The organism is Modicisalibacter luteus DSM 23508 (genome assembly GCF_000378505.1).
GTDB classification, from domain to species: Bacteria; Pseudomonadota; Gammaproteobacteria; order Pseudomonadales; family Halomonadaceae; genus Modicisalibacter; species Modicisalibacter luteus.
The window spans coordinates 417998-475668 of the sequence record NZ_KB899989.1 but is presented as its reverse complement, the minus strand read 5'-3'; the positions used below and the strand labels follow the sequence as shown (position 1 = coordinate 475668).

The following is a 57671-nucleotide window of genomic DNA, read 5'->3' as shown; positions in this document are numbered from 1 at the left end:
ACATTCCTGGTGCGCTCCGGCGTGCTGACCTCGGTGCACGCCTTCGCCAACGATCCGGCACGCGGTACCTTCATTCTGGTACTGCTGGGTCTGACTGTGGGCATATCGCTGCTGATCTTCGCCTTGCGCGCACCCCGCGTCAGCCACATGGTGGGCTTCAATTGGCTGTCACGCGACTCTCTGCTACTCGCCAACAACATTCTGCTGGTCATCATGACCGTTACCGTGCTGCTGGGCACCGTCTACCCGCTGTTGCTCGACTCGCTGGGTCTGGGCAAGATCAGTGTCGGCCCGCCGTACTTCAATACCCTGTTCGTGCCGCTCACGGTCCTGCTATGCATCGTCATGGGGCTTGGCCCGGTAGCACGCTGGAAACGCATGCCCGGTCGCGAGCTGTTTCGACGTTTGGTATGGGCCGGTCTGGCCGCGCTGATACTCGCCGCCGTACTACCGCTGATTTATGGTGGCGAATGGAACCTCTGGGTGTCGCTGGGCCTGGCCGCAGCGCTGTGGCTGACACTCTCGCTGGTCCGCGATCTGTTCGACAAACTACGCAATGCCTCGTCTCTAGGCGCCGGGCTGAGGCGCCTGACGCCGGCCTATTGGGGCATGTTCATGGGCCACATGGGGTTGGCGGTAACGATTGTCGGGGTCACCGTCGTGTCGCATTACAACATCGAGCGTAACGTTCGCCTGGCCCCGGGCGATAGCGTCGAAGTCGCCGGCTACACCTTCACCATGCAGGACCTGCGCGAGCGGCGTGGTCCCAATTTCATCGCCGATACTGCCACCATTGCGGTCAGTCACGACGGGGAGCATGCCTTCACCATGCATCCCGAGAAGCGTCTCTACCTCGCCCGAGGCATGCCGATGACCGATGTCGCGCTGCGCCCTGGTCTGCTGCGTGACCTGTACGTGGCGATGGGAGAGGATCTCGGCGACGGGGCCTGGGCACTACGCATCCAGTACAAGCCTTTCGTGCGCTGGCTGTGGCTTGGTGGCCTGTTGATGGCCCTGGGCGGGATTCTGGCTGTTGTCGACCGCCGCTATCGTCGGGTGCGTAGCACCGCGATCCAAGCACACAGCGAGCAGAAGGAGGTTCGGGCATGAGGCGTCGGCTGTTGCTGCTGATTCCCTTGGTGCTCTTTGGCGTTCTCGCCGTGTTCCTCTATCAGGGATTGTCGATGAACCCCAGTGCGCGCGACTCGGCATTGCTGGCTCGAGAGTTTCCCGCTTTCGAGTTGGCCACTCTGGAGGATCCCGAGGCTATGGTCGACGAGTCATTGTTGAAGGGACAGGTCACATTGGTCAACGTGTGGGGCGAGTGGTGTCCGACCTGCAAGCAGGAGATGCCCCAGTTATTGGAGCTGGCCGAGCGCGGCGTACGCCTGGTGGGTGTCGATTACAAGGACACTCGGGCCAAGGGACAGGAATTCCTCAAGGAGTTCGGCAACCCCTTCGAACTCAATATCTTCGATCCTGAAGGCAGCTTGGGCTTCGATCTGGGCGTTTACGGTGCGCCCGAAACCTTCCTGGTCGATGCCGACGGTATCATCCGCTACCACCATACGGGATATATCACGCCCGAAGACGTCGAACAGGTCATTCTGCCGGAGGTGGAGAAATGGCGAAGCGAATGACGCCGCTGCATAGGCTTCTGACTGCCAGCCTGCTGGCAATGTTACTGTTCGCTGCAGGTCTGGCGATGGCGGCCATCGAGGTTCGCCAGTTCAATGACCCGGTCATGACGCAGCGTTACGAATCCCTGACCGACTCGCTGCGCTGCCCCAAATGTGCCAACCAGGCCATTGGGGATTCCAATTCGCCGATTGCCGAAGACATGCGCGAGCGTGTCGCGCAACTGCTCAGTGAGGGCCGCTCCGATCGTGAGATCCAGGATTACATGATCGATCGTTTCGGCGAGTACGTACTCTACAATCCGCGCCTGACCGACCGCACCTGGGTGCTGTGGGGGTTGCCGGCAGCGCTGGTGGTGATGGGGGGCATCGTTATCGCCCTGATCGTCCGTGCGCGACGCAGCGCTTCGAATCGGGCCCTGAGCCGCGAAGAGCGGGAGCGGCTGGATGCACTGATCAATCGAGAGAGGACGCAATGAACCTGCTGTGGTTAGCACTGGGGTTGCTGCTGTTGCCGGCCCTGTGGCTGCTCGTGTTGCCATTGCGGCGAGCCGCTGCAGTGCATGCCGCCCAGCAGGCCTACGAGACCGAGCAGCGAGACGAGGCACAGAACGTAGCGGTCTATCATCGGCGTCTAGCGTCGCTGGAAGCGGCACGTGAGCGCGGCGAGATCGACGCGATGCGCTTCGAGGAGAGTCGCCTGGATCTTGATCGCAGCCTGCTCGAGGACACCGAGTTTCGCCGTCACGCTCCCCTCAAGCCGCCCCGGGCGGGCCGTGCCCTGGTGCCAGTGCTGATGGTGGCTCTCGTGGTGAGCAGCGTCGTCTGGTATCAGCGTGAAGGGGCCGAAGGCGATCTGGCACTGTTCGCTGTGCGCCAGGAGGTCATCAGTTCTCCCGATGGCTCATTGCCGATGCTGATCGAGCGATTCGAGGACCAGGCCGAACGGCAGCCCGAAAACCCCAAGGTGTGGCTGTCGCTGTTTCCGCTCTACCGCGACAGTGGCCAATTCGAGAAGGCCAGTGCCGCACTCGAGCGGCTGATCTCGCTGGAAGGTCGGCAGGTCAATCTCTTGGCGCAACTGGCACAAATGAAGTTCCTCATCGCCAACCGCACCCTGACCGATGACGTGCAGGCCCTGGTCGACGAAGTGCTGTCCCGGGACCCTCGCCAGCCTACCGTGCTCAGCATGCTGGGGATCGAGGCCTTTGATCATGGCCGCTACGAGGAGGCCATCGATTATTGGCGCCGGGCCATTGCCGGTTTCAACGACCCTGGGGCAGCCGATGCCCTGCGCGACGGCATCGCCACTGCCCAGCAGCGCCTGGGTATTGCCCCCGAGGCATCGAAGGCGCCGGGCGGCGGCCCGTCGCTGATCGTCAATGTCAGTCTGGCCGATCACCTGCGCTCGCGGGCAAGCCAGAGCGACACGGTGTTCGTGGTGGCCCGCGACGTCGAAGGCAAACTGCCCCCCCTAGCCGTCGAGCGCGCCACGGTGGCCGATCTACCATTCGAGGTGACGCTCGACGATAGCGACGCCATGGCACCCATGGCGCGGCTCTCCCAGGTTGATGAGGTCAACCTGACAGTGCGTGTCTCGGCATCTGGAGAGGCCATGCCCCAGCCCGGCGACTTGGCTGGCCAGGCCGGGCCAGTGACGCTGGCTGACGCCGAGGGCCCGGTGGCCGTCACTATCAACAGCGTCGTGGACTAAAGCATGCGCCTCAAGTCGATCCGCCTGGCCGGTTTCAAGTCCTTCGTCGATCCCGTCACTGTGCCTTTCGATGGCAACATGACAGCGATCGTCGGTCCCAACGGTTGCGGCAAGTCCAATGTTATCGACGCGGTGCGCTGGGTAATGGGCGAGTCGTCCGCCAAGACCCTGCGCGGCGAGTCGATGACCGATGTCATCTTCAACGGCTCCACTGGGCGCAAGCCGGTGGGCCAGGCCAGCATCGAACTGCTGTTCGACAATCGCGACGGCAGCATGGGCGGCCCGTATGCCCAGTACGCCGAGATTGCCGTCAAGCGTACTGTGACCCGCGATGCCCAATCGAGCTATTTCTTCAATGGGCAGAAGTGTCGCCGCCGCGATATTGCCGATCTGTTCATGGGGACCGGCCTGGGCCCGCGCTCCTACGCCATCATCGGCCAGGGCATGATCTCGCGGCTGATCGAGGCGCGCCCCGAGGAGTTGCGTTCGACGCTCGAGGAGGCCGCCGGCATATCCAAGTACAAGGAGCGCCGCCGCGAGACTGAGAACCGCATGCGTCGCACCCAGGAGAATCTCGAGCGTCTCGACGACATTCGCGAGGAGCTCGACAAGCAGCTCGAGCGCCTCAAGCGCCAGGCCGAAGCCGCCCGCCGTTACCAGACACTCAAGCAGGAAGAACATCGCCTCAAGGGCGAGCTGGCGCTATTGCGCGGTCGCGCCCTGCGTGCCCAGCAGAACGAACAGGAGTCGCGGGTACGTGAGCTCGAGACCCAGGTCGAGCGCGAGATTCTCGGCAGTCGCCAATGCGAGAGCCGCCTCGAGGAGGCACGCCTGGAGCACGACCGGCTCGCCGAGTTGCTCGAAGGGCATCAGGCGCGCTTTTACGAGACGGGGGCGGCCATTGCGCGTTTGGAGCAGCGTCTCGAGCACGCCCGCAGCCAGGAACAACAACTGGCACGCGATCTGGAGTCATCCCGCCGCGAACTGGCTGAGCTCGACCGACTCGGAGAGACCGACGACCAGCGATTGGCCGACCTCGACGAGCGCCTGGAGACGCTAGGGCCCGAGCAGGAAGAACTCGCCGAGTCATTGGCGGAACTCGAAGCCGCCCTGGAAGAAGCCGAGCAAGCCCACGAGGATGCCCAGCAGCGTTGGGAGCAGTTCAGCGAAGCGGATCGTCAGGCCGGCCACGAGGCCGAGCGCAGCCAGGACCGGGTGCGGCATCTGGAACGCAGCCTGGAGTCGCTGGCCACTGACATGCAGCGCCGTCGGCAGCAGCTCGGCGAACTGCCCGACCAGCAAGAATTACGGGAGCGCCGCGAGGAGCTAGGCGAGCAACTGGCCGAGATCGATCTGCAGCTTGAGGCGCTGGAAGCGCGTCGTGAGACGTTGCAGTCCGCCCGTGAGCAGGCCCGCGAGACAATGCGCTGGCTCGAAACCGCCCGTGAGCAGGAACGTCAGCGCCGTAGCCGGCTGCAGGGCGAGCTTGCTTCGCTTGAAGCGCTTATCCAGGCCAGCCTCAGCGACAGCGATGCGGAGGTCGAGGCGCTGCTCGCACGCCATGGCCTGGCGTCGGCGCCACGGCTGGCCGAGCATATCCGTGTCGCGTCGGGGTGGGAGGACGCCACTTCCTGGGTGCTGGCTCCTTGGCTCAACGCGCGTCTGCTGTCCTCGCCGGCGCGCGAGGCGCTGGCAGATCATCTTGAGAGCGGCGAACTGGCATTACTCGGGACGGAGGATGTGAGCGACGCCCCAGCGCAGAGCCTGGCATCCAAGGTTAGCGGAGCCGGCGCCGCTTCCTCGTTGCTCGCTGCCATCCGTTGTGCCGACAGCCACGAGTCTGCCTGGCGCCTGCGCGAGCAGCTGGCTCCCGGCGAGAGCGTGCTGACCACCGATGGCCTGTGGCTGGGGCGCGGCTGGGCACGCCGACGGGGCCAGGGGGATAGCGCCGACAGTGTGCTGGCCCAGCAGCGCCGTCGCGATGAGGTCGTTGCCGAACTGGAGGCCGTGGATCAGCAACTGACAGACCATGAGTCGCAGTTGATCGAAGCGCAGGCGCAGGATGCCGGTAGCGAACAGACGCTGGAGCAATGCCGGGTCGAGGAGCGTGAGCTGTCCCAACGTCGCCAGCAGGTTGCGCTGCAGGAAGCCAATCTGGCTTCGAGACTGGAGCATGTCGATTCCCGTGCCCGTGACCTCCTCGAGGAAATCGCGGGCCTGGAAGAGGGGCGTGAAGAACGCGCCCTGGAACTCGAAGAGGCTCGGGAGCGGTGGCAATCGGCCATGGCGACCCTTGAACACAGCAGCCAACAGCGCGAGGATATTGATCGTGGTCGCCGCGAGACCCAGGAAACGTTATCCGGGCTGCGCGCCCGCCAGCGCCCCATGCAGGAGCGTACTCAGCAGCTAGCTCTCGAATCCCAGCGCCTGACCACCGAGCGTGCCGGCTTGGTACAGCAGCGCGAGCGTAGCGGAGAAACCCGGGCTCGACTGCAGGAAAAGTGTGCCGAACTCGAGGAGCAGCGCGAGGAATTACGCGAGCCAGGCGAGGAGGGACGTGAGCAGCTCGACGAACTGCTCGATCGGCGGGCCCGCGAGGAACAAGCGCTTAACGCCTGTCGCGGCGAGGCCCAGCAACTGGCCGATGTATTGCGCGAGACCGAGGTTACTCGGCAACAGCATGAACGTAATCTGGAAGGTATTCGCAGTCGACTCGAAGAAGGGCGCATGCAGGTCCAGGCACTCAAGCTCAAGGCCGATGCTCAGGACGAGGCATTGGCCGAGCTCGGCTGCACGGCGGCGGAGCTGGAAGACGCTCTCGATCCCAATGCCACCGAGTCGGCCTGGCAGACGCGGCTGGAGGAAATCGGTGAGAAGGTTCGCCGCCTCGGGGCCATCAATCTGGCGGCAATCGAAGAATATGACCAGCAGGCGGAACGTCGGGACTACCTAGAGGGTCAACATGCAGAATTGACCGAGGCGCTCGAGACTTTGGAACGGGCCATACGCAAGATCGATCAAGAAACACGAACCCGCTTCAAGCAGACTTTCGATCAGGTCAACGAAGGCGTCTCGCAGCTTTTCCCCAAGGTCTTTGGCGGAGGTACGGCCTGGTTGACCTTGACCGGCGATGACCTGCTGGAGACGGGCGTGGCGATCATGGCGCGACCGCCTGGCAAGAAGAACAGCACGATCCATCTGTTATCAGGTGGGGAAAAGGCGTTGACGGCACTCTCCCTGGTCTTTGCGATTTTCCAGCTTAACCCGGCGCCGTTCTGTATGCTCGACGAAGTCGATGCGCCGTTGGACGATGCCAATGTGGGACGCTACGCAAAGCTGGTCAAGGATATGTCGGAGTCGGTACAGTTCATCTATATCACACACAACAAGATTGCCATGGAGGCGGCGGATCGGCTGATGGGCGTGACCATGCAGGAGCCCGGCGTGTCTCGCCTGGTTGCGGTGGGTGTCGAAGAAGCGGCCGAACTCGCCGAAGCATGAGCAATAATTACCTTATTTAGAAATGTTAATACTAGTTTTTTACTGAAAAAGAATCAGGGAATGAAGGGCAATTGTGCTGGGGCTGAGGTAAAAACTTGACATTCAAAAAAAGTAGCCCTTTTTTTGATAATCGCGCTATGCTAGTCATGAATAAATATGGCATGGCGCCTTAGCAAACAGGCAAGACGACCCATGGAACTACGTGAATGGTTGATAATTCTGGGGCTGGTTCTGGTCACGATCATCGTCGTTGACGGTGTACGTCGCCTCCAGCGTCAGCGCAGGGTGCCCCGCCTGGATCAGATTGATCGAGGCGCGGGTGATGACGATGACGCGACGACAGATCCTGAAGAAGCGGCCCGTCAGGAAGAGATCAACTGGGAATTGCCCAATGGAGGGGCGCGGGTCATCAGATCGGCAGCGCAGCCAACCGTTGTACCGAAGCCCAAGCTTGAGCGCCAGGAGCATCCGGGGCCGTCCAAGGTCTTTTCGCGCATGGCCAAGGAGCAGGAGGACAGGGCGACGGCATCCAAGGCGAATTCCGGACCTGCAAAGCCGGCGGCCAGCGCGTCGCGTGGTGATTACCACGGCAGGGACGAGGCGGCGACCGTCGCCCGTGAGGCGCCGATTCATGCCAAGCGTCCGGCGTCGACCGAATCACGGGATGCAAAGACACGAGAGACAAGCCGCGACACGCCGCTGCATCAGCCGACCGAGGCGCCGACAGGGCGCTTCAATCGTGCCGGTATGGCGGCCGCCCTGCGCTCCAGTAGCCAGCGTGCCATGAGCAAGATGTCTTCTGCGTTCCATCGGCACGACGATGAGGAGCATGCTCCGCATCGCGAGCCCTCGCTGGGTGAACCCTCGCAAGGCAAGCCGAACGATACGGATCCGGCTGTCACGGCCCGGGAAGCTGAAGCGCATAAAGCCCGCTACGCCCAGCCCGAGGCACCGGCTTTCGAGCCGCCCTTCCAGCCGGTAGGGTATCAGGGGCATGCTGTGGCTAATGAAGACGAGGCGTATGCCGAAGCAGCCGATGCGGGGTTCGATACTACGGCTGAGACGACCAGTGACGTCGTGACACCGCATCCCGTGGTGGAAAAGGCACGTCGTCACAATGTCAGTGCCCAGCGCGCCCGAGAAACCTTGGCCGGCGCCGATGAGGTCATCGTGATTAGCGTGCTGGCCCGTAACGAGGAAGGCTTCTCCGGTACCGCCTTGCTCAACCTGATGCTGGCCTGTGGCTTGCGCTACAGCGAAATGGGCATTTTCCTGCGCTACGAAACGGAAGATGACGAGAGCGAGTTGCAGTTCGCGATGGTCGATGTCGTCAAGCCGGGCACTTTCGATCTGGAATCGATGGACGAGTTCTCCACGCCTGGCGTGACCTTCCTGATGCCGCTGCCGGGCGCTCAGGATTCCGCCGCCGCCTTCGAAGCGATGGTCGAGACCGCCATGGTGCTCGTTCGTCATCTGGGCGGTGAGCTCAAGGACGAAAACCGCAGTGTGATGACAGCGCAGACCGTCGAGTTTGCCCGTCAGCGGGTTCAGGAGTTCGAGCGTCGCAATCGCCTGCATCGTTACCAGGCCAATTAAGCATCACCTGTTTGCTAAGCTGACGACGGGGCCCTAAGGGGCCCCGTTTTTGTCATCGTTTTGGTGCCATGCAGGCTGCCCCCTTACAATAGCGTTTTTCGATGCTTCGAGACTCATCATGAGCCAGATCGACCCCCACCTTGTCGATGAAGTGGCGCGCCTGCGCAGGGAACTCGACGACGCTAACTACCGCTATTACATTCTCGACGACCCGCTGCTCACCGATATCGACTACGATCGGCGCTTGAGACGCTTGCAGGCGCTGGAAGCCGAGCATCCTGAGCTAATCACGCCGGATTCACCGACGCAGCGCGTCGGGGCCTCGCCTGCCGAAGGATTCCCTGAAGTCCGTCATGCCGTGCCCATGTTGTCGCTGGACAATGCTTTCGATGAAGATGAGATCGCCGCCTTCGTCAAACGCCTCAATGAGCGCCTGGAGCGAAGCGTCGACGATTTGACGTTCTGCTGTGAGCCCAAGCTAGACGGCTTGGCAGTATCGCTGGTCTACGAGCAGGGACGGCTGGTGAGCGGGGCGACGCGCGGCGACGGACGTACCGGCGAGGGCATCACCGCTAACCTGAAGACGCTGAACACCATTCCACTCAGGTTGCGTGGCGACTCGGTGCCTGAGCTAATCGAGGTGCGTGGTGAGGTCTACATGAGTCACTCGGGTTTCGAGTCACTCAACGAGGCTGCCCGCGAGGAAGGGCGTAAGGTTTTTGCCAACCCTCGCAATGCCGCCGCCGGAAGTCTGCGCCAGCTCGATCCACGCATTACCGCACAGCGCCCCTTGGAATTCTGTGCCTATCAGGTGGCGCGTATCGACGAAACCTTGGTGGCCGACAGTCACTCGGCGCAGATGGCCGGGCTGCGTGAGTTGGGCTTTCGCACCAACCCCGAACTGGCCGTTGTCCAAGGGACGGCAGCATTGCTCGACTATTGCCGGCATCTCGGCGAGAAGCGAGAGCATCTCGATTACGACATCGACGGCGCCGTTATCAAGGTCGACGACCTGCGCCTGCAGCGCGAGCTAGGCTTTGTGGCGCGGGCGCCGCGCTGGGCCATCGCCTTCAAGTTTCCTGCTCAGGAGCAGACCACGCGACTCAATGATGTCGAGTTTCAGGTCGGGCGTACCGGGGCGATCACGCCGGTGGCCCGCCTCGATCCGGTCAACGTGGCTGGCGCCATGGTCTCCAACGCCACGCTGCACAACCAGGACGAGATTGCCCGCCTTGGCGTGATGATCGGTGACTATGTAGTGATACGCCGTGCCGGCGATGTCATCCCCCAGGTGGTGCGCGTGCTTGTGGAGCAGCGCCCGGTAGATGCCCGGCCCATTACGTTTCCCACGCACTGTCCGGTGTGCGGTTCCGAGGTTGAGCGCACCGAAGGGGAAGCCGTGGTGCGTTGCCCGGCGGGCCTGTTCTGCGCCGCCCAGCGCAAGGAGGCGATCAAGCATTTTGCCAGTCGCCGCGCGCTGGATATCGACGGCCTTGGCGTCAAGCTGATTGACCAGTTGGTCGATCTTGAATGGGTCAAGACACCCGCCGACCTGTTCCATTTGCAGGCCGAGGCACTGGTCGAGCTACCTCGCTTTGGCCAGAAGTCGGCCGACAACCTCATCGCCGCATTGGAAAAGGCCAGGCATACGACGTTGCCACGCTTCATCTACGCCTTGGGCATTCGTGAGGTCGGTGAGGCTACCGCTGCCAACCTGGCACGCCATTTTGGTACGCTCCAGGCGCTGATGGACGCTGACCAGGCTGCGCTCGAAGCAGTCGAAGACGTTGGCCCAATCGTCGCGTCGCATATCCACGCCTTCTTCGAAGAAGGGCATAATCGGGACACCGTCGCGCAACTGATCGATGCTGGCATCGTCTGGGATGAGGCGGAAGTCACCGCGCGCCCCCAGCCGCTGGTCGGCCAGACCTGGGTGCTCACCGGCACGCTGGAGAACATGACGCGTGATGAGGGCAAGGCCCGCTTGCAGGCGTTGGGTGCCAAGGTCTCGGGCAGCGTGTCGAAGAAGACTGCCGCGGTCGTGGCCGGCCCGGGGGCAGGTAGCAAGCTGAACAAGGCTCAGGAACTGGGCGTCGAGGTGCTCGACGAGGAAGCGTTCCTTGCCCGCCTGGGTGAGTGGGAAAGTGAGTAATCACCTGCGTCTCGCCGGTTCTCGGCGAGACGCGAACTGTTCGGCCTGGAGGACAATGCGATGAGTGGACGCTTCGTCGAGATACCCTACCGGATGCTCCCCGGCGAGACACTGGACGCGCTACTGGAGACCTTCGTCACCCGTCAGGGCTACGACACCACGGATACCGGCGAGGGGATGCGAGGCTGGGTCGTCGGGCTCAAGCGTCAACTGGAGCGGGGCGAGCTGATCATTGCCCATGACCTGCAAACCGAGACCACCGAGGTGATGACGCTGACGCAATGGCAGGCGTTCGGCCGGCAACTTGCCGACGATGAGGAAGACTGAATCACAAGGGTGACGAAAACGGCGCCCCATGGGGCGCCGTTTTTCTTGGCCAGTCGTCCTGCCTCGAAAGCGATGGCTCGTTCGCCTGGTTAAACGAAAATCAGCGGCACCACTACGCTTGAAATCAGCAGGATCAGTGCCCCACCCAGGCGCGAGGAGATCTGCGCGAAGGGCATCAGCGACATGCGGCGCGCCGCGGAAAGCACGGCCACGTCTCCGGTGCCGCCCATGTTGGCCATGCACAGCCCAGCGGTAATTGCCGACTCGATGGGGTAGAAACCGACCAGCTTGCCGACCAGTCCGGCGCCGAAGGCTGCTCCAGCAACCACAGCGAACACGATCAGCACATAGGTCACGGAGATGGCGTCGATGACCTGGCCGAGGTCGGTATAGGCGATACCAATCCCGAACAGCAGGGCAAACGTCCAGTTGCGGGCCACGAACTGGAACCACTGTGCCGCAGACTCGTTGATCGATTCCGGTACCACGTTGGCGACCTTAAGGGCTGCGACCAGAACGATCATCAGCGCATAGGGGTGCAGCGGGATGAACGCACCGAGGATCTGGCCGGCAGTGAAGAAGGCCAGCGCTGCGACCACACCCACACCCAGCTTGCCGATATCGGGGGTGTGCTTCTGTTCTTCGACTTCCACACCCGGCATCATCTGGCCGTTGCCGGACAGCCCGGGGAAACGGTTGGCCAGGCCATTGAGCAGGCCGGCGATGATGATCGCGAAAACGTTGCCCAGCGCCAGGGCCGGCACCAGGATCGAGATATAATAGCTGGCCGGTTGGCCCAGCAGTTCCTGATAGATCTGGCTCATGGGCACTGCGCCGGCCCCCATGCCGCCACCCAGGATCGGCATGGCAATGACCACCACGGCATCCTGGGCCGAGAAGCCGAGAATGGTACCGACGACCACCGCGAACAGGGCCGCGAACAACACCGCGCAGAGCAGCGGCAGGGCAAAGCGGGAGCCGACCTTGACCAGCACGCGTGAATCCATGCCCAGGATGCTGCCGGTGATCAGTGCGGCGATATAAAAGTTGAGAAAGCCGCCACTCTTCATGAAGCTGGTGACGTTATCCACCACTGGCGTCGGCAGCCACTGGAGATAGACCATGGCGGCAGACCCGAAGATGGCCAGAATAGCGCCACCGCCCAGGTAGGTTTTGACGATGGGCAAACGATCACCGATGAAGCCCAGCAGCTCGCCGAGCAGCATCATGACCAGCAAGGCACCGATCATGCCGGCGGGCAGGGTGTCGGTGGCAATCGCCGCGGCCATCACCGCCAGGGCGATAGCGAAAAGTGGCAGGCTCATGCCGAAAATGCGTTGCGAGAAAAGCGGGCTGTTGGTAGCGGCCCGCGAATTGGCAGTGTCCGTCATGCTATGACTCATCGACGGTCTCCCTCGAACGTGTCAGCCTCATGCCGCCAGGCATGGCGTGACGGTGATCGTAATTGTCCGGCCTGACTGGCGCGAAGGACCGAACAGACGTGTTGGCGCCGAGGATAAGCGCTACGTGGATGCGGCCAAGGTTGGCAAAGTTATTAAAGCGTTTTGAAACTATTGAAATCATCGGTGGGCTTGACGGCACAGTGAAGCAGTGTTGGGAATGCCACCAAGGTCGAATAAGCGCTGTTTGAGAGCATCGACTGCGTTTGTTGTGGAGAGTGTGATTGAAACCGTTCCGGTTGCGCCTGAGCCGTCTTATCTTCCTGCTGGTTGCCGTCATGGTGGTGCTGTCGCTGGGGCTCGCGTTGTGGCTGTTCAATGCCCAGCTGCGCGATACCCTGGAGCAGGCCCAGGCCTCGCGGGTGATCAATCTGGCGCAGACGGTTGCCAGCAAGGCCAGTGTGCATAGCGTCTTGCATGGCGAGGTCAGCCAGACGGCAGCGCCGCCCAGTACTTCAAGTCCGCTGCAAGTGGAGATCGACACCCTCCGCGAGCGGCTCGGCGTCGACTTCATCGTGGTCATGAACCCTCAGGCGATCCGCCTTACCCATCCGGATCCCGAACGGATCGGCAGACACTTCCGTGGTGACGACGAGGGCCCGGCCCTGCATGGCGAGTCGTATGTCTCGCGCTCTGTGGGTACTCTAGGCACCAGCATTCGTGGGTTTGCGCCGGTGCGTGCGGATGACGGTGAAGTGATTGGTGCCGTCGCCGTGGGTGTGACCCTGGCCTCTCTAGGACCATTGCTGGCCGAGAATCGCCGTGACGTCATCCTGGGTGTAGCCCTGTTGATGATCATCGGCGCACTGGGAGCGAGCTGGTTGGCGCGCTACATCAAGCAAGTACTGCTGGGGCTCGAGCCCTATCAGATCACGCGGCTGGTCGAGGAGCGCCAAGCGATGCTGGCCTCGATTCATGAAGGCATCCTGGCGGTGGATCGCGAAACGCGGATCACTCTGGTCAACCCGGCGGCCCGGCGCATGCTGGCCAGTGCCGGGCTGGGGCCTCCGATCATGGGCATGCATGTATCAGAGTACCTGCCGCAGAGCGGCCTGCCCGAGGTGCTCGATAGCGGCCGAGAACGGCTCGATCATGAGCTGAACCTCAACGGCCGCGTCGTGCTTGCCAATCGCCTGCCGATCCTCCATCAGGATACGGTCATCGGGGCCATTGCCACCTTCCGCGACAAGAGCGAGGTCAATGCACTGGCCGAGCAGCTCACCGGGGTGAGTCGATATGCCGAGGCGCTGCGCGCGGCGACCCATGAATTCAAGAACAAGCTGCACGTCATGCTCGGCCTGGCCCAGATGGGCGACCTGGTAGCGCTGCGCAGCTATCTGCGCGATCTCGCCAACCACCATGTGGCACCCTCCACCGCGTTGATAAAAGGCATCGACGATCCGGTACTGGCGGGTTTTCTGCTCGGCAAGCAGAGCGAGGCACGTGAGCGTGACGTGACCCTGCATGTCGAGATCGGAAGCCCGGTTCCTGTGCCTCGGGAGCCGGCGCAGGTGCACATTCTGGTCACGGTGCTTGGCAACCTGCTGGAAAACGCCTTCGACGCTGTGGAAAATCTGGCCGAGCGCCACGTGACCCTGACACTGGAGTACGACGAGGCTCTGCTTTCCCTGCATGTGCAGGATACCGGTCCCGGCATCAACGACTCGGTGCGTGAACGGCTGTTCGAGCTCGGTGTGTCGACCAAGGGCAAGCGGCGCGGTCTGGGATTGGCAGCGGTCAAGTCTCAGGTCGATGCGTTGTCTGGCTCCTTGGCCGTTTATTCCGAGGCAGGGCGCGGAACGCTATTCGAAGTCGAGCTGCCTTATCCACCTACCGAGTGAAACCATCAAGCGAGGGCCGTCATGCGTGTGCTGATCGTCGAGGACGACCCTATGGTCATGCGTCTCAACGTCGATTACCTCAATCGTCTGGATGACGTGCAACTGGTTGCCCAGTGCGACAGCGTGCCGAGCGCTGTCGAGGTGCTCGATCAGGAGAGCGTCGATCTGATATTGCTCGATGTTTACCTGCGAAACCGCAGCGGCCTGGAAGTGATTCGTCACCTTCAGCGCACCGGGCGCGACATTGATGTGGTGTTGATTACCGCCGCAACGGAAACCGAGACAGTGCGTACCGCGCGCCGGCTCGGCGTCAACGACTATCTGGTCAAGCCGTTCACTTTCGAGCGCTTTCGCGATGCCGTGCAAGCGTGCCGCCAGGCGCGCAAGACGCTCGAAGGACTGTCTGGCCAGGTCGCGCAGCAGGATATCGACCGGCTGTTCCAACCGATGTCAGCGCCTGAGCCGCGCCGCCCTGGCGACCTGCCCAAGGGGCTGACCGTGACATCGCTGGGTCAGGTCGCCCAGGCCATCCTGGCGCTGGCGGACGGTAGCTTTACCACCGAGACGGTCATGCCGGCCACCGGCATGTCGCGGGTCTCGGTGCGCAAGTACCTCAAGTACTTAACGGAAAACGGTGTGCTGGCCGAATCCTTCCATTACGGCCAGGTCGGCCGCCCCTCGTTTACTTATCGATGTCAGGATCGAACTGCGCTGGAGCGTTTGGCCACGTCTTCCTCCTGATATCAACCATGCCGACCGCGAATCAGGTCGGCGATCAGTCGACGCCCGGGATGCAGGTGGTCGATCAGGTCGCGCTCCAGCGGCAGTGGCTCGTCACAGATCCGCGAGGCGATCACCTCGGCACACAGAGGCGCGCTGGCCAGCCCGCGCGAGCCGTGGCCGGTACTGACCCAGAGGCCCCGATGATGCTGCCCCGGGACAGAGGGAGTGCGCCGGGCATCCTTGGCGAGGCCGGCATAATCGCTTAGCCAGCGCTCGGCGTCGGGGGCCGGGCCGGCGTAGGGCGTCTTGTCGGGCGTGGCGGCACGCAGGGCAGCGCGTCCATCCATCTGGGCCCAATCGACGCCGGCATCTGCCAGGACCGCGACGTAGGCCGGCAGGGTGCGCTTTAGCTCTGCCAGGTTGGCGGCGTGGTCGGCCTCACGCAGTTCAGTGCCGGTATCGCCAGGCGCGAAGGTCGCCCCGAAACATTGCACACCGTCGATCGCCGGTGGGGCATAGCCGCCGGCACATACCACCCGTGACAGCGTCGGCATGCCCGACGGCACACGGACCTCACTGACCTGACCACGAATCGGACGCAGCGGCAGCCAAGCCAGCGGGGCCAGTAGAGGGGCCTGCCAAGCCGTGGCCACCACGACCTGATCGGCAGCGAGAGCGTCGCCGTTGGCCAGCGTCAGTTGCCAGCCTATTCCGGTCGACGTTAGCGATGTCACTTCCCCCCGATGGAAGTGAACGCCCGCTGTCGCCGCCAGGCGCTGGCACAGCGCGGCCGGGCGTACCCAGCCGGCGCCGGGATAATCCAGTCCACCCCGAGAAAGGGGCGTGCCGGCGAGTTCGCCGGCCCGGGCCGCATCGACGGCCTCGACCACGCTTGTCGGCAGGCGATGAAAGTCCATGAACGAGGACTGACGCTGCGCCTCCTTGTCCGACATGGCCAGCTGCAGCACGCCGCCGTCCTGCCAGAGCTCTCTTGTCGGATCGAGACGTGCCAGCCAGCGGCGAGTGTGGAGTAACCCGGCCAGATAGACGCGACTCTGCAGGTTGGTCTCGGCAGCGAGCTTGACGTAGAGCGCCCCCTGACGGTTGCCCGAAGCCCCCGCCCCCGGGGCTTCCCTGTCGAGTAAGGTGACCTTCACGCCGCGTCGGGCCAGCGCCTCGGCGACACTGGCTCCGGCCAGCCCGGCGCCGATCACCGCAACATGTCGAGCCGAGCACGTCTCAGGTGGCACGAACCACGGCGTGGCGTGGCGTGAGCCATCGATGGGTGGCGTATCGATACGCCCACGCAGCATCTCGCGCTTGCGCCCGAAGCCAGGCACTTTCTCCCAGTTAAAACCAGCTGCCCTGAGTCCGCGCTTGACGAACCCGGCGCAGGTAAACGTCGCAAAGGTAGCGCCGGGGTGGCTGTGTGCGGCCATGGCCTCGAACAGCGCTGGCTGCCACATGTCAGGATTCCTGGCCGGGGCGAATCCATCCAGGAACCAGGCATCGACCTTGCCATCGAGGCGCGACAGGCGCTCGGCGCTGTCGCCGAAATGCAGATCCAGTGTAATCCGCTCGTTCAACACCAGGCGGTGCACGCCGCTCACTGGCTCGGGCCATTGGGCGATAAGGATGCGAGCCTTGTGGGTAAAGTCCGGCCACACCGCCAGGGCGCGCTCGAGGTCGTCACGTGTCAACGGATGTTTCTCGGTGGAAACCAGGTGAAGACGGGCCGAGGCCGGAGCATGACGCTCGAAGCAGGCCCATGCACACAGCATGTTGAGCCCCGTGCCGAAGCCGGTCTCGCCGATCACGAACGGGCGCGATGCCTGCCAGGCGGCGAAACGTTCGGGCAGATGGTTATGTTGGATGAATACATGCTCGGTCTCGGCACGGCCGTCGTGCCGCGAGAAATAGACGTCCTCGTAGCGGGTGGAGTGCGGCGCCTCGCCGGTAGCATCCTCGCGCCAGTCTAGCGTCGCGCACTCGAGCGCAGCCAATGGCGGTAAGGGATAGGGCGACACGTAACCGGGCGAGGAAGGCGGATTCGACAAGGATGACTCCGAATAGCCACAGGCTGGTCATTTTTTGACCGATTTTGACGAGGCGGCTAGCCTTGCCGCTTTGAGCAGGCCATCCGCCGCCTCTTCACAGGGTTTTCCACAGGAGGTGTGAGCAAACTCGTTGTGAATAACTTGCTGTGGAAAAGTGAATCGAGAAGGCGAGACAAGGCGAATATCGGCGGAAGCGGAGTTTACCGGGAGTAAATGAGCCACTGACGCCGATATTCAACCGTACCGCCGATCGATGTTAGGGCAGAACCTTCTTGAAGGGTTTGACGGCCACCTTGGAATAGACCCCAGCGATCATATAAGGGTCGGCATCGGCCCAGGCGCGGGCGGCATCAAGGTCATCGAACTCGGCGACCACCAGGCTCCCGGTGAAGCCGGCATCGCCAGGGGTGTCGGAATCAATCGCCGGGTGTGGGCCGGCCAGTACCAGTCGGCCTTCGTCGCGCAGTTTCTCCAGGCGGGCCAGATGATCGGGACGGGCCGCCATGCGCTTTTCCAGACTGTCCTTGGTGTCCTCGCTGATGATCGCGTAGAGCATCGTCATTTCCTCGGTTATGGGTTCTTGTCCACAGTGTCGGGCGCCGGCTGAGCCACCATATGACGGCTCATGTAGACACCCTGAGCTAAAATGAAGACCAAGGTCAGGCCAAGCATGCCGAACAGCTTGAAGTTGACCCAGGTGGCTTCATCAAACGTCTTGAATACGTACACATTAAGGGCCGCCATGGCCAGGAAGAAGATCGCCCAGGCGGTATTCAGCCGGCGCCAGATGGCGGCCGGTAACGTCACGGCACGTTCCATCATGCGCTGGATCAGGGTCTTGCCGCCAAACAGCGGCGAGACCAGGAAGGCCACGGCGAACAGAGCGTTGACCACGGTGGGCTTCCACTGAATGAACGTGGCGTCATGGAATAACACTGTGGCGCCACCCATGACTACCAGTAGCGCCAGGGTAATCAGGTGCATCTTTTCCACACGCCGATAGCGCCACCACAGGAAGCCGACCTGGGCCAGCGTCGCGGGAATCAGGACCAGGGTGGCGAGCACGATATCGCCGCTCAGGTGATAGACAGCGAAGAAGATCGCGATGGGTAGAAAGTCGAGCAGTAACTTCATTGGGCAGGGATCCTGTCGCAGCGGTGCATTGACCCAGGCGGGCGGGGCGCGCACCATGTTGCGCCTATTCTGACAAAGACGCCCGATGGCGTCATGCGATGATGCCACTTCCCGAGACTTTCGACGACGCTGCCCGCCTAGACCTGCACATGCATTCCACCGCTTCGGATGGCGCCCTGTCGCCCACCGAGCTGATGCAGCTTTGCCATGCCCGTGGCCTGACCCATGTAGCGCTGACTGACCACGACACCGTGGCGGGGGTCGCCGAAGCTGCGATCGAAGCCGATCGGCTGGGGTTACGCCTGGTCTGTGCCAGTGAGCTGTCGGCACAGTGGCGCGGTGTGACGATCCATGTGGTGGCGTTGCTGCCCGATGGACCCCAGGGCGCGCTGATCGATGGGTTCGAGTCGCAGGCCCGTGCGCGCGATGCGCGCGGTGAGGAGATAGCCCGCCGCCTCGAGGCTGTCGGGCTCGATAATGCGCTGGCACGGGCCCGCGAGCAGGCGGGCAGCGACCGACCACTTGGGCGGCCCGATTTCGCCCGGGCACTGGTCGCCGCCGGCGTGGTGCCGGACATGGCCTCCGCGTTCAAGAAACACTTGGGAGCCGGCAAGCGCGGCGACGTCAAGGCGCACTGGCCGTGGCTGAGCGAGATCGTCGGCTGGATACGCGATGCCGGTGGTGTCGCCGTGCTGGCGCACCCGCTGCGCTACGGCATGACCCGTCGTAAGCGTGGTCTACTGCTCGATGATTTCGTCGAGGCGGGGGGCGAGGCAGCCGAGTTGATCAGCGGCTACCAGAATCCCGATACGACTCGAGACCTATCGCGACAGTTGCAGGAGCGTAGCATGTACGGCTCGTTGGGCAGCGACTTCCATGCCCCCGGTGGCCCCATGGCGCCAGGCAGCATGAGCGACGTGCCACGGACCGCGCTACTGCCGGTATGGCGTCATCCGCGCCTGGCCGGTTTTGCCCAGTGAAGCCATAGGGTCGTCAGAGCATCGTTCGGTCGTCTAGGCTATAGCGTAGCCGCCCGGCCTGGCGTTGCCTGGCAACGCCTGGGCCTGCCGGAATGACATTAATCCCGAACCGAGCCCAGGAGCCGCGATGACCCAGTTTTTCCAGATTCATCCCGAGAACCCCCAGAAGCGCCTGATTGACCAGGCCGTCGCCATCATTCGCAGTGGCGGGGTCATTGCCTATCCGACCGATTCGGGGTATGCCCTGGGTTGTCACCTCGGCGAGAAGAAGGCCATCGAGAAGATCAAATGGCTGCGCTCGCTGGACGACCGCCACAACTTCACCCTGGTGTGTTCCGACCTGTCGGAAATCAGCACGTACGCGAAGTTCGACAACGTCGTTTTTCGCATGCTCAAGAACCACACGCCGGGGCCCTACACATTCATTCTCAATGCCACCAGCGAAGTGCCGCGCCTGCTTCTGCATCCCAAGCGACGTTCCATCGGCGTGCGGGTACCCGATCATCGCATTACCCTCGCGCTGCTCGAGGCACTGGGCAGCCCGCTGATGAGCGTAACGCTAATCCCCGTTGATGAAGCGTTGCCGTTGACCGATCCGGAAGATATCCGCGAGCGCTTTGGCGCCCATCTCGATCTGATCATCGATGGCGGCGCATGCTCGCTGGAGCCCACCACTGTGGTCGACCTGCGCGAGCAGCCCCCGACCATCGTGCGCGAGGGGCGGGGCGATCCGTCGCCATTTATCGGTTAGTCGTTGTCATCGGGTTGGGCCGGCGGTGGTTCGCTTACCCCCTTGCGTACCTGACGCGGATCGGGTCGTTCCTCATTGAGCCAGGTACCGCAGCGCAGGCAATAGCGGGCCTTGTGCTCATGACGGTCATAGCCGCAGCCCGGGCAGGCCTCGTTGGAATAACGTTCCTGGCGAATCGAGCGAATCACCTCGGCGGAAAATACGCCGGTGGGCACGGCAATGATCGAGTAGCCAATGAGCATCAGCATGACTGTGATCCCTTGGCCTAGTGGGGTAACCGGCACGATATCCCCGTACCCTACCGTCGTCAGGCTGACAATCGCCCAGTAGATGGACATGGGAATGCTGGTAAAGCCTGCCTCGGCCGGCTCGATCAGATACATCACTGAGGCAAAAATGGTTACCAGCGTGAAGATGCTGAACAGGAATAATATGATTTGATGGAAGCTGCGTTTCAGCGCGTCGATCAGGAGCTGCCCCTCACCGACGAACTGCATCAACCGCAAAATTCTGAATATTCTCAGGACCCGCAGCAAGCGCACGACGAGGATTGACTGGCCGCCAGGGATGACCAGGGCGAGCCAAGTCGGCAATATCGAAATTAAGTCGATGATTCCATAGAAAGACCACAAATACCTGAGGGGGCGATTCAGGCAAAAGAGGCGTAGGGCTAGTTCAAGCGTAAATATCAGGGTGAAGCCCCATTCAAGGGCGTAGAAAACGTCTCCAAACCGGGCGTGATATTCATTGACGCTATCCAGTACGACCACCAGCACGCTAGCCAGAATCGTTACGATCAAGGCAATGTCGAAGCCTTTGGCGGCTCGGGTGTCCGATTCGAAAATGATTTGAAATATTCTCGTTCGAATACCGACACCGGCGGGACGAAACTGTGTCAAATCGGACTCCTATCGTTTGGCGTGACATGGCATGATTCAAGCGGGATGTAGCGCCGCCTGCAAGGCCAGGCTGTGCTGGCCGAAGCTCGGCGTCAGCCAATCCGTCTCCGCCAGGGCATCGGCCAGGGCTTGGGCATGGTGACCGATTTCGTCGGCATGAGCTCGCTGGGCCAGGGTCGTCAGCGCGTCGCGCGCCTGTTCCAGAAACGCACGTTGACCACTGTCATTGAAAGCGTCCAGATACAGAATGGCCCGGTCGAAGCATGCCGCCGCCGTATCGTTACCTGCCGGTATTCGCCATTGATTCTCGCAGAGTGCGCCGCCACGTGCCGCCTTGCTGGCATTGGCAGGGCGAAGGGCGATGTCCTCGGCCAAACGACGGGCCAGCTGCCACAACGCGGACGGCTCACCGGCCTTGAGCTCGAGCTCCAGCTCGTCGATGCCGACATGCCGCTCACCGGCACGGATCTCGCCACGGTCGAGTGCCACCTCGATGCGCGCGCCGCTGTAGTCAATTAGCCAGGCCTGCCGTTCGAAATCGGTGGTAAAGCGCGGCTGCAGGGCGTGAAGCACCTTTTGCCCCAACGCCTGCACAGGCGGAAGCTGCGCCAGGCCGTCAACGTCCAGCCGATCTTCTTGCACCTCCCATTCCCATTCGCCCCGTGCTGAGAGTCCTCCCGACCCCTGGCCGGCAGTCTTCAGCGTTTGAAGGGTACGCTCGGGCGTGCGGCGCAGGCGCAGCGCTACCTTGGCTGACTCCAGATCGCCTGTCGGAGTGTCGTAATAGGTATTGGCCAGCCGCGTGCGATGCGCAGTGGCACCGCCAAGTGCCGGGTGGTAGGGCAGCTTGCCGGCTTCGCCAGAAGCCAGGGCCAGCTTGAGCTCGATTTCTTCAGGCATGCGGTAATGTGTCCGTTTTATGACAAATGAATGATTTTTTCATGACGTTGATCAGGCCGATCACTATACTGTCGCCGCCATTCCTAACCTACGAATGACGCTATGGTGACTTCCAATCCGTTTTCCTCGCTGTTCGGCCGTTCGCCGTTTCAGCCGTTACTGGCGCACATCGTCAAGACCAGCGAATGTGCCGACCAGCTGCTTCCCTTTCTCGATGCCGTTTTGGCCGAGAACTGGGAGGAAGCCGCCAAGCATCGTGAGGCGGTGACCCACCTCGAGCACGAGGCCGATCAGTTGAAGACCCAACTGCGCCTCAATCTGCCCAATACCATGTTCCTGCCCGTGTCGCGTTCCGATCTGCTGGAACTGATCAGCGTCCAGGACAAGATTGCCAATCGTGCACGCGATATTACCGGCATCATGATGGGGCGCTGCATGAAGATACCGCCGGGGCTGGCGCAGCCGATGCGCGATTACCTGACCACGGCCGTGGCCGCCGTCGCCCAGGCGCGCAAGGCGCTGGAAGAGATGGAAGACCTGCTTGAATCGGGCTTCGGGCGCAACGTCGCGGACCTGATGCAAAACCTGATTCGTGAACTCCACGATCTGGAGCATCAGGCAGACGAACAGGAAATCGCCATTCGTCGCCAGCTTTTCGACCTGGAGTCGCAATTGCCGCCGGTGGATGTGATGTTCCTCTACAAGATCATCGATTGGATCGGGGACCTGGCAGATCGCGCCGAGCGTGTCGGTAGCCGCCTGCAGATCCTCACCGCTCGCTAAACCCGAGTGCCAATGGCATTTCGGGTTTTTTAACGCCACTCATAAAGAATCGTGCCTATGTCCATCATTGCGCAATACGGCGATGTATTCATCATTCTTGCCTGTGCCTTCGGTTTCTTCATGGCTTGGGGGGTCGGTGCCAACGACGTGGCTAATGCCATGGGCACATCCGTCGGCTCCAAGGCGATCACGATCAAGCAGGCGATCATGATCGCGGTCGTCTTCGAGTTCCTCGGTGCCTGGCTCGCCGGGGGGCAGGTCACCGATACCATCCGCAAGGGGATCATCGACCCGTCGCTGCTGACCGAAGACCCTCATCTCCTGGTCTATGGCATGCTGGCGTCGCTGCTGGCTGCCGGCCTGTGGCTGTTGATCGCCTCGGCCAAGGGCTGGCCGGTCTCGACCACGCACTCCATTGTCGGTGCCATCGTTGGCTTTGCCATCGCCGGGCTGGGGGTGGATGCCGTGGGCTGGACGAAGGTTACCCAGATTGCCGCCAGTTGGATCGTCTCACCGCTGCTGGCCGGGACCATCGGCTATGTGCTGTTCCGCTCGGTACAGGTACTGATCTTCGAAAGCCGTGATCCGTTCGCTTCCGCCAAGCGCTACGTGCCGGGCTATATCTTCCTGGTCGGTTTCATCATCGCCATGGTGACGCTGGTCAAGGGGCTGTCGCATGTCGGCCTGGAATTCAGCTTTATCCAGAGTTTCCTGATTGCGGTAGTCATCGGCATCGTAGTCATGATTCTGGGGATTCTGCTGGAGAACCGCATCGGTCGTGGCAAGAAAACAGCCGGTGATAGCTTCGACTTTTCCGGTGTCGAGCGGGTGTTCGGCGTGCTGATGATGTTTACCGCCTGCGCCATGGCCTTTGCGCATGGCTCCAATGACGTCGCCAACGCCGTCGGGCCCTTGGCGGCTGTGGTTAGCGTAGTCGAGGCTGGCGGCGCCATAGGCGGCGAGGCAGCATTGCCGTGGTGGATTCTGGTGCTTGGCGGAGGGGGTATCGTGGTTGGCCTGGTCACCTACGGTCATCGCGTCATCGCCACCGTGGGCACGGGAATCACCGAGCTTACGCCCAGCCGTGGCTTCGCCGCCACGCTGGCAGCAGCGACCACGGTGGTGTTGGCCTCAGGCACCGGCCTGCCGATCTCGACCACGCATACGCTGGTCGGCGCGGTGCTCGGCGTGGGGCTGGCGCGCGGCATGGCGGCGCTCAACCTGCGCGTACTCGGCACCATCGTCATGTCCTGGCTGATTACCTTACCGGCAGGCGCCGGCCTGTCGATTCTGTTCTTCTTTACGTTCAAAGGCATGTTCGGTAGCTGAAGGCACCGGATTTGCCATTGCGCCAGTGAGGCGGGACCCTTCGGGTGTCCCGCCTTTTTGCTGGCTCTGCTATAGTCGCCGTCTCACCTTTTCGTTCACCGTACTGCCGGAGTGCAGGCCTTGGATACGCGCTTTCCCTTCGTCGACTGGTTCCGCAACTCCTCGCCGTACATCAATGCCCACCGTGGCCGAACCTTCGTCATCCTGATCGAAGGCGAGGCCATGGCCAATGGGCGCGGCGAACAGCTGACCCAGGACCTTGCCCTGTTGCAGACCCTGGGCGTACGCGTAGTGGTGGTCTACGGCATTCGCCCGCAGGTCAATCGCGTCCTGGAAGAGGAGGGCATCGTGCCGCAGCGTCATGCCGGCCGTTGGGTGGCCGACGCCGCGATCATGCGCTGCGTCGAGCGGGTCGCTGCCGAGCAGCGCTTGTGGCTGGAGGCGCGCCTGTCGCTGGGCTTGCCCAATACCCCGTTGCACGGGGTCGAAGTGACGGTGGTTTCGGGCAACCTGGTCATGGCCAAGCCGCTGGGCGTGCGCAACGGCATCGACTACGACCGAAGCGGTGAAGTGCGGCGGGTTCGGGCGCAGGCCATCGAGTCGCTGCTTGATCGCGGCACGCTGGTGGCCTTGCCGCCGCTGGGCTTTTCCAGCACCGGTGAAGTCTTCGATCTGAACGCCTCCGACGTGGCTCAACATGCGGCGGTGGCACTCAAGGCCGACAAGCTGATTCTGCTCGGCGAGGCCCAAGGCCTGCACGACGAGAGCGGCCAGCTTCAGCGTCAGCTGACCCCCGCCGAGGCCGAGCCGCTACTGCGCGATGCCGACCCGGGCAGCGAGCTGGCCCGCCACCTGAGTGCAGCCTGCGAGGCGGCGCGACACGGCGTGGGGCGTACCCACCTGCTGAGCTGGCATGACCACGATGCGCTGCTAGGAGAGCTGTTCACTCGCGACGGGGTGGGCACGATGATTACCCAACATCGCTACGAGCAGTTGCGGCCGGCCGAACTCAGTGATGTGGCGGGCCTGCTGGAACTGCTGCGCCCCCTTGAAGAGCGCGGCATGCTGATCGAGCGCTCGCGCGAGCGTCTGGAGCATCAGATCGATGATTACATCGTCATTGACCGCGACGGCATGATCGTTGGCTGTGCGGCGCTGCATCCGTTTCCCGAGGCACAGATGGGCGAGCTGGCCTGTGTGGCGGTGCACATCGACTACCGGGGCGGCTCGCGCGGTGCACTGCTGCTCGCCGAGGTCGAACGCCGCGCCCGTCGGCAGGGCCTGACCTCGATGTTTGCGCTGACCACTCACACGGCGCACTGGTTTTTCGAGCACGGCTTTGGCCTGTCCAGTATCGACGTGCTGCCACCGCTCAAGCGTGACGCCTATAACCACGCCCGCAAGTCGAAGGTCCTGCTCAAGCCCCTCGCCTGAGGGGCTTGCTTATACGGCATGGCCCCTGTCGCCGCTTGTCTCCTCCGCTGGCTTCATTGTCGCTAATCCGTCACACGCTAAATGACTGATCTTTAAGGCTGTTTTAGGTTTGTCTCAATAAGCGTCTGCAAACGACGACGAAAAATGCCGAACGTGGGGCCGTTTTTCGTCTCATGCCCGACCCTTAGCTAACCTGGCTTGAATTGGGTGGTTTTAAATATCTGTTTTTAAAGAAGTTGTGCAGAAAGTGGCACGCCTGTCGCAATGGTTAGGACGTGAGCAAGCGGGAAGCGGTTCAAACGGCTCGATCCACTTCCCGACTGAGCAAGTAAAGAAGACCCACGCGTTCCGTGTGTCGACTTCGATACTGCCAGTAGCGTCTGCTCCACGCGATGTGTGACTTAGGTTGCGATGAGACGGGTACGGCCTAACGGCATGGAGAGTACCTATAGGGCAAGGACGCCCTGGCAAGGATGCCACTACCCCCTTCGGGGGGACTTGTTTCGATGCGACGCCTCGGCGGCGCATCCCAGGAATGAAGCCGGCGGTGCGGCCGCCACAGGTGAAATCGCCAGTCCCTGGAAGATGTCGACGCGATTTCATGGCTTCGGGGCCTTCAGGGCCCGTTCCGAGCGCTCATGAATGTCTGTCCAGGCAGACCCCAGCGAGAGCTCACTTGACCCTTCAGTTCCCTGCGTACCTTGGGCCGGCTATGCCGGCCCTCTTTTTTGTCACGTAGGATGACATTCATTCGGCTTGAGCCGGCGGTAACTCTGTTATGCTGTGCGGATAGGACATGACGCTTACCCTCTTCCTGCATAGAACCGTTATCATGACCTCCCAGGTCTCACGCCGCTGGCGCCCAAGATCCCTGCTGCAGCTGGTCCTGCTGGCCTTCCTCGTGGTGATGCTGCCCATCGCCGTGCTGATGTTCCAGGCGGGACAAGCCCTATCTGAGCTATCGATGCTCGCCGACATCAGTGCCCGTCAAGCGGTGGAACAGACCCGCCGTGCGCGCGAGCTTTCCAACCTGGCGCTGGAAATGGAGCGCAGCGCACGGCAATATGCCGTGGTCGAACAGCCGGGATTGATGGATATCTACTCCGCCAAGCTGGACGAGTTCGCCACGTTGCTTGATGCCCAACAGCGCCTGTTGCCCGACAACCGGGACATTCTGGCCCTGCAGGAGCAACTGCAATCGCTTTCCGACCTGCCGACCCTGACGACCGCCGAGATCGCTGAGCGTCTCGGTGAATTCGTGAGTTTCGCCGAGCGTACCGGCGCCGTGCGCGATGCCACCAACCTGTATATCGACAACCGTATTGAGGGCATCAGCGCCCAGGCCAGCGAGGTGCGCCAGCGGTTGTGGCTGCAGACCTCCGCACTGGTTTCCGCCAGCCTGGCGCTGATGCTGCTGTTCACCTGGCTGATCATTCGTCCCATCCGCCAGATCGAGCGTCGCATCCTCAACCTTGGCAGTGGCATGGAGCCCGCTTCCGCTCAACTCATCCAAGGGCCGGCGGAGCTGGTCAACCTGGGCGAGCGTATCGACTGGCTGTCGGCCCGACTGGCCGAGCTCGAGGCACAGAAGCAGCAGTTCCTGCGTCACATGTCACATGAACTGAAGACACCACTGGCCAGTGTACGCGAAGGGACCTCGCTGCTTTCCGACGGCGTGGCCGGCGAGCTGACGCCGCGGCAGCTCGAGATCGTCGAATTGATCGACAATAGCGGCTTGGAACTGCAGCGACTGATAGAGCAACTGCTCGACTACAACCTGTTGCAGCACAATCAGATGGTCAATAATGACCTGTTCGACGTTTCGGTGCTGATCAAGGACGTACTTACCAAGCACCGGCTGGCGTTGGACAAGAAGGATATGAAAGTCTCGGTGTCGGCATTACCCATCGACTGGAGTGCAGATCGTGACCGCACGGCGCGCATCGTCGACAATCTGGTGTCCAATGCCATCGCTTATGGCGAAGACGGTGGAAAGCTCGAGATTCGCGCCTACCATCGTGGGCCCACACTGGCGATCGAGGTGGCCAACAGCGGCGAGCCGATCGATGCGGCCGACCGCGAGCGCTTGTTCGAAGCCTTTTACCAGGGGCGCGCACGCCGCAAGGGCGCGATCAAGGGCTCGGGTATCGGCCTGTCGGTAGCCGCAGACTGCGCGCGGGCCCAACATGGCCAACTGATGCTAGTGGACGATCAGGCGATGGCGGTATGTTTCCGTCTGACGTTGCCATGGAGTGGAGAGGGTGTCAGTGATAACGATAAACGGCTTGGGCATGCCATGCCGACAATAAGTACGGACCGTACCGACGCAAGGAACTGAACATGAGAATATTGCCTCTACTGGCCAGCCTGCTGGCCGTTTCGCTTTTGGCGGGGTGCCAGGCCCTCAACCATACGACCAATGCCCCCTTTAACACGGCTTCGTCGGACTGCCTGTCCGAGGTTCCCAGCTTGCATGATAACGAGTGTCTGCTCGAAGCCTGGGTCGATTTCGGCTTGGCCGCCCAGCGCGGTGACGAGGCCTGGCGCGAGCGGACGCTCAAGCGCGCCGAAGGTGAGCTGGCCAATGAGCGCCTGGCGCGTGCCGTCGTATACTCGTGGTCCGATCGCAGCCACTGGGATGACGCGTCGGAATTGTTCAAGGCCGATCTGGCACTGGCGCCGAGCCGTCTACAGCCGCTGCTGCGTCAGTGGCTGAATGGCCTGGAGGCCCGCCGCGAGCTGGCCAATCAGGTCGATCACAGTGAAGCTGCCCGCCGCCAGGTTGCCCGTGAGCGTGACGATCTGGCCCAGAAGCTCGATGCATTGACCGAAATCGAACAAAGCATCAACCTTCGCAACCAGTCCCCCTGACGCATGTCGTAGGGAGCAACGCCAGTGCGCCTAGGAGTCGAAACGTGAAGCAAGCCGCCCATGTTCTGCTAGTGGATGACGACGTCAGCCTGCTCAAGTTGTTGGGGATGCGCCTGGAGAGCCGTGGCTATCGTGTGACCACGGCCGAAAGTGGGCGTGAAGCGCTGGACAAACTGGAGCAGACCCGGCCCGACCTGGTGCTATCCGACTTGCGCATGGACGAGATGGATGGCATGGCGCTGTTCCAGCAGGTCCAGAAGCGCATGCCCGGCCTGCCGGTGATCATTCTTACCGCACACGGGTCGATCCCCGACGCTGTCAGTGCCACGCGACAGGGGGTGTTCAGCTTTTTAACCAAGCCGGTCGACCGCGACGAACTGTTCAGTGCCATCGACGACGCGTTGCGCCAGACAGCGAATGCCAGCGCCGACGGCGACGATGCCTGGCGAGCGGAAATCATCACCCGTAGCCCGCACATGGAGCGTATCCTCGAGCAGGCGCGCATGGTCGCCGGTTCCGATGTCAGTGTACTGGTCACCGGTCCCAGCGGCTCGGGCAAGGAGCTGCTTGCCAACGCCATCCACCGTGCCAGCTCGCGGGTCCACAAGCCGTTCGTGGCCATCAACTGTGGCGCCTTGCCGGAACAGCTCCTTGAGAGCGAGTTGTTCGGCCACGCCAAGGGCGCCTTCACTGGCGCGATCAGCCAGCACGAAGGGCTGTTCCAGGCCGCCGACGGCGGCACGCTATTCCTCGACGAAATCGGCGACATGCCGCTGACGCTGCAGGTCAAGCTGTTGCGTGCGCTACAGGAGCGCCAGATTCGCCCGCTGGGGTCGACCACGTCGATTCCCATCGATGTGCGTATCATCTCGGCGACCCACCGCGACCTCGACAAGGCGATGCGCGAGGGCGATTTCCGCGAGGACCTGTTCTACCGGCTCAATGTGGTCAACCTGCGCCTGCCGCCGCTGAAAGAGCGCGCCGAGGACGTGCCGCTGTTGGCCAAGCATCTGGTTACACAGGCCGCAGCCCGCCACAAGCCGTTCGTCAAGGGCTTCTCGCCCGAAGCGCTCAACCTGCTCGCCTCCAGTGCCTGGCCAGGCAACGTGCGCCAGCTCGTCAACGTGGTCGAGCAGTGCGTGGCGTTGACCAGTGCGCCGATCATTCCCGAAGCGCTGGTCTCGCAGGCACTGATGGCCGAGGAGAACGCGCTGCCCTCGTTCAATGAGGCGCGCGCCGGTTTCGAGCGCAGCTATCTGATCAAGGTGCTCAAGATCACCGAGGGAAATGTCACCCAGGCGGCACGTATCGCCGGGCGCAACCGCACCGATTTCTACAAGCTGCTCGGGCGTCATGATCTTGAACCCGGCGCTTTCAAGCCTGGCGCCGACCAGGCCGGCTGAAAAGGAAAATTCCGGCCCGCTACGGCATGTGCGGGCTCGAACGTATCGGCATATCTTCTCTATAGTGGAAGAGAACGCACGACAAGGAGGTGTTATGACACCACGTAAAGGAATGCAGCGTATCTGCCTGGGCGCGGCCCTGTTCGTAGTCGCCACTACGGCGTCCGCCGGGACTGCCAAGGCCATTGAGCGCACACCCCGGGAGGACCACCAGCTGGTCGAGAAATGCCGCCAGGTCGCCATGGAAAATGCCGGCCATGAGCTCGAGAACAAGCAGATCAAGGACAGCAACCTGCCCGAGTACGAGCAAGGCAAGGAATTCGAGCTGCGGGTCAGCTTTCTCGGCCACGGCAATACCTTCCACAATGTGACCTGCCACGTCAGCCCTGAAGGTGAAGTTCACTTCAAGAACAACGATCAGGGTGGGTTGCCCAGCGTAGGTAACTAATGGTTATCCGGCTAAGCCGGTTTACATTTTCACAGCCCGGGCGCTGAGATGGCTTAAATGCTCTCAGCGCTTTTTAATGCCTGCCCCGCATGTCGCATTACGCAATGCGCTTTGCGCTGACTGTCTTCAACAAGAAAGCTGTGCCCACCTTCGATTCAATGCTTTCTGCGCCGGCATGGCAACGGGCAGTAGGTACCGCAATCGCCGAGTTCTGGAATCAGATAACACAGGCAGCACAACTTTCGCACCCGCTGGGGTGAACCATCCTCCCCTGTCACGCATCGCACCGGCTGGAACAGCGGGTTGCGTTGGCCATCGTCCAGTTCACGACGTTCGAGCAGTTGCCAGCACGCGTCGGCCATCCCAGGCCACATGGCCGGGTGAGTCTCCAGCAGGCCCAGATAGTAATCGAAGCCGCTACCCACATTGCTCCAGAATACCCGGGGTGCTGCACCAGATAACGGGGCCAGCACCTCGATCACCGCCGACAGGTGCGCCAGTAGCCCTGCAAAGCGGTGTTCAGTTTTGGGGCTGGCCAGCGGCAGGCCATCGTGGCTCAGGTACAAGCGTTCGGGCCGGCCGTGCTCGTCCAGCACGACATGCATCTCGTCGAGCCCCAGCGGCAGCTCCCGCTCCAGCAGCACATTTGCCACCAAGCTGGGCAGCAGCACGAGGTGGAAATACCACTTGGCCCACATCGAGGCCACGGCGCGGCGGTCGTCTACCGTAAAACATGCCGCAAACTGGTCCAGCACGCGGCCGAGTGTTTCGGGGGCGAACAACTGCGTGCCGGATAATGTCTCGGCTGGTGGTGTGTCGCACAGCCAGGGTGGGCTGACGTCGGCCAAGGGTCCCACGTACATGCTCGCCAAGGGCGAGCCGGAACCGGATACACCATGTACCTGCTGCAGAGGGATTCGTGAGGTCATGGCCTGTCTCTTAGGCGACGGATGGGCGAACGCGGCAAGGACGTGGTACAGGCGAGATGGTAGCGAAACCAGAAAAAATATCAATGATAGTAATTATCAGTTGCGATTGAGGCGTCGCTTGACCTCGACTGTCAGTCGGCCCTCGCCCAGTCTCGCGCTGAGCTTCTCGCCCGGCTGGGTATCCTGGGCACGCTTGACCACGTTGCCGTCGCTGTTCTCGAGGATTGCATAGCCCCGCCCAAGTACCGCCAAGGGGCTGACTGCATTGAGTTCACGGGCCAGCGCATTGAGCCGGCCACGTTCATTCTGTAAGCGTTGGGGTAGGGCAGCATGCAGGCGGGCGCTGGCGCGCTCCAGCCGGTTGCGCGCCTCGCTGACTTGCTGGGCGGGCACGAAACGGTACAAGCAACGTTCCAGATGCTGGTGGTGTTGACGGGCATCCGCCAGCCGCTGGCGCATGGCCCGCTTGAGACGTGCCTCGAGCTGGTCGAGACGCTGGCGCTGCTGGTTCAAGCGCTCGCCGGGGTGACGCAACCGCGCGCGCAAGTGATCGAGGCGCTGTGCCTCGCTGTCCAACCGGGCCAGTTCGCAACGGGCCAGTCGCTGCATGGCGTCGCTCAGGCGCCGTGCCAGCTCGCGGCGGTCCGGCACCAGTTGTTCGGCAGCGGCGGAGGGCGTGGGGGCGCGCGCATCGGCAGCGAAGTCGGCCAGCGTGACATCGACCTCGTGGCCCACTGCCGACATCACCGGTAACGCCGAATGGAAGATCGCCCGCGCCAAGTGCTCGTCGTTGAACGCCCACAGGTCTTCCAGACTGCCACCACCCCGGGTGACCAGCAACGCATCGAAGTGCCCTTGGGAACGCGCAAGATGATTGGCCAGGCCGATAGCGCGGATGATTGCCGGCACCGCCTCACGGCCCTGCACCGGCACGGGGAGTACGGTCACGTCGAGCATCGGCCAGCGTGCGGCCAGTACCGCCAGCACGTCACGCACTGCCGCACCGGTGCCCGAGGTAATTACCGCCAGATGGCGCGGCGGGCAGGGCAGCGGGCGAGCATTGGCAAACACCCCCTCGGCGGCGAGCTGTTGCTTCAATCTCTCGAAGGCGGCAAGCAACGCGCCCTGGCCGGCCGGTTGTACGGCCTCGACGATCAGTTGGTAGTCGCCGCGAGGCTCGAAGACCGACACCTTGCCGCGCAGACGAATGTGGTCGCCATTATTGAACGGCGCGGCGAAACGCGCCCGTGTACGGAACAGCGCGCAGCGCACCTGGGCACGATCATCCTTGAGCGTGAAATAGCTATGCCCCGAAGCCGGCCGCGTCAGCCCCGATACCTCGCCTTCCACCCAACAGTCGCCGAAGCCGCGCTCCAGCATCAGCCGGGCCTGGCGATTGAGTTCGCTGACGGAAAGGGCAGTGGGGGCGTTATCCTGCATGGCCGGTCTCGGGTCGGGAGAAAAGCCCAGTGTAGCATTCGCGCTGTCGGCCACGACGCCTCAAAGCGCCTAAAGCCTGCCTTGCCTGGGCCGATAGTCATCATAGGCCGCAAGCAATAAGGCCAATGGCCAGACGAGGAAGAAGGCAATGAGTGAAGTGCATCAATATTGGTACGAGACAGCGATGAAAAACGCTGAAGCCCAGGCAGTGGTGCAGGCTTGGCTGGAGCGTTAAAAGTTAGCCGAAACCGGCGTAGAATGCGCTTCTCAGGCTTTCAGTAACGCGCACTAATGTTGCCAAAAAAGCATAGGCCCTGCGGCGCTCGCAGGGCCTTCTGTTTGTCACCTGGCCATGAGCCGGCGTGTGCAGGCTGCTGGTCGGATTGCCCGAGGCTGGCCCTAGACGCTATAATACGCGATTAACTTCCCTCGCCTCGCTCCCCACAATCTGCTCATTGGGTGTTCCGACATGCTACGTATGGCGCAAGAAGCTCTTACGTTCGATGACGTATTACTCGTACCCGGCTACTCGGATGTCCTACCCAAGGACGTCAGCCTTAAATCCCGCCTGACCCGCAACCTGAACCTCAACATCCCGCTCGTCTCTTCCGCCATGGATACCGTCACCGAAGCGCGCCTGGCCATCGCCATGGCCCAGGAAGGCGGCATTGGCATCATTCACAAGAACATGACCATCGCCGGCCAGGCGGCGGAAGTGCGCAAGGTGAAGAAGCACGAGAGCGTGATCGTCAAGGACCCGGTGACCGTTGGGCCCAAGGCCAAGCTCGAGGATCTGCTGGCGATGGCCGACGAGTACGGCTATTCCGGCTTCCCGGTCGTCGAAGGGGAAACCCTGGTGGGCATCGTCACTGGCCGTGACATGCGCTTCCAGCCCGACCACAGCGACAGTGTCGAGGCGATCATGACGCCCCGCGAGAAGCTGGTCACCGTGCCGGTGGGCACACCGCTGGACGTGATCAAGACCAAGCTGCAGGAAAACCGCATCGAGAAGATCCTGATCGTCGACGATGCCTTCCGCCTGCAGGGGCTGGTCACCGTGCGTGACATCGAGAAGGCGCGCACCTACCCGTTTGCCGCCAAGGACGCCGATGGCCGTCTGCTGGTCGGCGCTGCAGTGGGTACCGGCGCCGAGACGCCGGATCGCATCACCGCACTCGCTGAAGCCGGCGTCGACGTGATCGTGGTCGACACCGCCCACGGCCACTCCAAGGGCGTCATTGACCGCGTGGCATGGGTCAAGGAGCACTTCCCCGATATTCAGGTCATCGGCGGCAACATCGCCACCGCCGACGCCGCCAAGGCCCTCGCCGAAGCCGGCGCGGACGCCGTCAAGGTGGGCATCGGCCCCGGCTCCATCTGCACCACGCGCATCGTCGCCGGTGTCGGCGTGCCTCAGATCACTGCCGTTTCCAACGTCGCCGAAGCCCTCAAGCCCTACGACATCCCGCTGATCGCCGACGGTGGCGTGCGCTTCTCCGGCGATTTGGCCAAGGCCATCGCCGCTGGCGCAAGCTGCGTAATGATCGGCGGCCTGCTGGCCGGTACCGAAGAAGCCCCGGGCGAAGTCGAGCTCTACCAGGGCCGGACCTACAAGGCCTACCGCGGCATGGGCTCCATGGGCGCCATGTCCCAGAGCCAGGGCTCTGCGGACCGCTACTTCCAGGACAAGACCGAGAACGCCGAGAAGCTGGTCCCCGAAGGCATCGAAGGCCGCGTGCCCTACAAGGGCATGATGAGCGCTATCGTCCACCAGCTGATGGGGGGCCTGCGCGCCTCGATGGGCTACACCGGCTGCCGCAGCATCGACGAGATGCGCACCAAGCCGGAGTTCGTCCAGATCACCGGCGCCGGCTTCGCGGAGTCCCACGTCCATGACGTGCAGATCACCAAAGAAGCGCCGAACTACAGGGTAGGCTGATCGCCTTACCGGAAAGAACTTCGCGGCGGGGGCAACCCCGCCGCTGGCTTTTGGATCACTGTTGCGACCTCGCCCGTCGCCGCTCAACAGAGAGCCCACGATGCAAGACATTCACGCCCACAAGATCCTGATCCTCGACTTCGGTTCCCAGTACACCCAGCTCATCGCCCGCCGCGTGCGTGAGATCGGCGTCTACTCCGAAGTGCGCGCCTTCGATATCACCGAAGACGAGATCCGCGAGTTCAACCCCAACGGCATCATCCTTTCCGGCGGCCCGGAATCCACCGTCGCCGAAGGCTCGCCGCGCGCCCCGCAGTGCGTGTTCGAGATGCACCTGCCGGTGCTGGGCATCTGCTACGGCATGCAGACCATGGCCGAACAACTGGGCGGTCGCGTCGAGGGCTCCAACAAGCACGAATTCGGCTACGCGCAGGTCAAGATCGAAGGCGACGACGACCTGTTCAAGGGCATCAAGGATCACATCGATGCCGAGGGCAACGCGCTGCTCGACGTGTGGATGAGCCACGGTGACAAGGTCGCCGAAGCGCCGGAAGAATTCACCGTCACCGCCTCCACGCCGAGCTGCCCGATTGCCGCCATGACCTGGCCGGAAATGCGCTTCTATGGCGTGCAGTTCCACCCCGAGGTGACCCACACCTTGCAGGGCCAGCGCATCCTCGAGCACTTCGTGCTGGATATCTGCGGCGCCGAGCGCCTGTGGACGCCGGCACGCATCATCGAAGACCTCTCTGCCCGCGTGCGCGACCAGGTCGGTGACCGCCACGTGCTGCTCGGCCTGTCCGGCGGCGTGGACTCCTCCGTGGTCGCGGCACTGCTGCACAAGGCCATCGGCGACCAGCTCACCTGCGTATTCGTCGACAACGGCCTACTGCGCAAGAACGAAGGCGACCAGGTGATGGAAACCTTCGGCAACCACATGGGCGTGAAGGTTATCCGCGTGGATGCCGAGGATGAATTCCTCAACAAGCTGAAGGGCGTCGACGACCCTGAAGCCAAGCGCAAGGCCATCGGCAACACCTTCATCGACGTGTTCGACCGTGAGGCCGCCAAGATCGAAGGCGTGGACTTCCTCGCCCAGGGCACCATCTACCCGGACGTGATCGAATCCGCCGCCAGCAAGACCGGCAAGGCCCACGTCATCAAGTCGCACCACAACGTTGGCGGCCTGCCCGAGACCATGAAGCTCAAGCTGGTCGAACCGCTGCGTGAGCTGTTCAAGGACGAGGTGCGCAAGCTCGGCCTGGAACTCGGCCTGCCCTACGACATGGTCTACCGTCACCCCTTCCCGGGGCCGGGCCTGGGCGTGCGCATTCTCGGCGAAGTGAAGAAGGAATACGCCGACATCCTGCGCGAAGCCGACGCCATCTTCATTGAGGAACTGCACAACGCCGACTGGTACCACAAGACCAGCCAGGCCTTCGCCGTGTTCCTGCCGGTCAAGTCCGTTGGTGTGGTCGGTGACGGCCGCCGCTACGAATGGGTCATTGCCCTGCGCGCCGTGGAAACCATCGACTTCATGACCGCCCGCTGGGCGCACCTGCCGTATGAGCTGCTGGAGAAGGTCTCCAACCGCATCATCAACGAGATCCGCGGCGTATCGCGCGTGACGTACGACGTGAGCAGCAAGCCGCCTGCGACGATCGAGTGGGAGTGATACAACTAGGGCAGGCGAGAGTCGCCTAGCCCCCCTGCATCACACGCCTCATACGAAAGCCTGCCTTTACCGGCAGGCTTTTTTGTTGCTAAACGTTACCATGCTAAGGCTAACTTGGATTAGACCGCTGTGACAGCAGCCGATAAGAAGACGAGGAAAGGACAGTGCGTAGGGGAGTCGCAGGGAAGGATGGCATCCGTAGGCGTTGAGTGCAGAAACCCACTTCCGATCATGAGCGGACGCTTTCGGAATAGAGCAGGTATATTCGCCTGCATGTGCCGGCTATCACTATACAACTGAGAAGAAACCATGGATTACTCGCCTGTTATTAACGAATTTCTCAGGATGCTATGGTGGCTGGTTCCGGCAATTTTTATAATCGGCTGTCTTAAGTCCTCTTGGTTCAAGGGTATACTCGGCGAAGCCTTAGTTAAGATGATCGCTGGCCTCCGGTTGCCAGCAGAGGCATATCAGCGTATCCACAATGTCACGCTTCCGACTCCCGACGGCACAACCCAGATCGACCATCTCTTTGTATCCCGGTTCGGTATCTTTGTCGTGGAAACAAAGAATATGAAGGGGTGGATCATAGGTGGCGAAGAGCAGGCGCAATGGACCCAGAAGCTTTACCGCAGCTCATTGTGGTTTTTACTGGTAATTCTACTTTGAAATCCAAAATGCCCGATAGCGTCACAATCGGTAGTGGCTACGTCAACTATATAAAATCGTTCCGCGAGGCTGTTCTGTCGGAGGACCAGGTTCAGGAAGTGTTAGCAAGAATCCGGAAAGTTCGGCTCGCTCCCTCTCGTGAAACACACCGACAACATGTTGAACGGCTCAAAAATCGCGACAATATTAACGCTAACCAAAAATGTCCTAAATGTGGAAGCAACATGGTGTTGCGTACTGCCAAACGGGGTGAAAATTCCGGTAAGCAATTTTGGGGATGTTTGGCATATCCTCAATGCAGGGTGATACACCATGCCTCTTGGTTATGATGTTGTATTGCAAATTTTCCGATTTCTACCCAAAGCGGCCATCATTACAGCTTTGCTGGTTCACTTATCATTCCGCTTTTCATCCATTAAGCGCTAATAATCGTAACACCGGCTGCTGCAAGTGGATTCGTCAATGAAACATCGGTACTTTTCTCAACAATAATTGTACTAGCGAGGGTGAGGTCACCGATCATGTACTGTGATGCGGCGTTGAGTTTGTCAGATGATGCGAGTACCACCGTCTCGGCAGCATGAGCCGCGAGCGCTCGCTTCATATAGGCCTCTTCAAGATCTCCCGTACTCAAACCGGCAGAAGCGTGCACGCCGGTCACGCCCATGAAGTAAACGTCAGCACGAATGTGGGAGAGCGCTTCTATCGCTGCCGTGCCCACGGTAACGATAGAGTGCTTGAAAAGCTTCCCGCCAATAAGAATGACCTCAATCGTAGGGTGACCAACCAGCTCAACAGCAATGCTGGGGCTATGGGTAACGACTGTAGCCACTAGCTCTTTAGGTAGTTGTCGTGCCATTTCCACTGCTGTAGTACCACCGTCTAGTATCACTACCTGACCGTGGGTCACCATCTTGGCTGCAGCTCCGGCGACGGCGCGTTTGGTCACCGACTCGATCGCCTGCCGGTGAGCGAAATCCGCTACTGCAAGCGAGGCGGGCAGTGCGCCGCCATGGACACGCTGTAAAAGCCCTTCGCTAGCTAGCTCTCTCAAGTCACGTCTAATCGTATCCTCCGAGACACCAAATGTTTCGCTCAATGCTTTGGCAATGACTTGGCCATCGCGTTTGAGCTGGGCCAGGATTTCGCTTTTTCTCTGACGAGTCAGCATACATTCCTCGTTGTGCACGAAATATCTTGATAGTGCATGATAGTGCATACTAAGCTGAATTTCACCTCTATGACGAAGGGAAAGGAAATGAATGCGACCGAGAACCGGGTCAGAATCATCGAAACTAAAGTGTTGTCCGATGACTGGTACGTGTTGAAGAAAACGACCTTCGACTATCTGCGCCGTGACAACGTATGGCAGCGGCAGAGCCGTGAAACCTATGATCGCGGCAACGGTGCTACCATTTTGTTATTCAATCGTGAGCGACACACAGTTGTACTGACGCGTCAGTTCCGTTTCCCGGCATTCGTCAATGGTCATGATGGCATGTTGATCGAGGCCGCTGCAGGCTTGCTTGATGATGCTTCGCCTGAAGAACGTATACGTGCCGAGGTGGAAGAGGAAACCGGCTATCGTATTCAGCATGTCGAAAAGGTTTTTGAAGCTTTTATGAGTCCTGGGTCGGTCACTGAAAAGCTCTTCTTCTTTATTGCAGATTACGATGCAGAATCAAGGATAGGCAAAGGAGGTGGTCTGAAAGACGAGGGGGAGGACATAGAAGTACTGGAGCTGCCTTTAGCAAAGGCTTTGCAGTTGATTCAGGAAGGCGTGATTGTTGATGGGAAAACCATTATGTTGCTACAGCATGTGGCCCTGCGACTAGGCAGCTAATGGCTTGGCCAACGGTGAGTCCCGGACCGGGTTTCAAGAACAGCATCCGTATCATCATAGAAGTCGAGCTACGTCTAATAAGTCAAACGACACAGCCCCTATCGGCGGGCGTTGCCTGTCAGTGGGGCGGATCAGCTCCAGTGTTATACCGGCACATCCTGAATGTCCGCTCCTGGCCGCAAGTGGACTATATATCTTGTGTATCTGGCGCCTCGCGCCGAAGGAAGAGGCAACTGCCAAGTATGTCTTAGTAGTTCGCTATGAAAGTCAGCCGAGTCCTGCGTAATCTCAAACCTCCAATCTCATCACCATTATTCCGTGGATTACCGCGTTCTGATCGATCACCAGGCTCACCGCATCCGCCTTGAATTCTTCAGAAAAACCGGCGTCGAGTCTTCTTGGTCACGAACACCCCGATTGCCTCCATCATGAGGCTTATCGGGGTGCCCGCTCCAAGTAGACGACTTCACAGTCACGGGATCATTTCTGATCAGAAGTTGATACCCATGCCGAAGGTATAGGCCCAGGCGCCATCGTCGTAGTTTTCTTCGGCACTGTCGCCGCTATCAAACAAGAACTGGTACTCGGCTCTGGCCTGAATAAAGGTGGTAGGCAGCATATAGTACTTGAGGCCAGTTTCCAGGCCGGCAATGCCGGTGTCGTTCACGCCGTCACCATAAATACCACCGAGCGAGGCACCCACAAAAGGTCTAGCCGCGCCTCGGCCGAAATGGTAGTCGGCAAAGCCCCGAGTGCTGCCATTCCAGACGTTGTCATCACCTTCCACATCAGCAAAGTTGGCGCTCTGACGAATACCCGCCAGCGTGTGATCGGACAGGTACCAACCGTAGTCGGCGGAAATACCAAAGCTGCTGCTGTCGAAGTCCTTGTCGCTGCTACCGGTACCGGAGAGGGAGAATTCCCTGTCACCCGTATTCGGGCCTATCTCTTGGGCCATGGCCGAGGAGGCAAGCAGAAGGGAAGCCCCAACTAACACGGGCAGAGAAGCATTTACGAAAACATTCATAATAGTACCCATTGCTAACATCAGCATTTAATCAAGTCTGTTGGCCTCGGGTGGGATTGAGTATTCAAGCTCCTTATCATCCGCACCATGCTGCCGACAATGGTCACAGTTTTTTGCTATCGATTCCTATTTGTCGACTTCTGCCAGAGAGCCTTACGGTCACTACCCAGTGTAGAAGGCGCCGCCCTTTTGCAAATAATAATTTTGGCTCTTCGCGGGCTAGCGTAAAACAGGGGGGACGTGGGGCGAGGCGAATAGAGAAACGGCGGTAAATTCGGATAAGTTGATGTACACCAAAACATGCATAAAACAGTTGTCGGTGCCGGCGAGCCCGTGAAGTGACCCCCGCCGACCCCAAGCCAGCCGTATTCGAGATATTGGTGCCGCCCACGACGAACGTATAAAGTGGAGCGTTATCATCTTAATTAAGCGGGGCCCACAGGATGCGGCCCGGGCGATTCGGAGTTGTCATGGCTACCCCCTCACAGCACGATATGCGTCTTCAGTTTCGCGAGCTGCTTGAACGCGACGAGTGCTTTTTCACCGCGTCTACATTCGACCCCATGTCGGCGCGCATTGCCGCCGATCTGGGCTTCGAGGTCGGCATCCTGGGCGGCTCGGTGGCCTCGCTGCAGGTGCTGGCCGCCCCCGATTTTGCCCTGATTACACTGAGTGAGTTCGTCGAACAGGCCACCCGCATCGGTCGCGTGGCGCGACTGCCGATCATTGCCGATGCCGACCACGGCTATGGCAATGCGCTCAACGTTATGCGCACCATCGTCGAGCTGGAGCGCGCCGGTGTGGCGGCGCTGACCATCGAGGACACCCTGCTGCCCGCCAAGTACGGGCGCAAGTCCACCGACTTGGTACCGCTGGAAGAGGGCATCGGCAAGATCGAGGCGGCGCTGGAGGCGCGAATCGACCCCGCCATGGCCATCTTTGCCCGTACCAATGCTGGCGTGCTGAGCACGGAGGATGCCATCACCCGTGCCAAGGCCTATGAACGGGCCGGTGCCGACGGCATCTGCATGGTGGGCATTCGTGATTTCGAGCATCTGGAAAGTATTGCCGAGCACTTGAACGTGCCGTTGATGCTGGTCACCTATGACAATCCCGAGCTACGTGACCGTGAACGGCTGGCCCGAGCGGGGGTGCGCGTAGTGGTCAACGGCCACGCTGCCTACTTTGCCGCCATCAAGGCGACCTATGACTGCCTGCGTGAACAGCGCGGTATCGCCGAAGGCAACCTCAACGCCTCGGAGCTTTCCACCCGCTACTCGACGCTGGAAGAAAATCGCGAGTGGGCGCGGCGCTACATGGATGTCAACGAATAAAGAGGCACCCCTGTGCCCGCCAGTCCCGATTGATGGGGCTGCGCATTTCAGGCCTGACGTAAGTCGGCCAGGACGCGACGCCCGCGCAGGCAGTCCTGCTCGTGCGCGTCATCGCGCCAAGTTTCCTGTATGCCTTGTTCTGTCCATGCGCTAACCGCCGGGTGGGCGAGCAAGCGCTCGGCATAGGCCTCGGCCTGTGCCGATAGAGGCAACCCATAGGTGCGGTAGCGAACTGCCACGGGTGCGTAGAATGCATCGACCGCGCCAAATGCCTCGCCTGCGAGCCAGGGCCCACCGAAGCGCCCGAGACCATCCGCCCACAACTCCATCAGCCGAGCCAGGTCCTTCTCCAGCGCCGGGCTTGGTGTCCCAAGCTCAATCCGTAGGCCACAGTTCATCGAGCATTCGTCGCGCAGGGCCATGAACCCTGAATGCATTTCTGCACACGCCGAGCGTGCCCAGGCACGGGCCGTTCTATCCGCTGGCCACACGTCTGGGTGGGCGTCTGCCAGGTATTCTACGATGGCCAGGGAATCCCAGACCAGCACATCGCCATCCTTGAGGCAGGGTACCTTGCCGGTGGGCGAGAATGCCTTGAAGGCATGCTGGACGGTGGTGCCAGCGAAGGGCGTCATTACCTCCTCGAAGGCGATGTCACAGGCTGTCATCAACACCCAGGGGCGCATGGACCAGGAGGAGTAATTCTTGTTGGCGATATAGAGCTGGTAAACCATGAGGATGCTCCTGGGCCGACATTAAAAGGATGATAGTTTCTTCAAGCGTTCATCGGCACGCTTTACCGTTTTCATCTTTTCGGGTCGCTTCATGGTTTTCCAGGTGCGTATCTCGTCCATGGTGCGACCGCAGCCGATGCACAGGTCCCCCTTGAGTTGGCAAATCGATACGCACGGGCTTTCGATCTTCTTGGCCATTCAATGCCTCACTGGCTTTGTGCGTAGTCGGTGTTGCCAGTCGCCTCCGTGCTCTCGCTGACACGCTTCCTCGCTATCGAAATCCACATGCCGCGAGACATCGCCGACATCGAGGCCAACCTCCGCCAATGCCTCGGCGGTCAGCTCGAGTACATGGCGTCGGGTATCGCCCTTGAGCGCGTTGGCCAGGTTGGGGTGGGTATCGAACACCCAGGTCACCACCAGACTGTCGGGAAACCGCTGATAATCGACCTGGTGGGTCAACCAGCAAAAGCCGGGCAGCAGGGGTTTGGCCTGCTCACAGGCCTGTGTCAGTGAAGCGACCAGTTGCCGCTCCATCTTGCCGCGTTCTCGCTTGGCAATCATTTAGCCTCCAAAAGCGTGCAGTTTGCCACGGGATGTCATCCTGCGAACCCCTTATCAGTATCAGAGGCAATCCTGCCGGGGCATTCGGGCCGAACCGCCACTCGCCGCCGGCTCAACGGTGCACGATATCCAACTGCGTGAACGCGCCCCGCGCATGGTCTTCGCGGAATAGCGCATGATCGCGGCGCACACGGTCGGCGGCTTCCGTGGCGAACTCCACGATATCTTCGGTAAACAGCGCCGGTGGCCCGATGGCGTTCATGATCGCCGGTTCGATGTCATAATCGATGTTGCCCGATTCGTCGGATAGCGCATGCACGCGCGCAAGAACGCGACCGCAGATGTCGGCATACTCCTTCCATTCGCTCTTGGAGAGGTCTTCAAGGTCGATATCGTCGCGAAACGGCGCGCGCTCGCGCGACATGTAACTCAACCCGTCGAACTCGATATGGCCGTAGAACACGTCGCCGCGCACCAGGTGCGCCGTCTGGGCATGGCTTATGCGCTCGGCGCGCGTATCCATCTCGAAGGCCGACGGCGGCACTAGGCCGGATAGGGCCGAGCGCCGTGCCTGCTTGTATTCGATGATCAGATCGTCTGTGCCGTCGCGCTCGGGGCCTTCGATGAGCACGTAATAGCGGTTGAGTCCCAGCGAGGCGGTGCCTTGCCCACGGCGCAGCGCCACGTCCTTTACACGCATGCCCTTGGCGCGTTCCGGCACCTCGATATCGTTCTCCTTGACCAACCGGTCAGTGATTTTCTGGAACTCGTCGCGACGCGACGAGATCGGCACCAGTTCCTCGGTCGACCGAAAGCCGCTTTTCGTCTCGTCGAGATAGTCTTCGGCCAGCCACTCGGCGCGATTCTCGTCGGCTGCTTTGAACAGCTTGCGAATGAGCTTTGGCGCGTTGTCGTAACGCATCTCCTCGTCCTGCTCGGTGCCCTCGCGCGCCAGCCGCTGCATATCCTCGAGATAGCCTTGCACGAAGTGGCGCACGATATTGACCTGTTGCTTGCGCTTGAGCTCGCCTTCGGTCTCTGCCGCAATCATGAAACCGACCGCACCACGCTTGATATCCCAGGTGAACGGAGCGTAATAGGACTCATCGAAATCGTTGACCGAAAAGATCGGGACGTTGTTCGCATTGGGCATGACGCCGAAATTCTCGGGATGGACGTCCCCAAGCGTGAGCACGGTGGGCATCCAGGCATCGTCACCGGCCATGTCGCGATAGAACAGCAACGCCGTACCGCGAAAGAACGAAAACAGCGAATCCGATAGCTTGTCGAACTTGATTTCGGCCTCCTCGGAGGATGCCGCGATGCGTGTCTCATGGTCCTCACGCAGACATTGGCGCACGTGCCGGCGACGGTCGTGGCCGGTCAATACCCGCGGGCGCAGCACGAATTCTCCGGCAGCCACCGCCTCGGCCAGCCGGCGAAAGGTATCGATGCGGGTGGCTACCACCGGGTGTGCATCCTCAAACGATTCACGCTCGAGTGCGGCCGCCAATTCCGCCTTGCTCATCGAAGAACGTCCCTCGATTCCCTGCTGCTGGGCTTGCTCGTACAGCGCCTTGCGCGTTTGTAACGGTTCCTTGGCCATGGGCATCCCTTCCTTGTCTCGTCTGCGCTTGATGTTGATGGGTTGTTGATACGGGTACGCCGCCAACGCCGATGCTATCGCCCCACCGAAAAATACCCCGAGGGAGAAGCCCATCGGGGTATTGCACGACTCCGTCATGAACGCATGATTCGTTCAGCTGGAGGGAGTGGGCTCATCTTCAGGTGTAGTGGATTCATCCTCGGATGTGGCGGGTTCGTTTCCAGCTGTCGCGGGTGCGTTCTGCGGCGAGTTGGCTCCCTCCCGTGTCACCCGCCAGACGGTGTTGGAAAGGTCATCGGCGATAATGACGGCGCCGTCCGGGGCGACGGTCAGGCCGACCGGCCGGCCGCGAGTCTTGTTGTCATCCGTGAGGAACCCAGTAACAAAATCGATGGGGTCGCCGTCAGGCTGGCTGTTGCTGAAGGGCACGAAGACCACCTTGTAGCCAACGGGGTCCGCGCGGTTCCAGCTACCGTGCTCGCCGATGAAGACACCCTCCGCGAATTCGTCACCCACAGCGGGCGTAGAGAAGTCTAGGCCGAGCGGGGCAACGTGCGAGCCCAGGCTGTAATCGGGCACGATCGCCGATTCCACTTTTTCGGGCTTTTGCGGCCGAACGCGCGGATCGACATTTTGCCCCCAGTAACTATAGGGCCAGCCATAGAAGCCGCCTTCCTGAACGGAAGTGAGATAATCGGGCACCAGGTTCGGGCCGAGTTCGTCACGCTCGTTCACCACTGCCCAGAGCTGATCTGTCCCAGGCTGAATCGTCAGCGCCGTGGGGTTGCGCAAGCCGGTCGCATAAGGCTTGTGCGCACCGGTCTCGGCATCGATTTGCCATATTACGGCGCGGTCGACTTCCGCTGCCATGCCGCGCTCGGTGATGTTGCTGTTGGAGCCGATGCCCACGTAAAGAAAACGGCCATCCGCACTGGCGGTCAGCGCCTTGGTCCAGTGGTGGTTGATCTCGGAAGGCAACTTCGCGACCTCCTCAGGCGGGCCGCTGGCCTGGGTCTGACCTTCCTCGTAATCGAATCGCACCAGCGCATCCTGGTTGGCGACATAAAGCGTGTTATCGACCAGGGCGAGCCCGTAAGGCGCGTTGAGGTTCTCGGCGAAAACCGTCTGCTCCTCATAGGTGCCGTCATCGTCACCATCGCGCAGCAGGGTCAGCCTGTTACCGCTCTCGACCGAAGTAGTGCCCTGTGACTTGATAATCCCGGCAATGAAGTCCTTTGGCTTCAATTTCGGGGCGTTACCACCGCTACCCTCGGCTACCAGGATATCGCCGTTGGGCAGCACCAGTGTCTGGCGCGGTATTTTCAGATCGGTGGCGATAGCCGTGATCGTGTAACCCTCGGGCACCGTCGGTTGCTGATCGCCCCATTCCGCCCGCTCGGGAACCGTCATGTGGGGCAATAGCCCTCGCTGTGGTTCTGGAAGGTTTGGGTTGGGACCATACTGCTGTTCCGGGGCCGCGGCGCTGTATCCACTTGCCCCCAGGAAAAACGAGAGGGTGCTGACGTAAAAGAGGCTGGAACGCTTCATGGCTTGCCTCCTGCGCTGAGACTGGAGAAACCGATCCAGGTCGCGGCGCATGCCAGCACAGTCACGATTGTCGAGAGAATGAAGCCCGTGGGCATCATGGCCCAGGCATCCCTGGCATGAACCAGCGCATTGAAGAAGCCCAGTATCCAAGTGATCAGCAACAGTAAAAAGTAGACGAGGTAGAGGCGACGGCGGGCGTGGGCCCGAAAGAGTCCAACGAGCCCACACAGCAGCGCGAGGCCGTTGAAAATGAGCCCGCCAGCAATCAGCCACGAAGCGAAGGTGCCCCACTGGATGTGGTAACTCGTCGAGTAGGCATAGTCACACAATGTGGCGCCGAGGAAGAGCGGAACGGTTCCGGCAAGCAATATGCCATGTAGCGGATGCAGCCCGCTTCGATACGTTCGTTCGGCAGTGGCTGTCACGGCAAGCTCCTTTTGCTGCCCATGCAAGTAGACGTCGCTTGGGGCCGGACCTTCTCCCAGCGCTGAAATCCTAAATATTCGGCCAAAGTGTAGCTTGCTCATGGAATTTTCACCAAAGTGGTCAGACTACGGGCTGAATATCCCAGGGCGTAGAGTCGACGGTCTTGCTGGTTGTTGCCCGAGCCAGGCAGTGGCGTCTAAATGCTGGACGAGACCGCAGCCGGTGAGTTGTACTGCGACCAGTCACTAACCCGGTAGCCTATAAAGATAGGGGCCGGTCGGATCGGGATCGATCTGGGGTGGCATACACGGATGGCCCATCTGATCGGTAAGGCGCGTATGAAGACAACTGGCTCATGGCTGCTGTGGCTGATGGCCGCAGTGGCGTTCACGTTTTCCAGCCTGTGCGTGGCGCAATCGCAGGGGAGCGAGAGCGAGGAGAGGCAATGGTTCTCTGTCGATTCGCTAAATGCGGGTCTTGATGAGCCACCCGAGGCGGTCAAGCGCCTGACGCCGCGTGAAGCGATCCGAAGTTTTCTGGACCTTACCGAGAAGGGAGAGTTTGCGGCAGCAGCGCATGTTCTCAACCTTTCCAACCTGCCCCCGGCTGAGCAGCAAGAGCGAGGGCCCCAGTTAGCCAGGCAGTTGTCTGAGGTGCTCAGACGTGGCGAGTGGCTCAACATCTCCAGCCTCTCCGGGCGTCAGGATGCTGCCATTGAGGACCCGGCGGGGCAGCATCCCCAGGCTGGCGAACCGCGGCGAAATATCGAACTGGCATCGCTCACGGCCAATGGCGAAGCCTATGATATTCGTCTGGGCCGGTACCGGGTAGGCGATGAGGAGCCAGTCTGGTTGATCATGCCGGACGGCGTGTCCTCGATTCCGGTGCTTTACGAAAAATACGGGCCCTCGTTGCTTGAGGAACGTATCCCGGAACGTTTCAAGGCCACGTTCGGGCCGCTCAGGATCTGGGAGTGGATGGCCATCCCGGTTGTGCTGGTGGCGATTGGCTTGGTGGGGTGGGGGGTCTACGGCCTGGTAGGGCTGGTGGCAAGCTGGTTGCCTTCCGGCTCTCCCACCATTTTCGCCGGCCGCATCAGGGGGCCCATGGCGCTCATCGTCATGTCGCTGGTGACCCAGGCGCTGCTGGACTATGTGGTGTCCTTCTCGGCCGTGGTAACCACCACCTTCCGGATGTTTTTGATCGCCATTCTTGCCTGGGGTGCTGGGACGATCGCGCTTCGCCTGGTGGACACCATCATGCTGAGAATGATGCGGCGTCTTGTGGGGCAGATCGATGACACCAAACCCAAGGACGAGCGCAAGCTGCTGACGTCGCTCTATGCGTTGCGGCGGGTCATCATCCTGATCATGGTGACCGCCGTGTCGGTCTATGTACTTGCTCAGATCCAGATTTTCGAGTCGCTGGGTATGTCGCTCCTGGCATCGGCCAGTGTCCTGACGGTGCTGGTGGGCATCGCGGGCCAGGCCGTGCTGAGCAATATCCTCTCCTCGTTTCAGGTGTCGTTGGCCAAGCCCATACGTATCGGCGATCTGGTGATGTTCGAAGGCCAGTGGTGCTATGTGGAAGGCATCTTTTATACCTTCATCCGCTTGAGAGTATGGAATGAGCGGCGCTTGATCGTGCCGGTCACGTACTTCGTCTCCAAGCCCTTCGAGAACTTTTCGGTCAAGAATGCGAAGGAGTACAGAAGCCTGGATATGACCCTTCACTTGAGCGCCGATATCCCATGCATCCGGGAAAAGTTCATTGAGTTCGCCAAGCAAGAAGACAGCATCATCGAGCATCACAAGCTGTTGTGCCAAGTGACGGGACAAACCGGCACGGCCCTGACGATTACCTGCTACCTGATGACGACCGATCCCATGTCCGGCTGGACTGCGGAAATGAATGTCAGGGAGAAGCTGCTGGCTTTCGTCCGCGACAATCATCCCGAATGGTGGCCGAGGGAGGTGGTGGTAATCAGCCATCAGGATATCGCCCGTGGCGAGAGTGCGGGTACCCGCCCGGAGTCAGAGGCTGACAACTCCGGTGAGCGGCCATCGGAGTGAGGCAACCGTCAGGCGGTGGTGATAGCCACCGCCTTATGCCACCGGCGAGGGTCGTCTACCAATTGCCCCTGGTTGTGAAACGCTCTGATAGGCGGCATTCGCGCCGCTGATCTATTCTTAATGTCTCACCCCACGGAGCCGACATGATGCGTCTGACGGATCACCAACGCAGCGTTATTTGTCGGGCTGCCTGCGAATGCTTCGGGGCGTCGTCTCGCGTGCGCCTGTACGGCTCACGCACTGATGACAGGGCGAATGGGGGCGACATTGATTTGTTCATTGAGACCGACATTCGGGATACCTGCGAGATTGCCCGCGCCGAGATCAATTTCCACGTTCAGCTACAAGAAGCCTTTGGCAAACAGCAGATAGACCTGCTGATCGATTATCCCGGACGCAGAACCCATCCCCAGATCTTTGACGTTGCCGAGCACACCGCGATCCCGTTATGACACGTTGAGAGGCGGCGGCCGCTTCCGGCTTGCCCAAGCCAGTGCTGCTGGATGCTAATGATCTTGAGGAGGCTGCGAGGTGACGGTATGGAACAGCGCATGAGCCTGATCACGCTGGGGGTATCTGACTTGGTGCGGGCGCGTCGTTTCTACGAGGCGGGATTGGGTTGGCAGGTCGGGCAGGCGGTCGAGGATGAGGTAGCCTTTTTTCAGCTCAACGGACTGATCCTGGCGCTCTTTCGCCGTGATGCCCTGGCAGCGGATGCCGGTATCACTGACTCCGGGGTCGGGTTTGGCGGCATCGCGCTCGCCTACAACGCCCGTAGCCGTGAGGAAGTGGACGACGTACTGGCCGAGGCAGAGCGGGCAGGAGGCAACATGATGAGGCCCGCCCAGGCAACCAGTTGGGGCGGTTATTCCGGTTACTTCGCCGATCCTGACGGCCACCTCTGGGAGGTGGCCCACAATCCCTATTTTCCCATCGATGCCGAGGGCAGAACGTCGCTGAGTAGCGGTGGCCATACGTCTTGAGCTTCGGGGCCGTATGCTGTGGTAGGGTGTAGGACGTTTGCTTCATCCCCCTAATACGCTCAAGACACCGATACCGAACGTGAGAACAGATAGCCGCCTCTCGCGCATGTTGCATGTATTGTTGCACATGGCACGAGAAGATCGTCCGATCACTTCCGAACAGATCGCCACTATGCTAGGCACTAACGCCGCCGTGGTGCGACGAACCATGGCGGGCCTGCGCAAGGCGGGGTATGTGCAGTCCGAAAAAGGCCACAACGGTGGCTGGCGAATTGCATGCGACCTGAACCAAGTCACGCTGCTGGATATCCACAACGCTGTCGGCGGGCCGCGCATCTTTGCCATCGGCACTGATCGTGAGAATCCGGACTGCTCGGTAGAGCAATTGGTAAACGAGGCAATCTCTGATGCCATGCGCCAAGCGGAGGCGCTGTTGATCGGGCGGCTGGGCGAGGTAACACTGGCCGAGCTGGCCAGCCAGTTTGACAAGATTGCGACCGGCCGTGGCTACCATTTCCCCCATTGATCCTTTCCTCCCAAGCCTGATCTCAGCCCGCTGAATCAAGGTGCGCGTTCTGGCGTTGACGGTTGTGCCTTCTTATGTATCAATAAAAGATACATGAAGGCAAACAGGTACTGGGGAGCATGGCATGACATATGACGTGGTCATTATCGGAGGTAGCTACGCAGGGTTGTCGGCCGGATTGCAGCTGGCTCGCGCTCGGCGCCGAATCCTGGTAATCGATGCCGGGCAGCCGCGCAATCGATTTGCCGAGCATTCTCACGGGTTTCTGACACAGGATGGGGTTCCGCCAAATGAAATCGCTGCCGATGGCAGGGGACAGATTATGGAATATCCAACGGTCGAATGGCGGACAGGCAAGGTGGACGCCGTTACCGGCGAGGCGGAGGACTTTACGGTGGCCTTCACCGAAGTTGTGGGGCGACGCGAGTACGCAAGGGCACGACGGATCATTCTGGCGGCAGGCGTGACGGATGAGTTGCCCAACCTTCCGGGACTGGCCAAACAGTGGGGCAAGCGCGTGTTTCACTGTCCTTACTGCCATGGTTACGAGCTCGGCCGGGAGGGCATCGGCGTATTGGCCTCGTCAGAGATGGCTATGCACCATGCTTTGATGCTACCGGACTGGGGAGAAACGACGTTGTTCGTGAACGATGCCTTTGAGCCAAACGTCGAGCAGCTGGCGCAACTTGAAGCGCGTGGCACCCGGGTGGTGCGAGGGTTGGTCGAGCGGCTTGCTGACCAGGGCGCATTCGCTGAAGGTGTCGCTTTGGTGATGGGCGACGGCAGGGTTTTCCCGCTGGCCGGGCTGTTCGTTGCACCTCGCATTCATCCCAGCTCGCTGGTACAGACGATCGGCTGTGAGTTGGAAGAGACACCGATGGGCAACGTGGTTAGAACCGGTGCGATGAAGGAGACGTCAGTGCCCGGCGTTTTTGCTTGCGGTGACGTCGCCCGCGCGGCGGGCTCGGTAGCCTTTGCGGTCGGAGATGGGGCTATGGCCGGCTTGTCGGTACATCGCACGTTGATGTTCGGACTGTAGCCATCGTTTTGTCAGGGGGATCTCAATATAGTTGCCATGCGGGCCGGTACGTTGGCGTACCGGCCCGTTGGGGGTCAGGCGAGGTGATGCACGTCCTGCAAGCCGTACACGGGCGTTGGAATGCCTTCCATGCGCGCCTTGAGCTGCAGCGCCAGGTACTGGGAGTAGTGGCGCGACTGGTGCAGGTTGCCGCCATGGAACCACAGCGCCTCTTGCTGGGTGGGCTTCCACATGTTGCGCAGTTCGCCCTCCCACGGGCCCGGGTCCTTGGTGGTGTCGGAGCCCATTCCCCAGCACTTGCCGACCTTATCGGCGACTTCCTGCGAGATGATGTGCGCCGCCCAGCCGTTCATGGAGCCGTAGCCGGTGGCGTAGACGATCAGGTCGGCAGGTAACTCGGAGCCGTCGGTGAGCGTCACCGAGCGCGGGTTGATGCGTTCGATGCCCACGCCGCTGCGCAGCTTGATCTCACCGTTGGCGACCAGGTCGCAGGCGCCCACGTCGATGTAGTAGCCGGAGCCACGGCGCAGGTACTTGAGAAACAGCCCGGAGTCGTCGTCGCCGAAGTCGAGCATGAAGCCGGCGTCTTCGAGCTTTTTATAGAACTCGGCATCGCGCTCGCGGATCTGGTCGAAGGCCGGGCGCTGGAAATCGGGCAGCAGCTTGTAGGGGATCGAGGCGAATATCAGGTCGGCCTTGTCGTGAGTGATCCCGTTTTGCAGGGCTTCTTCGGAGTAGAGCGGGCCGAGGGCGAGCTCCATCAGCGAGTCGGACTTGACCACATGCGTGGAGGAGCGCTGCAGCATGGTCACGTCGGCATCGTTTTCCCATAGCGCCGCGCAGATGTCGTGGGCCGAATTGTTGGACCCTACGACAATGACCTTCTTGCCGCGGTAGGCGTCAGGCCCCGGGTGCTGGCTGGAGTGCTGCTGCTCGCCCTCGAAGGTCTCGGCGCCGGGGAAGTGCGGCACGTTGGGCATGCCCGACATGCCGGTGGCCAGGATCAGCTGTTTGGGCCTGAGCGTGACCTGCTCGCCGTTGCGGTTGACGTTGACCGTCCATTCGCCGCTGTCTTCGTCGTAACTGGCGCTCTCACATTCGGTGGAACTCCAGTAGTTGATCTCCATGACCTTGGTATACATCTCCAGCCAGTCACCGATCTTGTCCTTGGGCGCGAACACCGGCCAGTTTTCGGGGAAGGGGATGTAAGGCAGGTGGTCGTACCACACCGGGTCGTGCAGGCACAGCGACTTGTAGCGGTTGCGCCAGGCATCGCCCGGGCGGGGGTTCTTGTCGAGCACGATGATCGGCACGTCCATCTGGCGCAAGCGTGCGGCGAGTCCAATGCCGCCCTGGCCGCCGCCGATGACTACGCAGTAGGGCTGACGGCTGTAGCCGAGCTCCTTTTCCTCGCGCTGGCGGGCTTCCAGCCAGGTCTCGTGGGTCTTGGTAGCGCCGTGTTCGGCCCCCTTGGGTCGGCGCAGGCCGCGCTGTTCGGGAAAGTCCTTGAGCTCCTGTATGGTGGTCAGCAGGGTCCAGCATTTGCCGTCCTTCAGGCGCAGGAAGCCTTTGCCGCGCGCCACACCGGTCTCGAAAGTGAACCATGCCTCGGTCACGCCGTTGGCCTCGGTGGCTTCGCCGTCGATCTGCCAGTTCGCCGGGCGGGTCTCGTTCAGCGTGGCGTTGAGCATCGACTGGATGGCGTCCTTGCCTTCCAGTGTCTTGAGATTCCAGGTGAAGGCGACCAGGTCGCGCCAATAACACTCCTCATCGAACAGGGCCATGACCCGTTCGATATCGTGCTGTTCGAGGGCGCTCTCGAAGGCGTTCAGCCAGTGTTGGACGTCCTGGGTTGGCGTGCGTGTCGTCATCGTTGTTCTCCGCATTGTTTGTAGGTGACACGCCTAGCCCGAGGCAGAAAGCGTGCCAAAAGCGGTGAACGATTCAGAAATGGCGGTAAATGGCTGAAAGGCGAGGGGGTTTATTCGGCCCGATACGGACAGGACCTCGGTAGCAGGGTACAGATGTGACACCTGTCATGTAACGGGGGGCGAAGGCGCGTTACACCTGTAACGCTCGACCAAGGGTGAAGACGCTACAGATTGACTCCCGGCCCGGGCGGCATAGGCTGAAAGCGTGTCTGCCAGACAACAACAAGGCCCGCCGCCGCATGACGACTGTCATGACAGAGCGAGACGGGCACGGAGAGGCAGCGATGCAACTACGTAACGAGCAACGCCAGCATATCGAAACCCTGATCCGGCTTAGCGAAGGCCAGGCGAGCGGCCTGGATAACTGCCGCGAGGTGATCCGTCGCTCCTGGGAGCGCTGCGTGGGCGAGTACCGGCTCGATCCCGGTCGTCCACGGCCGGTGCGCGTGCTGACCCAGCAGGCGCTCAAGGAACACCGCGAGCCGGTGGATGAACTACTGCATGTAGCCCGTGCCGGTGTCGATCAACTTTTCGCGCAAATCGCCCCGCTGGGCTATGTGCTGCTGCTCACCGACCGGCGCGGTATCACCGTGGACTTCCGCGGCCAGCGCGATCAGGACCCGGCCTTGCGCCGGGCAGGCCTGTATCTCGGGGCCGACTGGGACGAGCGCTACGCGGGCACCTGTGCAGTGGGTACCTGCGTTCACGATGCCCGGGCCATCACTTGCCACCAGAGCGAGCACTTCGATGCTACACACATCAGCCTGACCTGCACGGCCGCACCGATCACCGATCCGCAGGGGCAGGTCATCGCTGTGCTGGACATCTCCGCGCTGCAATCGCCGCGTGCCCACGAGAGCCAGAATTTCGGCCTGTCCCTGGTCAACCTCTATGCGCGAATGATCGAGGACGCCTATTTCCTGCATCGCTATCGCGGCTGCCTGATGTTGCGCTTCGATACCGCTCGCGAGTTCGTGCACCTCAACGGCCGAGGGCTGATTGCCATCGAGGAGGATGGCAGCGTGATCGCCGCCAATGGTGAGGGCCGCGCCCTGATCGATGCGCACCTTCGGCGTTGGCCGGCCTGGACGTCGGGCTGGGTGCCGTCGGCCACGCAACTGTTCGACGGCGATATCGGCGACCTGCTCAGTATACCCGCCACGCGTGAAGACCAGATTCGCGCCTTTCGCGTGCGCGCCAACGACACGACGTGCTTCGTCACCCTGGTCGAACCGCGTGGACGCCGCCTCGCTTCACGCGCTGTACCGCCATCGCCCACACCGGTCCCGGCGCTGGATCGGCTGGCGTCGGACGACCCCGCCATGCATCGCGTACTCAAGCTGGCGCGGCGGCTGCGCAATGAGGAGGTCAACGTGTTGATAACCGGTGAGACCGGCACCGGCAAGGAAGTGCTGGCCCGCGCCCTGCACGATAGCGGTACGCGTGCCAATAGGCCGTTCGTGGCGGTCAATTGCGCGGCGATCCCCGAATCGCTGATCGAGAGCGAACTGTTCGGCTACCTGCCCGGAGCCTTCACCGGCGGACGCAGCAAGGGCATGCGCGGGCTGATTCAGCAGGCCGACGGCGGCACACTGCTCCTGGACGAGATCGGTGACATGCCACTGGCGTTGCAGACCCGACTACTGCGCGTGCTGGCCGAGCGCGAGGTAATGCCGCTGGGCGCCGAGAAGGCCGTGCGCGTCGACATTCGGGTCATTACCGCCACCCACCGCGACATGAGCGAATTGATCGCCAATGGCCTTTTTCGCGAGGACCTCTACTATCGCCTGAACGGCGCACAACTGCGTCTGCCGGCGCTGCGCGAACGCGCCGACAAGCATTACGTGATTCGCAGCGTCTACGAGGCACTGGTTACCGAGCGTCAAAGCGATGTGCGCCTGCGCGCCGATGCCATGAGCGCACTGCTGGCCTATGCCTGGCCGGGCAACATTCGCCAATTGCGCAATGCGCTGGACTTCGCGCTGGCCACGGTCGATGGCGAGGAGATCACTGTTCACGACTTGCCGGAGGAGTGCCAGGGTGGGCTAGCCGCCGCACCGCAAGTCATCGATTCGACCCTGCAGCCAGAAACCACCGGCGAAGGCCAGGCTTTTCACCGCCTGCTACAGGACACCGGCTGGAATGTCAGCCATGTGGCGCGCCGGCTCGGCATTTCTCGGCCCACTGTCTACCGACGTATGCGCCGCTATGGGCTGGTGCCGCCCAACCGGCGCGAGGCCGAGACAGTAAGCGATAGCCCTATTAGGAAGGGAGTCCCGTGGCACAACTCATGAGACTGCTTGCTCTGGTGTGGCTTCTCCCTTGATGCCGAGGCAGGACGCCGCTGGGGGTAGGGCTGCCACTCACTAGCTGGTGCGAGTCGATCAGCCGATGCATTCAGCGCCAGCCGAACCAGCTACGCAGTCTCTGGCCCGCAGAGGAAGGGGAGTTGGCCGAGGCCCGGCCTGATAACCGGGCCGTGGCGAGCTTGAGCGGGGATATGATCGCCTCGATATGGTGCTGGCAAAGCCGGCGGCTGACCGAGGCGGGGCACTGCGCCATCAGCAACCCACAGTGATAGATGGCGGTATCCAGTGCCTGGCACACCTCCGTGAAGGGGGCGGCCTCCTGACGGCAGCGCTGCAACTCGCCGGAAAGCATCCGTAGCAGCTGCGCATCCAGCCAGCACGGTGTGTCGTCTCCCAAGGCCGAGGTCATTACCTTGCTCTGGATAGCCTGAAAGGAGACATGCAGGAAGACACAGGAGTAATACAGCTGGGAGCGTTCTGCCGTCATGGGAATATCATAGTCAGTGTTAATGAGACTGATTTGCATTGTTGTTGATGTGGGCGACCCTGTCAAATGGCGAAGGGCTTGTCTCACTGAAAGCGCTTGACCCATTCGCTCACGTCGTCTCCGCTGCCCATGCCTGGATCCACTAGACCGTCGACCATGAACGTCGGTGAGCTGTGGATGCCGTTCTGGCGGGCATATTTGGCATGACGCTTCAGGGCGCTGTCGAGATCGGGGATTTCGAAGGCGTGGGTGAGCGCAACGCCGCTGTAGTCTTCCAGTCGCTTGAGAATATCGTTGGGCGTGACGCTCCGGTTCGGCCCGGTGCAATGGTTCTCGAAGACGAACTCCTCACGGTGGTCGGCGACGGCGGCCATGACCTTTTTGGCGGTTTCCTTGCCGCCGTCCAGCGTCGAAGCCGCGACGATGGCTCGGGTGACGATCGGTGATAGCAAGTGCCATGGTTGGGATTGCAGCCAGAGTTGCACGCGAACGTTCGATTCCCCGGCTTGAGCAAGGAAGTCGTCCAGCTTGTGAAAGGTCTTTACCGAGAATGGGCAGGTCGGTTCCAGAAAGATCTCGAAGAGACGTGGGCCGTTGCCCCAGACGAGCGGGTCGGCGTGCCAGTCGTTGGCCATGGTGATCTCCTTGCCGAACAGAAAAGGAAGTACACCGCTAACCGTAGCAGAGGGTGAGCTACACCGAGCCAGGCAGTGCACGGGCGATGAAGATGTGCCAGATTTTCACCAGGCCTCGGTGCACCTCGCCCGGGCATGATCGGAGACTGATTCGATGAGCCGCCTCACCGCGAAGGACTTTCCCCCCGAATTGCTCGAACTCTACGATGGCTATGTTCACGGTCATATCTCCCGGCGCGAGTTTCTCGACCGTGCCGGGCAATTTGCGGTGGGTGGGCTGACTGCCGCCGCCCTGCTTTCGGTCCTGAGCCCGAACTATGCCTTGGCGGAGCAGGTGAAATTCACCGATCCAGATATCCTGCCTGAGTACATTACCTATCCTTCGCCGAACGGCCATGGTGAGGTACGCGGTTACCTGGTTCGCCCGACCGGGGTGGAGGGGCCCGTGCCCGGCGTGGTAGTGGCGCATGAGAACCGGGGGCTCAACCCCTATATCGAGGATGTCGCTCGCCGCGTGGCCAAGGCGGGGTTCATTGCGCTGGCGCCCGATGGCCTGAGCTCCGTTGGTGGTTATCCGGGCAACGATGAGGAGGGGCGTGAGCTGCAGCGCCAGGTGGACCCGGAAAAGCTGATGAACGATTTCTTTGCGGCGGTCGAGTTCCTGATGGCGCATGAGGAAACGACAGGCAGGGTCGGTATCACCGGTTTCTGCTATGGCGGCGGTGTCGCGAATGCCGCTGCCGTGGCTTACCCGGAGCTTGGCGCGGCCGTGCCATTCTATGGTCGCCAGCCCGATCCGCAGGATGTGGCGCGTATCCAGGCGCCGCTATTGATCCACTACGCTGAACTGGATACCCGCATCAACGAGGGGTGGCCCGCCTACGAAGCTGCCCTGAAAGCGCATGACAAGATCTATGAGGCCTACATCTATGAGGGGGTCAATCATGGCTTCCATAATGATTCGACGCCCCGCTATGACGAGCAGGCGGCTGAGCTCGCCTGGACACGGACGGTAGAGTGGTTTCGGCGCTACCTCGCCTGACACCGGAAGGACGTGGCGCCGAAAGGACACATATCAGGTAATGGAGTCACTATGTCGCATGACTGGGTCGCCTTCGCCAAGCAGCTTCGCTCCATCGCGCAGACGGGACAGACCTACACCACCAACAAGTATGAGCTCGAGCGCTACCGTCAGCTCGAAATGCTGACCAACCAGATGTTTTCAGTATTGGGTGACGTGCCCATCGACCGGGTCGAGAACTTCATCATTCCCGATGCGGGGTATGCCACACCCAAGGTGGATGTGCGCGGTGCGGTATTCGAGCAGGGGCGGGTGCTGCTGGTCCGTGAGATCAAGGATGGCCGCTGGGCCTTGCCCGGCGGCTGGGCGGACGTCAACGAGGGGCCATCGAGCTGCGCGCTGCGCGAAATCGTCGAGGAGTCGGGGCATCGTGCCAGCAACCCGCGCCTGGCGATGCTCAAGGATCGCAGCCTGCACCCCTACACACCGGTGTCGCCGGATCACATCTACAAGCTGTTCTATCTATGTGATCACGAGGGCGGCGAGTTCACCGCCAACAATGAGACTGATGCCGCCGACTTTTTCGACCTCGACGACCTGCCCCCGCTCTCCGAGGGGCGCACCCTGGCCGAGGACATTCATCAGTGTTGGGCATTTCATCAATCCGGTGCTCCAAGCATCTACAGCGATTGAACGTAGCCGGCGCTGTCAGGCGATTGACGGTCGAAGGTGAAGGTTTCCTGGGCTACGTTGAAGCGAGAGACACCTCAGCAAGGAGATTCCATGAGTCAGGACAGTGACTACACCCCCCCGAAGGTCTGGACCTGGGAGAAGGAAAGCGGCGGCCACTTCGCCAGTATCAACCGTCCCATTGCCGGGCCGACGCACGAGAAAGAGCTGCCGGTCGGTAAGCACCCGTTCCAGCTTTACTCGCTGGCCACGCCCAATGGCGTCAAGGTCGGCATCATGTTCGAGGAGTTGCTGGCACAGGACT

53 protein-coding genes (2 of these 53 running past the window's edge) are annotated in these 57671 nt (G+C 61.3%); 34 read left to right on the top strand and 19 right to left on the bottom strand.

Annotation, left to right across the window (positions count from 1 at the left end; genetic code table 11):
- The 8 genes from F568_RS0102215 to F568_RS0102180 all read left to right on the top strand — a co-directional run.
- Positions 1-1110, top strand: partial view of a heme lyase CcmF/NrfE family subunit gene (locus F568_RS0102215; RefSeq protein WP_019017067.1) — the 3' portion only. The gene continues 882 nt to the left of window position 1, outside the view; the window shows 1110 of its 1992 coding nt (coding positions 883-1992); its start codon lies beyond the left edge, outside the window; it ends in the stop codon at positions 1108-1110.
- On the top strand, positions 1107-1640 hold the full coding sequence (locus F568_RS0102210) for a DsbE family thiol:disulfide interchange protein (protein ID WP_019017066.1): 534 nt from the start codon (positions 1107-1109) through the stop codon (positions 1638-1640). The genes F568_RS0102215 and F568_RS0102210 overlap by 4 nt, the downstream gene beginning before the upstream one ends.
- Positions 1625-2116: a cytochrome c-type biogenesis protein gene (locus F568_RS0102205; protein WP_229804222.1), complete on the top strand. Its 492-nt coding sequence runs from the start codon at positions 1625-1627 to the stop codon at positions 2114-2116. Before F568_RS0102210 ends, F568_RS0102205 begins: the two co-directional genes overlap by 16 nt.
- Positions 2113-3351, top strand: a complete 1239-nt coding sequence (ccmI, locus tag F568_RS0102200; RefSeq protein ID WP_019017064.1) for a c-type cytochrome biogenesis protein CcmI — start codon at positions 2113-2115, stop codon at positions 3349-3351. The genes F568_RS0102205 and ccmI overlap by 4 nt, the downstream gene beginning before the upstream one ends.
- 3 nt (positions 3352-3354) lie before the next feature.
- Positions 3355-6852: a chromosome segregation protein SMC gene (gene smc / locus F568_RS0102195; protein ID WP_019017063.1), complete on the top strand. Its 3498-nt coding sequence runs from the start codon at positions 3355-3357 to the stop codon at positions 6850-6852.
- A gap of 192 nt (positions 6853-7044) precedes the next feature.
- Positions 7045-8448 (top strand): cell division protein ZipA, encoded by a 1404-nt coding sequence (zipA, locus tag F568_RS0102190; protein ID WP_019017062.1) that lies wholly within the window; start codon positions 7045-7047, stop codon positions 8446-8448.
- 118 nt (positions 8449-8566) lie between these two features.
- Positions 8567-10600 (top strand): NAD-dependent DNA ligase LigA, encoded by a 2034-nt coding sequence (gene ligA / locus F568_RS0102185; protein ID WP_019017061.1) that lies wholly within the window; start codon positions 8567-8569, stop codon positions 10598-10600.
- Positions 10601-10660: 60 nt separating this feature from the next.
- On the top strand, positions 10661-10927 hold the full coding sequence (locus F568_RS0102180) for a YheU family protein (RefSeq protein WP_019017060.1): 267 nt from the start codon (positions 10661-10663) through the stop codon (positions 10925-10927).
- Between the two features lie 89 nt (positions 10928-11016).
- On the opposite strand, the gene F568_RS0102175 is transcribed toward F568_RS0102180, so the two are convergent.
- On the bottom strand, positions 11017-12330 hold the full coding sequence (locus tag F568_RS0102175; RefSeq protein ID WP_019017059.1) for a 2-hydroxycarboxylate transporter family protein: 1314 nt from the start codon (positions 12328-12330) through the stop codon (positions 11017-11019).
- A 281-nt stretch (positions 12331-12611) separates the two neighbouring features.
- Between F568_RS0102175 and dcuS the strand changes: the two genes are divergently transcribed.
- Entirely contained in the window at positions 12612-14228 is a 1617-nt protein-coding gene (gene dcuS, locus F568_RS0102170) for a DcuS/MalK family sensor histidine kinase (RefSeq protein WP_019017058.1), read from the top strand.
- 21 nt (positions 14229-14249) lie between these two features.
- Complete coding sequence (locus tag F568_RS0102165; RefSeq protein WP_019017057.1) at positions 14250-14969, top strand: response regulator; 720 nt, start codon at positions 14250-14252, stop codon at positions 14967-14969.
- A 2-nt stretch (positions 14970-14971) separates the two neighbouring features.
- Here F568_RS0102165 and mnmC read toward each other — a convergent pair whose 3' ends face one another.
- The 3 genes from mnmC to F568_RS0102150 form a co-directional block, all read right to left on the bottom strand.
- Positions 14972-17008, bottom strand: coding sequence for a bifunctional tRNA (5-methylaminomethyl-2-thiouridine)(34)-methyltransferase MnmC2/FAD-dependent 5-carboxymethylaminomethyl-2-thiouridine(34) oxidoreductase MnmC1 (gene mnmC / locus F568_RS0102160; RefSeq protein ID WP_019017056.1), 2037 nt, complete (start codon positions 17006-17008; stop codon positions 14972-14974).
- Positions 17009-17264: 256 nt separating this feature from the next.
- Positions 17265-17564: a YciI family protein gene (locus tag F568_RS0102155; protein WP_019017055.1), complete on the bottom strand. Its 300-nt coding sequence runs from the start codon at positions 17562-17564 to the stop codon at positions 17265-17267.
- A 14-nt stretch (positions 17565-17578) separates the two neighbouring features.
- Entirely contained in the window at positions 17579-18142 is a 564-nt protein-coding gene (locus F568_RS0102150; RefSeq protein ID WP_019017054.1) for a septation protein A, read from the bottom strand.
- A gap of 98 nt (positions 18143-18240) precedes the next feature.
- Between F568_RS0102150 and F568_RS0102145 the strand changes: the two genes are divergently transcribed.
- Positions 18241-19122: a PHP domain-containing protein gene (locus F568_RS0102145; RefSeq protein ID WP_019017053.1), complete on the top strand. Its 882-nt coding sequence runs from the start codon at positions 18241-18243 to the stop codon at positions 19120-19122.
- 127 nt (positions 19123-19249) lie between these two features.
- On the top strand, positions 19250-19873 hold the full coding sequence (locus F568_RS0102140) for an L-threonylcarbamoyladenylate synthase (protein WP_019017052.1): 624 nt from the start codon (positions 19250-19252) through the stop codon (positions 19871-19873).
- On the opposite strand, the gene F568_RS0102135 is transcribed toward F568_RS0102140, so the two are convergent.
- A complete protein-coding gene (locus F568_RS0102135; protein WP_019017051.1) occupies positions 19870-20772 on the bottom strand; it encodes an ion transporter in 903 nt (300 codons plus the stop codon). The genes F568_RS0102140 and F568_RS0102135 overlap by 4 nt on opposite strands.
- 36 nt (positions 20773-20808) lie before the next feature.
- Positions 20809-21672 (bottom strand): CYTH domain-containing protein, encoded by an 864-nt coding sequence (locus tag F568_RS21980; RefSeq protein ID WP_019017050.1) that lies wholly within the window; start codon positions 21670-21672, stop codon positions 20809-20811.
- Positions 21673-21774: 102 nt separating this feature from the next.
- Between F568_RS21980 and F568_RS0102125 the strand changes: the two genes are divergently transcribed.
- The 7 genes from F568_RS0102125 (at position 21775) to F568_RS0102095 (ending at position 29940) form a co-directional block, all read left to right on the top strand.
- Positions 21775-22455, top strand: coding sequence for a TIGR00153 family protein (locus F568_RS0102125; protein ID WP_019017049.1), 681 nt, complete (start codon positions 21775-21777; stop codon positions 22453-22455).
- A gap of 57 nt (positions 22456-22512) precedes the next feature.
- Entirely contained in the window at positions 22513-23784 is a 1272-nt protein-coding gene (locus tag F568_RS0102120) for an inorganic phosphate transporter (protein ID WP_019017048.1), read from the top strand.
- A gap of 120 nt (positions 23785-23904) precedes the next feature.
- A complete protein-coding gene (gene argA / locus F568_RS0102115; protein ID WP_019017047.1) occupies positions 23905-25218 on the top strand; it encodes an amino-acid N-acetyltransferase in 1314 nt (437 codons plus the stop codon).
- Between the two features lie 796 nt (positions 25219-26014).
- Positions 26015-27556: a sensor histidine kinase gene (locus tag F568_RS21975; RefSeq protein WP_229804224.1), complete on the top strand. Its 1542-nt coding sequence runs from the start codon at positions 26015-26017 to the stop codon at positions 27554-27556.
- 2 nt (positions 27557-27558) lie between these two features.
- A complete protein-coding gene (locus F568_RS0102105) occupies positions 27559-28089 on the top strand; it encodes a hypothetical protein (RefSeq protein ID WP_019017045.1) in 531 nt (176 codons plus the stop codon).
- A 44-nt stretch (positions 28090-28133) separates the two neighbouring features.
- The gene (glrR, locus tag F568_RS0102100) at positions 28134-29492 is read left to right on the top strand and encodes a two-component system response regulator GlrR (protein WP_019017044.1); all 1359 of its coding nucleotides are present in this window, start codon (positions 28134-28136) and stop codon (positions 29490-29492) included.
- Between the two features lie 94 nt (positions 29493-29586).
- Positions 29587-29940 carry a hypothetical protein gene (locus tag F568_RS0102095; RefSeq protein WP_156817318.1) on the top strand — a complete coding sequence of 118 codons (354 nt, stop codon included), beginning with the start codon at positions 29587-29589 and terminating at the stop codon, positions 29938-29940.
- Between the two features lie 155 nt (positions 29941-30095).
- Here F568_RS0102095 and fhuF read toward each other — a convergent pair whose 3' ends face one another.
- A complete protein-coding gene (gene fhuF / locus F568_RS0102090) occupies positions 30096-30869 on the bottom strand; it encodes a siderophore-iron reductase FhuF (RefSeq protein ID WP_019017042.1) in 774 nt (257 codons plus the stop codon).
- 96 nt (positions 30870-30965) lie between these two features.
- Positions 30966-32309, bottom strand: a complete 1344-nt coding sequence (gene xseA / locus F568_RS0102085) for an exodeoxyribonuclease VII large subunit (RefSeq protein WP_019017041.1) — start codon at positions 32307-32309, stop codon at positions 30966-30968.
- A gap of 469 nt (positions 32310-32778) precedes the next feature.
- Here xseA and guaB point away from each other — a divergent pair, with 469 nt between their 5' ends.
- From guaB to F568_RS26170, 4 genes are all read left to right on the top strand, one after another.
- Positions 32779-34248 (top strand): IMP dehydrogenase, encoded by a 1470-nt coding sequence (gene guaB, locus F568_RS0102075; protein ID WP_019017040.1) that lies wholly within the window; start codon positions 32779-32781, stop codon positions 34246-34248.
- Positions 34249-34348: 100 nt separating this feature from the next.
- Positions 34349-35923 carry a glutamine-hydrolyzing GMP synthase gene (gene guaA, locus F568_RS0102070; protein ID WP_019017039.1) on the top strand — a complete coding sequence of 525 codons (1575 nt, stop codon included), beginning with the start codon at positions 34349-34351 and terminating at the stop codon, positions 35921-35923.
- Positions 35924-36232: 309 nt separating this feature from the next.
- Positions 36233-36592 (top strand): nuclease-related domain-containing protein, encoded by a 360-nt coding sequence (locus tag F568_RS25550; protein WP_019017038.1) that lies wholly within the window; start codon positions 36233-36235, stop codon positions 36590-36592.
- Positions 36535-36921 (top strand): topoisomerase DNA-binding C4 zinc finger domain-containing protein, encoded by a 387-nt coding sequence (locus tag F568_RS26170; protein ID WP_083932955.1) that lies wholly within the window; start codon positions 36535-36537, stop codon positions 36919-36921. Before F568_RS25550 ends, F568_RS26170 begins: the two co-directional genes overlap by 58 nt.
- Before the next feature lie 86 nt (positions 36922-37007).
- On the opposite strand, the gene F568_RS0102060 is transcribed toward F568_RS26170, so the two are convergent.
- Complete coding sequence (locus F568_RS0102060) at positions 37008-37763, bottom strand: DeoR/GlpR family DNA-binding transcription regulator (RefSeq protein ID WP_019017037.1); 756 nt, start codon at positions 37761-37763, stop codon at positions 37008-37010.
- Positions 37764-37850: 87 nt separating this feature from the next.
- Here F568_RS0102060 and F568_RS0102055 point away from each other — a divergent pair, with 87 nt between their 5' ends.
- Positions 37851-38435, top strand: coding sequence for an NUDIX domain-containing protein (locus F568_RS0102055; RefSeq protein WP_019017036.1), 585 nt, complete (start codon positions 37851-37853; stop codon positions 38433-38435).
- Positions 38436-38925: 490 nt separating this feature from the next.
- Here the strand turns inward: F568_RS0102055 and F568_RS0102050 are convergent, their stop codons facing one another.
- Positions 38926-39489 (bottom strand): hypothetical protein, encoded by a 564-nt coding sequence (locus F568_RS0102050; protein WP_229804227.1) that lies wholly within the window; start codon positions 39487-39489, stop codon positions 38926-38928.
- Between the two features lie 443 nt (positions 39490-39932).
- On the opposite strand from F568_RS0102050, the gene F568_RS0102045 reads away from it, so the two are divergent.
- Positions 39933-40796, top strand: coding sequence for an oxaloacetate decarboxylase (locus F568_RS0102045; protein ID WP_019017034.1), 864 nt, complete (start codon positions 39933-39935; stop codon positions 40794-40796).
- Between the two features lie 47 nt (positions 40797-40843).
- Here the strand turns inward: F568_RS0102045 and F568_RS0102040 are convergent, their stop codons facing one another.
- The 6 genes from F568_RS0102040 to F568_RS0102015 form a co-directional block, all read right to left on the bottom strand.
- The gene (locus tag F568_RS0102040; RefSeq protein ID WP_019017033.1) at positions 40844-41530 is read right to left on the bottom strand and encodes a glutathione S-transferase family protein; all 687 of its coding nucleotides are present in this window, start codon (positions 41528-41530) and stop codon (positions 40844-40846) included.
- A 21-nt stretch (positions 41531-41551) separates the two neighbouring features.
- Positions 41552-41728, bottom strand: a complete 177-nt coding sequence (locus tag F568_RS24170; RefSeq protein WP_019017032.1) for a DUF1289 domain-containing protein — start codon at positions 41726-41728, stop codon at positions 41552-41554.
- Positions 41729-42094 (bottom strand): hypothetical protein, encoded by a 366-nt coding sequence (locus tag F568_RS0102030; RefSeq protein ID WP_019017031.1) that lies wholly within the window; start codon positions 42092-42094, stop codon positions 41729-41731.
- Between the two features lie 112 nt (positions 42095-42206).
- Positions 42207-43838 carry a DUF2252 domain-containing protein gene (locus F568_RS0102025; protein ID WP_229804229.1) on the bottom strand — a complete coding sequence of 544 codons (1632 nt, stop codon included), beginning with the start codon at positions 43836-43838 and terminating at the stop codon, positions 42207-42209.
- A 15-nt stretch (positions 43839-43853) separates the two neighbouring features.
- Positions 43854-45248 (bottom strand): PQQ-dependent sugar dehydrogenase, encoded by a 1395-nt coding sequence (locus tag F568_RS0102020; protein WP_019017029.1) that lies wholly within the window; start codon positions 45246-45248, stop codon positions 43854-43856.
- Positions 45245-45673 carry a DUF2231 domain-containing protein gene (locus F568_RS0102015; protein ID WP_019017028.1) on the bottom strand — a complete coding sequence of 143 codons (429 nt, stop codon included), beginning with the start codon at positions 45671-45673 and terminating at the stop codon, positions 45245-45247. Before F568_RS0102015 ends, F568_RS0102020 begins: the two co-directional genes overlap by 4 nt.
- Before the next feature lie 312 nt (positions 45674-45985).
- On the opposite strand from F568_RS0102015, the gene F568_RS0102010 reads away from it, so the two are divergent.
- The 5 genes from F568_RS0102010 to F568_RS0101990 all read left to right on the top strand — a co-directional run bounded on the left by F568_RS0102010 (position 45986) and on the right by F568_RS0101990 (position 50294).
- Positions 45986-47746, top strand: coding sequence for a mechanosensitive ion channel family protein (locus tag F568_RS0102010; RefSeq protein WP_019017027.1), 1761 nt, complete (start codon positions 45986-45988; stop codon positions 47744-47746).
- Between the two features lie 143 nt (positions 47747-47889).
- Positions 47890-48198: a hypothetical protein gene (locus F568_RS0102005; RefSeq protein ID WP_019017026.1), complete on the top strand. Its 309-nt coding sequence runs from the start codon at positions 47890-47892 to the stop codon at positions 48196-48198.
- Positions 48199-48285: 87 nt separating this feature from the next.
- Positions 48286-48729: a VOC family protein gene (locus tag F568_RS0102000; protein WP_040475730.1), complete on the top strand. Its 444-nt coding sequence runs from the start codon at positions 48286-48288 to the stop codon at positions 48727-48729.
- Positions 48730-48808: 79 nt separating this feature from the next.
- Positions 48809-49255, top strand: coding sequence for an Rrf2 family transcriptional regulator (locus F568_RS0101995; protein ID WP_026300275.1), 447 nt, complete (start codon positions 48809-48811; stop codon positions 49253-49255).
- A gap of 124 nt (positions 49256-49379) precedes the next feature.
- Entirely contained in the window at positions 49380-50294 is a 915-nt protein-coding gene (locus F568_RS0101990) for an NAD(P)/FAD-dependent oxidoreductase (protein WP_019017023.1), read from the top strand.
- Positions 50295-50368: 74 nt separating this feature from the next.
- Here the strand turns inward: F568_RS0101990 and F568_RS0101985 are convergent, their stop codons facing one another.
- Entirely contained in the window at positions 50369-52165 is a 1797-nt protein-coding gene (locus tag F568_RS0101985; RefSeq protein WP_019017022.1) for an NAD(P)/FAD-dependent oxidoreductase, read from the bottom strand.
- Between the two features lie 344 nt (positions 52166-52509).
- Here F568_RS0101985 and F568_RS0101980 point away from each other — a divergent pair, with 344 nt between their 5' ends.
- Entirely contained in the window at positions 52510-54519 is a 2010-nt protein-coding gene (locus tag F568_RS0101980; protein WP_019017021.1) for a sigma-54-dependent Fis family transcriptional regulator, read from the top strand.
- Between the two features lie 103 nt (positions 54520-54622).
- Here F568_RS0101980 and F568_RS0101975 read toward each other — a convergent pair whose 3' ends face one another.
- Positions 54623-55021: a hypothetical protein gene (locus F568_RS0101975; RefSeq protein WP_019017020.1), complete on the bottom strand. Its 399-nt coding sequence runs from the start codon at positions 55019-55021 to the stop codon at positions 54623-54625.
- Between the two features lie 83 nt (positions 55022-55104).
- Entirely contained in the window at positions 55105-55656 is a 552-nt protein-coding gene (locus tag F568_RS0101970; RefSeq protein WP_019017019.1) for a DsbA family protein, read from the bottom strand.
- A 154-nt stretch (positions 55657-55810) separates the two neighbouring features.
- On the opposite strand from F568_RS0101970, the gene yghX reads away from it, so the two are divergent.
- The 3 genes from yghX to yghU all read left to right on the top strand — a co-directional run.
- Positions 55811-56698 carry a YghX family hydrolase gene (gene yghX, locus F568_RS0101965; protein ID WP_019017018.1) on the top strand — a complete coding sequence of 296 codons (888 nt, stop codon included), beginning with the start codon at positions 55811-55813 and terminating at the stop codon, positions 56696-56698.
- Positions 56699-56749: 51 nt separating this feature from the next.
- The gene (locus F568_RS0101960; RefSeq protein WP_019017017.1) at positions 56750-57370 is read left to right on the top strand and encodes an NUDIX hydrolase; all 621 of its coding nucleotides are present in this window, start codon (positions 56750-56752) and stop codon (positions 57368-57370) included.
- A 90-nt stretch (positions 57371-57460) separates the two neighbouring features.
- Positions 57461-57671: the 5' end (the start) of a glutathione-dependent disulfide-bond oxidoreductase gene (gene yghU, locus F568_RS0101955; RefSeq protein WP_019017016.1), read on the top strand. It continues 665 nt past the right edge of the window; 211 of the gene's 876 nt are visible here — the first part of the coding sequence; the start codon lies at positions 57461-57463; its stop codon lies off the right edge, out of view.

Coding starts and splice junctions, on each gene's coding strand:
- F568_RS25550 (WP_019017038.1), top strand. CDS start 36,233: ATGGATTACTCGCCTGTTATTAACGAATTTCTCAGGATGCTATGGTGG.
- F568_RS0102025 (WP_229804229.1), bottom strand. CDS start 43,838: ATGACGGAGTCGTGCAATACCCCGATGGGCTTCTCCCTCGGGGTATTT.
- F568_RS26170 (WP_083932955.1), top strand. CDS start 36,535: ATGGACCCAGAAGCTTTACCGCAGCTCATTGTGGTTTTTACTGGTAAT.
- F568_RS0102145 (WP_019017053.1), top strand. CDS start 18,241: ATGATGCCACTTCCCGAGACTTTCGACGACGCTGCCCGCCTAGACCTG.
- zipA (WP_019017062.1), top strand. CDS start 7,045: ATGGAACTACGTGAATGGTTGATAATTCTGGGGCTGGTTCTGGTCACG.
- F568_RS21975 (WP_229804224.1), top strand. CDS start 26,015: ATGACGCTTACCCTCTTCCTGCATAGAACCGTTATCATGACCTCCCAG.
- F568_RS0102040 (WP_019017033.1), bottom strand. CDS start 41,530: ATGGTTTACCAGCTCTATATCGCCAACAAGAATTACTCCTCCTGGTCC.
- F568_RS0102180 (WP_019017060.1), top strand. CDS start 10,661: ATGAGTGGACGCTTCGTCGAGATACCCTACCGGATGCTCCCCGGCGAG.
- F568_RS0102150 (WP_019017054.1), bottom strand. CDS start 18,142: ATGAAGTTACTGCTCGACTTTCTACCCATCGCGATCTTCTTCGCTGTC.
- F568_RS0102125 (WP_019017049.1), top strand. CDS start 21,775: ATGGTGACTTCCAATCCGTTTTCCTCGCTGTTCGGCCGTTCGCCGTTT.
- smc (WP_019017063.1), top strand. CDS start 3,355: ATGCGCCTCAAGTCGATCCGCCTGGCCGGTTTCAAGTCCTTCGTCGAT.
- F568_RS0102055 (WP_019017036.1), top strand. CDS start 37,851: ATGAATGCGACCGAGAACCGGGTCAGAATCATCGAAACTAAAGTGTTG.
- F568_RS21980 (WP_019017050.1), bottom strand. CDS start 21,672: ATGCCTGAAGAAATCGAGCTCAAGCTGGCCCTGGCTTCTGGCGAAGCC.
- F568_RS0102030 (WP_019017031.1), bottom strand. CDS start 42,094: ATGATTGCCAAGCGAGAACGCGGCAAGATGGAGCGGCAACTGGTCGCT.
- guaA (WP_019017039.1), top strand. CDS start 34,349: ATGCAAGACATTCACGCCCACAAGATCCTGATCCTCGACTTCGGTTCC.
- F568_RS0102000 (WP_040475730.1), top strand. CDS start 48,286: ATGGAACAGCGCATGAGCCTGATCACGCTGGGGGTATCTGACTTGGTG.
- F568_RS0102120 (WP_019017048.1), top strand. CDS start 22,513: ATGTCCATCATTGCGCAATACGGCGATGTATTCATCATTCTTGCCTGT.
- xseA (WP_019017041.1), bottom strand. CDS start 32,309: ATGCAGGATAACGCCCCCACTGCCCTTTCCGTCAGCGAACTCAATCGC.
- F568_RS0102095 (WP_156817318.1), top strand. CDS start 29,587: ATGACACCACGTAAAGGAATGCAGCGTATCTGCCTGGGCGCGGCCCTG.
- F568_RS0101985 (WP_019017022.1), bottom strand. CDS start 52,165: ATGACGACACGCACGCCAACCCAGGACGTCCAACACTGGCTGAACGCC.
- F568_RS0102205 (WP_229804222.1), top strand. CDS start 1,625: ATGGCGAAGCGAATGACGCCGCTGCATAGGCTTCTGACTGCCAGCCTG.
- guaB (WP_019017040.1), top strand. CDS start 32,779: ATGCTACGTATGGCGCAAGAAGCTCTTACGTTCGATGACGTATTACTC.
- F568_RS0102210 (WP_019017066.1), top strand. CDS start 1,107: ATGAGGCGTCGGCTGTTGCTGCTGATTCCCTTGGTGCTCTTTGGCGTT.
- fhuF (WP_019017042.1), bottom strand. CDS start 30,869: ATGACCTCACGAATCCCTCTGCAGCAGGTACATGGTGTATCCGGTTCC.
- F568_RS0102155 (WP_019017055.1), bottom strand. CDS start 17,564: ATGCTCTACGCGATCATCAGCGAGGACACCAAGGACAGTCTGGAAAAG.
- F568_RS24170 (WP_019017032.1), bottom strand. CDS start 41,728: ATGGCCAAGAAGATCGAAAGCCCGTGCGTATCGATTTGCCAACTCAAG.
- ccmI (WP_019017064.1), top strand. CDS start 2,113: ATGAACCTGCTGTGGTTAGCACTGGGGTTGCTGCTGTTGCCGGCCCTG.
- F568_RS0102020 (WP_019017029.1), bottom strand. CDS start 45,248: ATGAAGCGTTCCAGCCTCTTTTACGTCAGCACCCTCTCGTTTTTCCTG.
- ligA (WP_019017061.1), top strand. CDS start 8,567: ATGAGCCAGATCGACCCCCACCTTGTCGATGAAGTGGCGCGCCTGCGC.
- F568_RS0101970 (WP_019017019.1), bottom strand. CDS start 55,656: ATGGCCAACGACTGGCACGCCGACCCGCTCGTCTGGGGCAACGGCCCA.
- F568_RS0102165 (WP_019017057.1), top strand. CDS start 14,250: ATGCGTGTGCTGATCGTCGAGGACGACCCTATGGTCATGCGTCTCAAC.
- F568_RS0101980 (WP_019017021.1), top strand. CDS start 52,510: ATGCAACTACGTAACGAGCAACGCCAGCATATCGAAACCCTGATCCGG.
- F568_RS0101990 (WP_019017023.1), top strand. CDS start 49,380: ATGACATATGACGTGGTCATTATCGGAGGTAGCTACGCAGGGTTGTCG.
- F568_RS0102045 (WP_019017034.1), top strand. CDS start 39,933: ATGGCTACCCCCTCACAGCACGATATGCGTCTTCAGTTTCGCGAGCTG.
- F568_RS0102060 (WP_019017037.1), bottom strand. CDS start 37,763: ATGCTGACTCGTCAGAGAAAAAGCGAAATCCTGGCCCAGCTCAAACGC.
- F568_RS0102140 (WP_019017052.1), top strand. CDS start 19,250: ATGACCCAGTTTTTCCAGATTCATCCCGAGAACCCCCAGAAGCGCCTG.
- F568_RS0102005 (WP_019017026.1), top strand. CDS start 47,890: ATGATGCGTCTGACGGATCACCAACGCAGCGTTATTTGTCGGGCTGCC.
- F568_RS0102105 (WP_019017045.1), top strand. CDS start 27,559: ATGAGAATATTGCCTCTACTGGCCAGCCTGCTGGCCGTTTCGCTTTTG.
- yghX (WP_019017018.1), top strand. CDS start 55,811: ATGAGCCGCCTCACCGCGAAGGACTTTCCCCCCGAATTGCTCGAACTC.
- F568_RS0102010 (WP_019017027.1), top strand. CDS start 45,986: ATGGCCCATCTGATCGGTAAGGCGCGTATGAAGACAACTGGCTCATGG.
- F568_RS0102175 (WP_019017059.1), bottom strand. CDS start 12,330: ATGAGTCATAGCATGACGGACACTGCCAATTCGCGGGCCGCTACCAAC.
- F568_RS0101960 (WP_019017017.1), top strand. CDS start 56,750: ATGTCGCATGACTGGGTCGCCTTCGCCAAGCAGCTTCGCTCCATCGCG.
- F568_RS0101975 (WP_019017020.1), bottom strand. CDS start 55,021: ATGACGGCAGAACGCTCCCAGCTGTATTACTCCTGTGTCTTCCTGCAT.
- F568_RS0102050 (WP_229804227.1), bottom strand. CDS start 39,489: ATGCTGATGTTAGCAATGGGTACTATTATGAATGTTTTCGTAAATGCT.